This window comes from Clostridium sp. OS1-26 (assembly GCF_030915445.1).
Classification (GTDB): Bacteria; Bacillota; Clostridia; order Clostridiales; family Clostridiaceae; genus Clostridium_AM.
In genome coordinates, this window is sequence record NZ_CP133264.1 from 3401918 (window position 1) to 3459588 (window position 57671).

Below are 57671 nucleotides of genomic sequence, written 5' to 3' on the forward strand. Positions count from 1 at the left end.
AGGATAAGCCATGCTGTTTTCGTGAGATAGAGGACACTTTAATAGAGGATGGATTAATATCTTATGACAACATAAGCAGTAAGACAATTGAGAGAAAGCTTAATGAAATGTGTACAAGTTTAGGGATTTTGGACTGTGAAACGGTAAAAAGAACAAAGCATTATAGTATATCTAGGGACATATTTGAAGTTTTCGACGATCAAGAGGTAATCGAGCTTCTTACAGCAGTTTCTCTGTTCAAAAATACGTTATTCCCTGTATCAGCAGGCTATTACTGTGAAGACAACCTAAAAGATTATATACTTTACGAAAGAAAAATAAAGCTTGATTTTGCAGATTATTTTCAATATAGAAACCTTCACTTTCATCCTGTTATAGAGGAAGAAATTTTATGGAAGTTATTGAATGCTATGCAGGAGAGAAAATGTATAAGACTTAATTATAAATTACCTCCAAATAGAAGTATAGATAATCCTAAAGAATTTCTAAGGCCTTTTAAGGTACGTTATGACATTCAATGTGGAAGATTTTACTTAGTTTCTTACGACAACCGTAATAAATGTGTAATATCAAGATTAGATAGAATTGAAGACATTGAAGTCTATAATAGCACCTATGAAGCTGAAGGTCTTAAAGAATTATATGAAAGAGATATGAAATATAGTTGGTCTAGTGTACCACTAGGTCAAGGGAAAAAAACTGAAAATATAAAAATCGAAATTATTATTGATGAGTCTAAGGAAAAATATATTATAGAAAAAATTCAAAGTGAGGTTCAAGAAGGTGCTATTGAGAGAATAGAAGAGGGACTCTACCATTTGACTATGACAGTTAATGACAGTGGAGAGATGGTTCCATGGATAAGAAGCTATTCAGGCTACATGAAGGTTATCCAAGGAAGACACCTTGCAAAAAGATTAACAGAAGACTGGAGGGAGATGCTTGAAAACTATGGAACTTTTTGATGAAGTAAAAAATAGGTATTTTCATATAGTATTTAGAGTGCTTAATGAATGCAAGGATGGGCTTTCTAAAAAAGATATTATTAAGTTAATAGATGACGAAGATTTTGAGGAGAAAATTATAGGAAAGGATAACAAAACTTTTGAGGGGCTACTTCTAAATGAATACGAGGATTATGAAAACTATAACCTACTTAAAGAAGAAAACGGATTGTTTTATCCCAAAGCTAAAGAGAGCAACAAAATATCTATACCTGTCAGGATTACAAATATAGAAAAGATTTGGCTTAAGTCTCTTCTTGATGAACCATTATTAAAATTAATATTAAGAGAGAATACAATAGCTAAACTTAAAGAGGAGCTAAAGGATATTGATAGTCCTTCATTAAGCGAGCTTATTGAAACAACTAATAAATCAAAACTACCTGAGATTTTAGACTTAAATCAATATGAGGCTAATTTCAAAGCGATGCTAAAAGCTATATTAGAAGAGAAGCCAATAAGATACTGCAATACCGATAGACTAGGAAACAAATATTGTGACATGGAATCTCTCCCTGTAAGATTAGAATACTCTCTTAAAGATGATAGATTCAGAGTTTCAATGTATTCATTAAATGACAACAGGCCTATAATGGCAAATCTTCATACTATGAGCAATATAGAAATAATAGAAAAGAAAAAGCTTTCTATAGACAGAGAAGGTGCAATAGAGCTTCTTCATAAGAGTAGATATTCAGAAGAGCCTATAATACTTGAGGTTACCGACAAAAAGATGGCAATGGAAAGATGTTTCATGAGTTTTTCAGGAATGGAAAGATCCTCAAGGTGTCTTGAAGAGGATAAGTATGAAATAAAGCTCTTTTATTACGTATTTGAGGAAGAAGAAATAATAAGAAAAATATTAACACTTGGTCCTTATGTAAAAGTTATATCCCCTCAAAGGATTGTAGACGAGGTGATTAAAAGAATAAGACGAGCAATTGAGCTCAATGATTGCAGGAAAACAAGAATGGGGGAGAACAATTTGATAGAATTAAAGGGAAAATATAACAGTGCAAAGGTATATACAGATAAGTTGGAGCCGGAGATTATTTCGCAGATAATTGAATTATGTAACCAGGAATTTTGTAAGGATAGTAAGATTGCAATAATGCCTGATACTCATGCAGGCAAGGGGTGCGTAATAGGTTTTACTGCAAACTTAGGAGATAAGGTTATACCTAATATAGTAGGTGTTGATATAGGCTGTGGTATGCTTACCGTAGAATTGGGGAAAATTGCAATAGATTTACGAAGTTTAGACGAAATTACTCGTAAATATGTGCCTTCAGGCATGAATGTCCATGAGGGAAGAATGATTAAGTTTCCAAAGCTTCAAGAATTGTATTGCTATAGAGAGTTAAAAGATACGAAAAGAATTGAAAGAAGTATAGGTACCTTAGGCGGAGGAAATCATTTTATTGAAATAGATATTGATGAGGAGAAAAATGCATATTTAGTTATTCATTCTGGCAGCAGAAATATTGGTAAGCAAGTAGCTGAGCACTATCAAAATCTTGCAGTGGATTTATGTGCTGGAAAAGAAGATTACTATATTCAAAGAGAAAATATCATAAGTGAGTATAAGAAAGAAGGTAAGAGGCGCCAAATTCAATCAGCCTTAAAGTCTTTAAAAGAAAAATACGATAAGCTATTACCTAGTTATCCAAAGGACTTATGCTTCTTAACAGGAAATTATAAGGAAAAGTACTTAAAGGATATGAATATTTGTCAAGAGTATGCTAATTTAAATAGAGAAACAATGGCTAATATAATATTGCAAAAGTTGCTTAATAAGAAATTAGAAGACTTTAAACATTTCCATACGATTCACAACTATATAAACTTTAAGGATGACATAATTCGAAAAGGCAGTATTTCTGCCTATGATGGAGAAGTGGTGCTAATCCCATTGAACATGAGAGATGGAAGCATATTAGCAGTTGGAAAGGGTAATCCTGACTGGAATTATTCTGCTCCACACGGTGCAGGCCGCTTAATGAGCAGAAGTAAGGCAAAGGAAAGTGTAAGCATTGAGGAGTATAAAAGATCTATGGAAGGCATTTATACTACTTCAGTAAACCAGGCAACTATTGATGAAGCACCTATGGCATATAAGCCTATGGAAGAAATAATCAATAATATTGAAGATACAGTAGAAATAATAAAAGTTATTAAACCAATTTATAACTTTAAAGCTGGAGAATAGTCGCAGGATTTTGTAATTATAAAAATAATATAGATTTGTGTGTTAAACAGCTTGGAAGAGAAGAAAACTTCTATATCCAAGTTGTTTTTTTATTCAAATTTACATGATATTAATAGACTTAAGTCCTTGTTAGTGCACTTTACATAGACAATTGGAAAAATAAGGAATATAATATAATTAAAAGAGAATGATTAATTCGCTTTTGTGAAAGGAGTAAATATGGTTCAGTATAAAAAAGATAATATTAAAGAAAAAATAGATTCTTCTGCCTTAAAAATCTTTGGAGAAAAAGGATATGAAAACACAAAAATTTCTAATATTTCAGTAGAAGCAAAGGTTTCAGTTGGAAATATATATCGCTATTATAAGAGTAAAGAAGAAATATTTTATTCAGTAGCTCCGGAGAGTGTATTGGAAAAATTGAAAAGTATTTTAATTAATAAAGTTATATTGGCGAAGAACAAGGAATTAAATGGAAGAGAATCAATCAGAAAGTTTCATCTTATTAATGAGGAGTTTATTGAGTATATGATCTTAAACAGAGAACAAGTTTTAGTAATGATTAATGGAAGCAAAGGTACAAGGTATGAAGGGGTAAAGGATGAAGTTATCAGTTATATGATAGAAAATGTTAAGGAACATTATTCAAAGGAAAGTAATGAGATTATTCATGATTCTATGAACTATGGCATTATTAAAATGATATATGAAAAACTGATTGAAATGATGATGCATATCTTAAAGGAGTCAAAGTCTCCTGAAGATATTAAGAAATCATGTGAAATTATAAATTCCTATCATTTGTTTGGGGTTATTAATTTATTTAAATAGTTTAAGAAAGATAAGAATATAAGCATAAGAACTCAATAAAAATGAAAGGGGAGCGGGAAAATGAATAGAAATTTGGTGTTAAATAGTAATCACCAAAGATTATTAAAGGCAGCACACCTTCTTTTGGTTGCAAGCGTATTTGGAGGACTAATTTCAATCTTAAGCCTTCTTTGGTTAAAACAGACTGGACATTTTGAGGGAAATACTTTTCCAATAGATTTGGGAATACTTAAGGTATTTACCTGGGGAGTAAATTATGCATTTTTAATTTTAATGATAACTGTATTTATATACGGAATATTTACGAAATGGGGATTCATTAAGTATAAGTGGATAATGTTGAAGTGGTTGCTTGTATTGGCTATGTTTATAATTACTTGGAGTGGATTTGGTCCTGCTGTTAGTGGAATGGCCTCTATATCAGATGCAGGTTTGAACAATTCCATTATGAAAAGTGAGTATTTAGAATTTCAAAACAAAGCATTGGTATTTGCAATTATCGAAGTAATAGGAATGGTAATGATTATCTTCATTTCTGTTTTTAAACCTTGGGGAGAAAGAAAAGTAAAAGAGCAGGTAAGACAAAAAACTATTATAATGCTTATACTGCCTTTAATTATAGTTGGAGTTGGATTTATGATTTCAAATACTATTAGTTTAAACAAAATTAGGAATATGCCTATAGGAAAAGTGAACCTCACAAAAATTAATGATGGGGTGTATCAAGGTGAAGCAAAAGTTGGCAGTTACGTGTATAAAGTAAAAGTAGAGGTTAAAAACCATAGAATTATTGATATTAAAGGGGTAGAGAATCGGAAAAGCGTATATGTAACCTATGCAGAAGGAGTATTCCGGAAGATAATTAAAGAGCAAAGTGCAGATGTAGATGCTGTTACTGGAGCAACTACTACTAGCAAGGCATTTATGAAAGCAGTGGAAAATGCTCTTAAACAATAGCATGAAAATTTCCTAACTAATTATTATCGCAAGCTTTTTGTCTGTAACTCATCATATAAATATCCTATACTGTAAATGTAAGGTTAAGGACAGTGCAGAAAAGAGTTACTTCTATTTTGGTATAATAAAGACCTCTTTTCGAATTTCTTCCTTAAATCAATAAAATAGGGTAGTGTATATTTGAGTTACTTCAATTAGTATGAAAGGTGTCGTCGGTTCGATTCCGATTTCATTCTCTTTGAGAATGAATAGCTCAGTTGGTAGAGCACTATATACTCAAATAGCTTTTCTCCCTATTTATATAAAAAAATAGAGGAGGGCTACAATGTCGAAGTTTAATGTTAAAAATAATATAAAAACAACAAATATATCATGGCATGAAGCCTATAAAATGAAGGATAAAGATAAGCTCCTTTCTCAAGTATTAACTAGCATGTTTAATGAAGATAAGTATTATGGAGATAATTCGCAAGATATTATAGAAACAGCTAAAAGGGTTATTGAAGCAGATCCAAAGTTTGTTGCAAACCTGTGTATTTATGCAAGAAAGGAAATGAATTTACGATCTGTATCTCATGCTTTAATTGGTGAATTGGCCAGGTCAAATATAGGAAAGAACTATGTAAGAAAGACCATTAACATGTCAGCTCTTAGAGTAGACGATATGACAGAAATATTAGCATATTACGTAAATTCTTATGGAAAGCCAATTCCTAATTCTATTAAAAAGGGAATTGCAGATGTGATTCTTGGCTTTGATGAATATCAATTGGCAAAGTATAATCGTAAAAATGAAGTAAAGCTTAAGGATATATTTTGTTTAACACATCCAAAAGCTAAAACTAATGAGCAAAATGATATGTTCAAAAGATTATTAGAAGATAAGCTTCAAACTCCTATAACTTGGGAAACTCAACTTTCAGCTAGGGGTAACAAAAAAGAGGTTTGGGAAGAATTAATTGAGAACAATAAACTTGGTTATATGGCTATGGTGCGTAACTTAAGAAATATAATTAAATCTGATGTAAAAAACATAAATAAAGTATATGAATTTCTATCTAATGAACAGAAAGTTTTAAATAATAGGCAACTGCCATTTAGATATTATTCTGCCTATAAAACCTTAAAAAGTGAAGGTATAGGAACTTCAAAAGTATTCGATTCATTAGAAATGGCTATAAAGCATTCTACAAAAAATATAAGTAAACTTTCAGGTAAAACTCTGATTTCAGCGGATGTATCTGGATCAATGAATATGCCAATAAGCAGAAAAAGCGAAATGACCTGTGCAGAGATTGCAGTGCTATTAATGTCTATAGCTAACTATATATGTGAGGAAACTATAACAACAACCTTTGATACAAGCCTTTATATGAATAGTCTATCAACTCAAAATCGAATAATTGCTAATGCTAATTCGATAAAGGTCAATGGCGGAGGCACAGATATTTCATTGCCTTTAAAATATCTACTTAAAAAGAAAATATTTGTAGATAGAATAATAATACTATCGGACAATGAAATAAACAGAGGTTATAGATCAGTATGTCAAACATATGTAGAGGAATATAAGCGATTGGTAAATCCAAAGGTTTGGGTACATGCCATAGATATGCAGGGCTATGGAACACAGCAATTCTCTGGTGATAATGTAAACATAATATCTGGTTGGAGTGAAAAAGTGCTTGATTTTATGAACTTAGCGGAACAAGGGATTGAAACTTTGAGGGATAAAATAGACGAGCACTATTTTAAAGAACAGGTATTAAGTGCTTGAAAAAGCTATAACTTGGGTATCTTCAGAAATTAATTATATATTGTTATAAAAATTATTTAATTTTATTTAAGAGGAGGAGCGTAAATGGAAATAAAAGTTTACACATTAAATGCTTTTGCAAAAACGGACAATGGTGGAAATCCAGCAGGGGTAGTTTTAGATGCAGACTTTTTATCAGCACATGATATGCAAAAAATTGCAGCAAAAGTTGGTTTTTCAGAAACAGCATTTGTTAAGAAATCAAATAAAGCTGATTTTAAGGTTGCTTTTTTTACTCCTAAGGAAGAAGTAGATTTATGTGGACATGCTACTATAGCAAACTTTCTATTTATTAGCTAATAAAGGTATTATACAAGTAGGAGAGTATACGCAGGAAACAAGAGCTGGTATTTTAAATGTAGAATGCAGGAATGATAATGTAATTTATATGAACCAGCGTAATCCTGAATTTTATGAAATACTGGATAAAAAAGAGATAGCTAACACATTGAATATTAATGAAGATGATATTATGAATGAGCTTCCGACTCAAATCGTATCTACAGGATTAAGGGATATTTTAATTCCAATTAAATCATTGGAGGCATTATATAAGATAAAACCTGATTTTGATAAGATTTCATGTGTTAGTAAAGAACAAGATGTTATCGGATATCATCTTTTCACATTGGAAACGGAATATAATTCAACTGCCCATTGCAGAAACTTTGCACCTTTATATGGTATTCCTGAAGAGGCTGCAACTGGAACATCTAATGGGGCATTAAGCTGTTATTTATATAGATATGGATTTGTTCTTGGGGAAAGTACAGAAAATTTGGTCTTTGAGCAGGGATATTCTATGAAGAAACCTTCAGAGGTTTTAAGTAGTTTAATAATTCATAATCAAGAAATTAATGAAGTGAAGGTTGGAGGAATTGCTTTAAATATTGAAGAAATCGGTTCAATATCTTTAAAAAGAAATAATTTGTGTAATGGAAAGGAAAGAGTTGAGATATACCTACAATCTCAATAATACAAGACCGGTGGATATGCTTCTTATATTCAATCACCAAGTGGTGTAAGGTTAAAAGTTGGAGAAAAGACTGAAAAGCATACCTGCGACTCTAAGCGGCGTCGATCTAAGGGTCTCGGCGTCTTGAGGGAGAAACTTTAGCTAGTACACATTTTTCTCTTAAAGCATTGCAAGCAATAAAAGTTTGCAGTGTTTTATTTTACGTCGATACAGGAAAATAGGTTACTCTCTTAAGACTGTATATGTTATAATTTAGTATAATATTGAATGGCAAGATATTAGGATATCAGAAAAATAAATAATATATAAGGAGGTATATAAAAGTAAACACTTAGTAGAGTTATGACCATACTAGAAATTGAAAAGGAGAAAATAATATATGAAATCAAAAATAAAAATCGTAGAAGAAAATCAATGGACATCAGAAACAAAATCGATTCTAGATGAATTAGTAAACACTTTTTTGACTTATTTTCTGTTAAAGAAGGATGTAAAGTAGATTTAAGTGCTATAAACCAACTGTTTATACCTGAAGGGGTAATTATTAAGAATACTGATTCCACCCCTGAAATTTACAACCTTCAGCAGTTTATTGAGCCTCGTGAGAAGATGCTAAATGAGGGAGTGCTGATTGACTTCAAGGAAGAAGAATTGTTCGAAAAAACTGAAATATTTGGCAATATTGCTCACCGTTTCAGTCTCTATAAAAAATCGGGAGTATTGTCAGGCACAACATTTGAAACTAAAGGAATGAAAACTATACAATTTATTAAAACACCAAATGGATGGAAAATGAGCTCATTAGCATGGGATGACGAGAAAGAGGGGTTGTCCGTTCCTGATGAGTATAGTAGCTGCTCTAAAAGATAAAATAAAGCAATTCTATATTATTATTAATTTTAGCTTTTAGTGCATTGTATTTTTATAAATTAAGTAATTTAGAACAATTAATTAAAAGCATTGTAAGGTATCAAGGTAATTAAAAAAACATATAAGCCAGAATCTTAGTTCTTATGAATTAAAATTCTGGCTTAATTTATTTTATATAGAGAAATATTGTGTTAAAATTATAATTAATTACCATTATTTAGAGGAATAGCAACTGGAAGTAAGTTTCAATTCGCTAAAACTGTTTTAGTTGGAGGGGGAAGATGAATCAACATAGCAATGTAAAGTTGGCATTAAAAAAGACCTTACTACCAATAATAGTTATATTTATGGTTTCATGTTCTTTACTGATTGGATGTAGTAATAATAAAAGCAAAGAGAAGGAAATTAACTCCATTGAAATAATTCAGCACTCTAATAATAAAGTATGGACTCTTTCAGATAAAGATACTATAACTAAATTTATAAACGCTCTAAATAATAGAGAAGAAATTAATGCCAAGATTGATATAAGACCACAGGATTATTCTGTAAAGATTTATTTTACAGATAAATCAAGCGAAGAATACATGCTGTGGATAGATAAGGACATTAATGTACAAGGGGTTTTAATGAAAGAGAATAAAACATGGTTTATTAAAAAGGAGTCAAATAGTATATTAAAAGAAATTTTAAAATAGCATTAATGATATGATGCAAGTTTATTATAAGTTCATTAATTATAAATTTACGGTATTTGAATAACTGTAAGATAAGTTGAAATGATTAAATATTATTGATTTGGGTGAAATTATTTTAAATAATTATTGAAAGTAAATTAAGTACATAAATAATGCAACCATGAATTTGTCAATAAATTAAGGAGGGAATTTTAAGCATGAAGAGAATTCGAGGTTATTTTTTATTGGTTATAATACTTAGCGTACTTACAGCTTGTAATAAATTACAACCGCAATCTATAAAAACAAATTCTTATGGTGGTAGAGCTTTAAATATTGGAATTATTGGTGAGGCGCCTGAAATACGAGAAAAACAAGTGAAGTTTGTCAAAATACAATTTCCTGATTTAGAAAAAGAGAAATTTGACTCTCGATATGATGCAATTTTTATTACTAAAGACAACTTATCTGAAGCTGCACAAGGAAAATATGCATCTATTTATAAAAAATCTAAAATCCCATTCTTATTTATCCAGACTGAGAAGAGTTATATTCCATTTATACAGGAAGACCTCTCATACGAGAAGGCACCTAAGATGTCTGACAAAACATATGCAACAGGTATAATATGTAATGGTAATAATGTGAAGTATTGGAGTTATGGTTTATATAATGACATTGAAAATCAAGCAAATGTTAAAGATGTCTACTCTCGAATTTTTGAGACAATTTCCGAGAATAAAATGTCAAAGTAATATATATAATGGTACAATTTAAGGCCCAAAAACGTCGGCAACATGTCACGTTAGGAGACAGTGAGTTAAAGGAGGACAACAAAATGCCATACTTTGAAATATCAAATGCCAATCTTTATTATGAGGAGATTGGAGTAGGAGAACCAATTGTATTTTTACATAATGCTTTTTCAAGAGGTATTATAGCATTTTCAGCTCAATTTGCAGCATTACAATCAAGATATCGCTGCATTTTTCCAGATTTAAGGGGTCATGGTAGAACTAAAAGTAACAATTTAGATTGGACAATACCTCAGCTAGCTGATGAAACAATGGAATTTATTGAGAGATTAAATATCAATAAAGTAAATTTAGTAGGATTTAGTATGGGTGGAGGGGTTGCTTTATATATTGCAATTAGATACCCTAAACGAATTAAGTCTCTTATTACCATAGGAACAGCAAGTTGCGTAACAGATGGTATAAAAAGTAATGCAGATAATTGCGAATATCATGTTCTACTAAACGAAGAGGATGAAAACTATATTGAATTACTTAAGCAGAACCATTATGAAGCACACTTAGGTGAGTGGAGGTCAATGGTAAAGACAAGTATCAATAATTGGAGGACATACCCTAATCTTACTATTGAAGATCTCAGAAAAATTGAAGCACCAAGTATGTTTATTTCCGGGGAAAAAGATAATTCAATAAAAGAAGAGCACCTTCTAAAACTTTGTGAAGGGGTGTCTGATTCTAGAGTGAGAGTTATCGAAGGTTGTGGACATGGGCCACATTTAATTGGTGAAAAGCCTGAATTATTAAATGAAATAATTTTGAAGTTTTTAGATAAAAACAATATTGAAAACACATAAACTTTAGCTGGAATTGTTCGTATTTTGTTAGTTATTAAACAAAATGGGGGAATTAAGAATGGATGATTTAAGTAAAGCAATTAAAGATGCATTACTAAAAAAGTGTAATCTTTTATTAAATAATAAAGGAGCGTAAAGTATGAAAATATTAGTTATGGGAGGAACTGAATTTGTAAGCAGTTCATTGGTAAAATATTTGATATCTAAGGATTATGTTGTAGATATATTTACAAGAGGAATTAAGCCTGTTAAATATGATGGAATTAGGAACCATTTAAAAGGAGATAGAAAATCAATTGAAGATCTAAAAGTTAATATTTCAAATGAAGTCTATGACTATATTTTTGACATCTCAGCATATGTAAAGGAGGATGTACAAAAATTAATTAAGGTTTTAAACAAAGAAAGTTTAAAAAGATATATATTTTGCAGTTCAGGTGCAGTGTATAAACCTTCAGATAAGATGATTACAGAAGAATTTACACAGGGTGAAAACGAAAATTGGGGAAATTATGGATTAGATAAAAAGAAAGCTGAAGACTATTTACTTAATTTATGGGAAACTGAAAAATTTCCTGTAACTATATTTAGACCAACCTACATATATGGAGAAGATAATAATTTATATAGAGAAGCCTACTTGTTTGATAGAGTAACCCAAGGATTAGACATTCCAATACCGGGTGGAAACAACGAGACACAATTTGTATATATAGACGATTTGGTCAAAGTATTTGAGAGTACTATACATACAGATCAAACAGCAGGACAAGCGTATAATGTAACTAATTCCGAAATAATAACGTGGAAACTATTAGTTGAAATGACTATGAGAGTAGTGAACAAAAAAGTAAATATAAAAGAAGTGAATAGTGAAAAAGCAAATATAAGCGTGAGAGAATATTTTCCTTTTAGAAATGTTACGTACCTACTAGACACAAAAAAGCTGAAAAAGATGGATTATATATGCCACAAATTGATTTATTTGAAGGATTACAATTGTCATATAAATGGTATTGTGATACTAAGCCAGAAGTAAAGGATGAAAAAATGAATAAAATCGATTTAGTATTAGATCTATAAGGAAGACTAACGCTAATAATGTCTTGGGCACAAAACATTATGCAAATTTATAATTTTAGAGCAGGACTTTGAGATATATTTTATATAAATAATACTACATAGTTTTGATGCAAGGAGATATATAATGGATATTATTAGAACAATTGAAAAAGAAGTTGAAGAAAAATGTAAGAGTAAAAATAATATTTTTGGATATGGCATATGGACACATCATATTTTAAGTGTTGTAAAGTATTCAAAGATGTTAGCAAAAAAAAATAGGAGCAGATGTCGAAGTGGTGGAAATAGCAGCTTTATTACATGATTATGCAGGCATAAAGAATAAAGATTTACAAGAACAACATCACATACATGGTTCAACAGAAGCTGAAAGAATCCTAAGAGAATTAAGTTATTGTGAAGAGAAAATAGAAAAAGTGAAAGAATGTATTATTTCCCACAGAGGAAGTATGAAAATAGAAAAGACATCAAAAGAGGCAATTTGTATTGCTGATGCAGATGCAATGGCACATATAGATCAAATACCATCATTACTTTACCTAGCTTACTGTAATCATCAAATGAATATAGATGATGGCAAAGAGTGGGTTAGAAAGAAGATAGAGAGAAGCTGGAACAAGTTAAGTTGTGAAGCAAAAGTAATAATCAAAGAAAAATATGATAGTGCTCAGAGAGTTTTAAGAACAGGTTAATATCAGAATTAGATTTATAAATTTTTAGATTGGAGATAAAATAGTGGAGAAAATTTCAAAGGCTTGGGATTGGGATAAGAATACAGATAAAATATGGTTTACTCCATGTGAAGAATCTTATTATCTAATAAATCGTTGGAGAGAAAAAGGTTTATATGAATTTTTAGACTTAGGCTGTGGAAGAGGAAGACATTCTATTCAATTTGCAAAGGCTGGATTTAATGTAAATTCTGTTGATCTTTCTGAAGTAGCAGTAGATGGTCTAGGTAAATGGGCTGAGAAAGAAAATTTAAATATTAACGTTAATATTTGCGATATGATGAATTTGCCCTTTAAGGATAACTCATTTGACTGTATATTAGCATACCACGTCATATCCCACACTGATAGCAAAGGTATCATTAAAATTTTATCAGAGTTAAAACGTGTGTTAAAAGCTGGTGGTGAATTTTATATTACCTTTTGCTCTAAAAACTCATGGAGTTTTAAAGATTCCGGTTATCCAAAACTTGATGATAACACTGTAATAAAGGTTGAAGATGGGGCTGAAAATAATATTCCTCATTTTTACGCTGATGATGCATTAATAAAAGAACTACTTTCAAATTTTAAATTAATAACAGTAAGGCAAGTTCAAGATGTTGTTTTAGAAGGGCATGATTATGTTTCGTGGCATTACTTTGTCTTAGGGGGAAAACAATATGGCAATCATGGAGATTATTAATTCTTTATGCATGATTTTTATTATGATAATTCCTGGAATCATTTTTCGAAAGAAAGGATTAATTGATACCAATCAATCAAAGGGTATTTCTACAGTAGTAGTAAATTTGACTTGGCCTTGCCTAGTTATTGATGCAATGCAGGTGAAATTTTCTCAGGAAATATTTAAGAGAAGTCAGTACATATTTGTGGTTGTTTTGCTGGTTTTTGCAATTGCTTTTGTAGTAGGTTTTCTTCTTGTAAAAATGCTGAAAATTAAGCGGGAACAAGGAGGTATCTTTGCATTTATGTTGGTATTTGCCAACACTGGGTTTATGGGAATTCCTGTGATTAATGCATTGTATGGAAAAGAAGCAGTGTTCTATGCCTCTATTATAGAGATGGTAAATGACATTATGCTGTTTACTGTAGGTATTATGCTTATTCAACTTTCAGCAGGGATTAAAACAAAAATAAGTTTTAAAGAATTTTTAACCCCAGGAATGATCGGCGTTATAATTGGATATGTAATGTTTCTATGCAATTTTCAATTACCTGGATTTTTGGGACATTCCGTAAATATTATCGGAGCAGCAACAACGCCTCTTACAATGTTTGTCATTGGAATTCAAATAGGAGAATTGAAGTTTAAAGAGCTTCTAGGAAATGGGTCCATATATGTTATGTCCTTTGTAAAGCTGTTGATAATACCAATCATAGCCTTACTAATTATGCGATTTATTTTTGATGATACGTCCCTTCTAGCAAAGGTACTAATTATAAGTTTTGCAATGCCAGTGGCCGCATGTACAACAATTTTTTCACAACAGTACAATGCTGATGTAGGTTTTGCTACAAAAGGAGTTTTGCTTTCAACTGTAATATCCGTTGCTACAATTCCAATTTTTGCGATGATTTTAAGATAGATTTGTTGATGAAAGCAAGATAGATGCTTCATTTGAACATGGTGTTTTAAAGATTACTCTTCCTAAATTGAATAAAAGTAACGACAGAAAGAGAAAAACTGATATTCGCTAGATATATATGCTATTTTTCAAGCTTACATTAACCTTATTGATTTTCGCAAATATTAAAATTAAATGATTTCTGAAACACCGTATTATTAAATAATACGGTGTTTTAAATAATTATTTGATTTAATAGTTACAATACTAAAAGAAAAATATACCTTTATTTATAGATTACTAACCAAAAGATTTTTTGAGTTACTATGAATCCCTATATTGCCTCTTAGGATATCCATTACTTCTTGTATATTTTTTCTATGAACAGCTTCCATATGCATTTTTGGGATGCACTTAGAAGTTGTGGAATAGTTTTTTACTGCTTCATCAGATCCAATTGAATTTTGAGAGTTTTTTTGTTTTTCTATTTGCTCTATAGAAACTTTATTTATTAAAACTTTTTGTCCTTTTTCATCCACAACATATGTATTATAGTATTTTCCTTCTTTTTCAGATATAATCTGCTTCTTTTTCTTTGACTCCTCTGTATCTTTACTCTTACGTTGATATTCTGACATTATAGGGGAAGTATAAGATTTTCCGCTCCCAATTATATTATTGAAACTCATATTTTCACCTCTTTAACTTAATTTTTAGTATATAACTAATATGATAATCATAACATACTTGTTAAATTATTGCATTTGCATTTTTGTTTTTAAATACCTGACCATTAAATTATCAAAAAACATTGCCTATACTTTTCATTTCAATAGTTAAATTATCTTATGAATAAAATTTGAGAAGTGACTAAGATGGATATGAAAAAAGAATTATTGTATAAAAAGTATGATGAAAATCGTTCATTGACCAAGCACTGAGGTAAAAACTGATGCTTATTATTTTACAAGTTATTAAAAAAGTATATGATTATTTAACAGTAATGACACAATGTTGTAACAATTGGTATTTATAATAATAATTGTCCTAGGTGATAAAAACTTAGGGGAAAAAAATAATAATTTTAATATATAATGAGTCCCCCTTATTATATAGAAAATAAGCGCTTGGAGAAATCTAAGTGCTTATTTATTTTAAAATACTAAAAATTGAGTGTTTTGATATTGATATATTTAATTTTTCCAGGGTTTTAGGTATACAGGCCATTCTCTTTTAATGTCGTTGCCATTATCTTACCACTTTATTACCTTGATATGTTACAATCTATAGTATAAGGTAACTATGACAACAATAAATAACTTAGCTATAAACCAATCAGATATATATTTATTTGAAGTTGCTTCTTTTAGAGAAAGGGCAATTAAGACTTTATTTTAGCAAGATTATGAAAAGAGTAAAACTGATCATATAGGGGAGCGTTTATAATGGTAGCAAAACAAATAGATATTTTAGAGAAACTTTTGAGTGAAAAAGTATCAGAAGAAAGAACAGAGGAATATGAAAAATACCAAAAAATTAATGGAGCTTCTGAAGAAGAGTTAAATGCACTTGAAAAAAGATATAATATCAAATTACCAAAAGACTTTCGGGAATTTTATAAATATAAAAATGGAAGTGGATATCACTTTCATATATTGTATCCAAACTGTGAATGTGAACATATAGAGCCATTTTATTTGTTTTCTATTGAAGAAATAATAGAAGAAAAAGACGGTTTTTATGATGATGATGAGTTGATGAGTGATTATTATGACGAGGAAGAAATATCCGAATTAGATTGCCGTATTAAACCATATTTAAAAAATAGGAACTGGATACCATTTGCAGCTTTAGCAGGTGGAAGCTTAAATTTACTACTTGATTATGATCCAACAGATAGAGGAAAGGAAGGACAAATCATTTCGTATATACATGACCCAGATTTTATATATTATGTTGCCAATACATTTACGGAAATGCTTGAGAAATCGAATATTAATCTAAGTAACTGGGATAAAATTGACTACTAGAGATAATTAATTATTTATTCAATTCTTATATATCGAAGTAGATTGTTGCTGCAGAATTTATATTAAAAGGAGAGGTTACATTGTGACTATTTATATTGCACTGCTACGAGGTATTAATGTAGGTGGAAAAAATATAATTAAAATGGCTGACTTGAAACAAATGTTTGAAGCGATGGGATTTTGTGAGGTGAAAACATATATTCAAAGCGGTAATGTTCTATTCAAATCAGATGAAGATGAGGAACTTCTGCGTAAGAAAATTGAACATGAGATTGAAGTAACTTTTGGATTTTCAGTCGTAGTTATTTTGAGAACTGCTGCGGAGCTAGAACAAATTATCGAAAACTGTCCCTTTTCGGAGGATGCAATATTAGAAGCAGAATCATCGGCGGAAGGAGAAAGTCTATATGTCGCCTTGCTGCCCCATACCCCTTCACAAGAAAAGATAGAACACTTAATGGCATATAAAAGTGAAAATGAGGAGTGTCAAATCAAAGGGCGGGAGGTCTTTCTTTTATTCCGTCATAGTATTCGAAAATCCAAGCTTGCTAACAATCTTCATAAGCTGGATGTTCCGGCGACTGTGCGTAACTGGAAAACAATAAAAAAGCTCGTTGTGTTAGCAAAAGCCATGGAGAGTTAATTGAAGGTTAACAATATGCCAGAGTCTAAGACTCTGGCATATTGGAAGCGCTTAAATGTTAAGAAAATACTATAGAAATGACGTATTATAATTTTAGTAATTTTATTATGTTTTCACCCAGTACTTGTTTAGATACTTTTTTATCTGGACTAATTGTTTCAATCATTTTTTTGAATAGTAGAGGATTACCATAAGGGGCATCTGAGCTAAATAATGTACGTTCAGGTAATTCTTTAATTGCTATTTTAGGAGCTAAAATTGTATAGGTAGCTGATAAATCTAAATAAATATTACAATTTTCTTTAGCAAGTTTTATAACATCAAGCCAGTGTATGCCTCCCATATGACCTAGTATTAATGGGACTTTAGGATATCTATTAGATAATTGTATAAGCTTTTTAATGTCATCAAAATTTAAAGGATGAAAAGTATGGACCCATATAGGCAAACGTCCTAACTCATTGGAAGCTCGAAAGACTACTTCTAAATATTTTACTTGGCCAGAAGCTGGTGAGAATTCTCCTAAACCGCAAAAATTATTTTTAATTACATTATCATTTATCCAATCCGCTGTTTCATTATATGTTAAAGATAATGGTACTAATCCAAAACCAATAAATTTTGATGGATTGCTATCTATAACTTTTTTTAATTCTGCTGTGGTATTTTTGATGTTTTTAATTCTCTCATCCAGTGAAGTGTTACTTGCTAGTACATTATTTAATATGGATAGTTCTTTTTCTAGTGACTTTAAATCATGAGCTTTTTCAGGATGAGGTGTTGTAGAAAATAATATAGTTTTATCTACTCCAGCTTCCTCCATCATCAATAATTGTTTTTCTGTTGGTAGTATTACATGAGCATGGCTATCAATTATCATATAAAACATCCTTTCTCGAATTAGTAATTCTTTTTATTCTGTTTAAAAGCATATCACTAACAAAAATGCATTTAAAGTACGCACAAATTTGAAATGGAGTGTAGTAAATGATACTATAAAGTTAATACTTAAAAATTTTAAGGAGAATTAAGAATGGCAAAATCAGAAAGTTTAATACAAGAATGTCCTATGGATGTAACTATAAATATATTAAGTGGTAAATGGAAAATATCAATTCTTTGGCATCTAACAAGAGGAGTAATTAGATTTAACGAATTACAAAGATTACTAAAAAATATTACTCAAAAGACTCTAACACTTCAATTAAGAGAATTAGAAAGAGATGGTATAATTTATAGAAAAGTTTATCCAGAGGTGCCACCAAAAGTTGAATATGGACTTACTAAACTCGGTGAAAGTATGAAACCTATTTTAAATTCCATGTGTGAATGGGGAAAAAATTATCAAAAAATTTTCAATGCATCTTGTGATTAAGGTAAAATATGTACTAGTACTTTGTACAGCTTTAATATTAGGCTCTGTCTTGGAGACACAAAATTTTAGACACTATCAGAGCATATATGGGAATTGGTAGTGTTGGTGGAGTTATAGATGTACTGATTTAAGTGGTTGGAAGTCTTTAATATAGAAAAAGATATTGTTAAGAGTAAAAATCTATTGGTATAATCTCATACCTGTCATTCTGATACAAAATTAAAGGATTTTGGAGTTAGAGAAGTGATTTATGTAGCAGGAGGTAAATAATGGATATTAAAAATATGAAAGAGTATCGAAAAGAGTACAATCTGAAGCCAAAGTTTTAGTTGACATGAATTAAAACTCTGGCTTAATTTGTTTTACATATAGGAATTTTGTGTTAAAATTATAATTAATTAGTATAATCTGTAGAAAAACGACAGTTAGCAAAGCATGGTAGTTCTATAAGGTAGCTGAATATTAATATAAGATATATAGTTAAGATTATTGTGGAGGTTTGGGTTAGTATGGAAAATATAAAAATAAGTGAAAATTGTGATGCATTCATTTATAATGATTTAGAAATTTATACTACTAATGTTTTCTTAATTGAAAAAAATTCAAAGATATTTTTAATTGATACTTTTTGCGGTTCAGATAGTATGATGCCAATAAAAGAAATAATTAAACGTAAATGTAATAACAAGGAAGTCATTATTATAAATACGCATTTTCATTGGGATCACGTATGGGGAAACTCTAGCTTTAAGGAAAATATAATAATTGGTCATGAACAATGTAGAGAATTATTAGATAAATACTGGGAAGAGCAATTAAAGAAAAATGAAAAATATATATTAGGCAATGTTGAAAAATATTTACCTAGCGTTACCTTTAAAGAAAATATTAATTTTAATAATGAAGGCATAGAAATATTTTATAGCCCGGGGCATACTGTTGATAGTATTTCAATATTTGATCATGATGAAAAAATATTGTATGTTGGCGATAACTTGGAAAATCCAATTATACATGTTGAGAGCAATGATATTGGGACATATATAAAAACACTTAAGAAATATTTAGATTATAAACCTAAAAAAATTACAGCTAGTCATACATTGAATTTAACTGAAGAAGATATTTATCAAGCGATAGACTACTTAAATGACTTAAAAAATGGGAATAAAGTTGAATTTGAAACCGAACATATGAGAAAAATTCATATGGAAAATTATAATCTAATTCATGGAACATTATAATAGTTCATTACATAATGAAATTCTTTATACTTCAATTCTCTAGATTAATATAGTGTTATGTAATAGTAGGGATTGAACGTTAGTTGAAAGGAAATATAAAATGAGTTATTTAAATAAAAGCCTATTAAATGATAACAACGTTAAAATACCAAAACATATTGCTATAGTTTGTGATGGAAATGGTAGATGGGCTAGAAAGAAGGGACTTCCTCGAACTTTTGGTCATAAAGCTGGTACAAAACCAATTGAGGATATTACTAAAGCTTGTTCTGAATTAGGTGTTGAAGTACTTACATTCTATGTCTTTTCAACTGAAAATTGGAGTCGCTCTAATGAAGAAGTAAACTTTTTAATGAAGCTCTTTGAGGAATTCTTTATAAAATTACGACATAGAGTGGGATCAAATATTAGAGTAAGGCATATTGGCATTACAGATAATCTTCCTTCTGAATTAATACAAGAAATTAAAAAAACAGAAAAATCAACAGAAATCAACTCTGGTATGATACTTACCATTGCATTGAATTATGGAGGCCACTCAGAAATAGCAAATGCTGCAAAAAAAATAATACATGATATAGATAGAAAGAAGCTTAACATTGATAAAATAAATGAGGACTTAATAAGCAGCTATATGTTTACTTCAAACTTACCTGATGTGGACTTAATTATTAGAACAAGTGGAGAGATGAGAATCAGCAATTTTCTGTTATGGCAGTCTGCAAAAGCAGAGCTATGGGTTACTAAAGATTTATGGCCTGATTTTAAATATAATCATTTAGAGAAGGCAATTAAATACTATAATAAAATAAATTTAGGGTGAAGTAAATGATTATTACAATAACAATTATAATTTCTTTTTTATGTGGTTCAATACCAACAGGATACTTAATTACTAAAAAGTTTTGTGGAATTGATATTAGAACTAAAGGTAGTGGGAATATAGGTTCAACAAATGTGAAAAGAATTGCAGGTACTAAGATATCCATTATTACTCAGATAATAGATATCTTAAAGGGTATGATTCCGGTGGCTATAGGTATATATTTGGCGCGGACTATAAAATTGCCAATGTTAACGAATACCTATATTTCTATTATTGCAATAGCTGTGGTTTTAGGACATGACTATACTCCATTTCTTTCTTTTAAGGGAGGGAAGGGCGTAAATACAACGCTTGGTGCATTTTTTTTATTTGTACCAATTCCAATATTAGCCGGAGTTGCAGTTCATTTTATATTACGTTTATTTACAAGCGTAGTTTCTGTTAGATCCATTGCAACAGGACTAACAATACCGATAGTGTGTATTATTATGAAATTACCAATTTCACTAGTAGTTTCTACTACGATAGCTTGTGTTTTAATGGTAATTAGGCATAAAGATAACTTGGTAAGGATTATTCATAACCAAGAAAAATAATATTAAAAAATATTTTAATATTTAAATTTAAAATGATAAAAAAGCGAGGTTAGGGGGATTATTACAATGAGTTTTGATAATTATGCTAGAAACTGGGATACTGATGAAAGAATTAATAGAGCAAAAATAATTTCTAATGAAATAATCAATTCAATTGATAATAGCAAAAATTATTCTGCCATGGAGTTTGGGTGTGGAACTGGTCTTGTAAGCTTTAACCTCTATAATAAGTTTAAAAACATTACTCTTGTTGATTCATCAGAAGGAATGATAGATGTACTTAAATCTAAAATTGACAAATATGAAGTAAATAATATGATACCTTATTGCTTAGACATTTCCAAGGGAAATTTATTATCCATGAAATTTGATGTTATCTATAATTCCATGGTTCTTCATCATATTCACGATACTAAGGCTATAATAAAAAGTTTTTACGAATTACTTAATGAAGACGGATACTTGTGTATAGTTGATTTAAATGAAGAAGATGGCAGATTTCATAAAAATTATCCAGAGTACGATGGACATAATGGTTTTAATCAAGATGATTTGAAAAGTATTTTAATTGGTTGTGGTTTTAAGGATATAGAATCAAATACTTTTTTTTATGGTAAAAAAATTATAAATGGTCAAGAAATCAATTATTCTTTATTTTTAATGAAGGCAAGAAAATTCGAGTATTGTAAAGAAAGAGTATCTTAACTTATGAGATATTTTAGAGAGGACAAGTAGTGAAGAAGCGAATTCTGTTATTATTATGTATATTTATAGTGTTTTTTTTAGCTAGTTTTGGCATTTATAAAATTATGAGTTCAAGAAACTTTCAGTTTTTTGGAGGAATAGTCAGTAGAGTTAATACTAAAGAAAAAGTAGTGGCATTAACCTTTGATGATGGTCCATCAAAAAAAGTGGATAAAATTTTATCTATTCTTAATGAGGAAAATGTAAAGGCTACCTTTTTCCTAATTGGAAGTGAAATAGATAAATATCCTGATGAAGCAAAAAAATTAGTATTATCAGGTCAAGAAATAGGCAATCATACATATTCTCATAATCGTATGGTTTTTAAGTCACCATCATATATTAAAAAAGAAATTGAGGATACTGACAGATTAATTAGAAAGATAGGATATAAGGATGCTATACAGTTTAGGCCACCAAACGGTAAAAAACTTATTTTACTTCCATATTACCTAGAACAAAATAATCGAAAGACTATTTTATGGGATTTAGAGCCTAATTCATATCCGGAAATTAATTCAGACTCTAATAAAATTGTAAAATATGTTATTGATAATGCTAGGCCGGGCTCAATAATACTTTTGCATCCTATGTACGATGAAAAGGACATAACTATTAACTCTATAAAAGGCATAATAGAAGGCTTGAAAAAGAAAGGATATACATTTAAGACTGTAAATCAGCTTCTTGAAATGGAAAAGAAATAATACATAAAATAGAAAAGATACTTTGTAATTAAGGAGCAGATAAGAAAATCTGCTCCTTTGATTCATATTTATAAAATTTATTCAAAGGTAATAATACAGTTAAGTAATTCTTTTTTTAATGCTTCTTTATCAGCATTACTAATTGGATTTCCGTTTAAATTAAGAGAATTTAGATGAGTTAATTTCTTTAGTGCACTTATATCACTAATTTTATTATTACTCAAGTCAAGATTAGTTAAATTAGTTAATTCTTTTAATACGCTTATATCACTGATTTTATTGTTATTCAAATAGAACATGCTTAAATTAGTCAATCCTTTTAGAGAAGAGACGATATAATATGTTAGTAGTTTTATTGCTTTGTTGAAAACATTTGAAGGAAAAGTTGTCAATAGGAGAAGACTATGATAGGATATATAAGTCTATAACAAATGAAGGAGTGAATTTATGACTAATTTGCCAAATTGCCCAAAATGTAACTCAGAATACACTTACGAAGATAGAGGTCTTTTTGTTTGCCCAGAATGTGCTTACGAGTGGACTTTAGAATCATTGGCTGAAAATAATGAAGATGAAAAGATTGTTAAAGATGCTAATGGAAATATCTTAAAGGATGGTGACACTGTAGCAGTAATTAAGGATCTTAAGGTAAAAGGAAGTTCATCATCCATAAAAATAGGTACAAAAGTGAAAAATATACGTTTAGTTGATGGAGATCATAATATTGATTGCAAAATTGATGGTTTTGGAGCTATGCAATTAAAATCTGAATTTGTTAAAAAGATATAAATGGGGTTTTAATGTAACAGAACCGGAAGATATGTAAAGTTATATTTACTAAGTACAAATAGGGGCTGTTGCACTAAGAATAAATACTACAATATATTGTATGTAAATTTCTTAATGCAACAGCCTCATTTTTATTTAAGTTAGCTATTATTATTCTGTTGCTCCACCGCAGCTTGATCCGCCGCCTGAAGTACAGGCATAACAATGGTTTCCTAAACACATTGTACGTTTTTTAATTGGAGTACCCCTTAACATGCTAATATGGCTTGATCCCTTCACAGTCCAGGCTAATGTTTGATTGAAATCACAATCGTAAAGTTTTCCATCCCAAGCAACAGAGAGTTGATTTCTACACATCATGTTCTCCACTGTTGAAGCATTAAAGCTATTAGAAAGTCTTTGCATATACCCTTCTAAGTTGTTACTTCTTTTGAGAAATAATCCAAAGCGGCCTACAGGGTTGTTTGTAATTGTAAATAAATGATTGAATACAATGCCATGCTGCTCCTGTAGTTTGCGTTTATATTCTACCTCCATTGCTTCTTGAGACGGAGGCAAGAAGGCACCACCTGGATTGTAGACAAGGTTTAAAACAAGATGTTGTTCTTTACCATATCCTAAACTATTTAATTCCTGCAGCATGGAAATACTCTTTTCAAATACGCCTTCGCCCCGCTGTCTATTTGTGTCCTTAGCACTGTAATAGGGGAGAGAACAGACAACCTCCACCTTATGTTTTGCATAAAATTCTGGTAAATGCTTGTACTCTTTTTCGTGTAATACAACTAAGTTGGAGCGTACAATTACTTTACATCCCATAGATGAGGCCTCTTCAATGAGCCACTCAAAATGAGGATTCATCTCAGGTGCTCCGCCTGTAATATCTAAAACTGAGAAGTTATTTTCTTTAAATACTTGTAAACAAGCTTTCATCGTTTCCAAGGGCATACTCTCTGTACGATTCGGGCCTGCCTCAACATGGCAGTGCTTACAGGCCAAGTTGCAAACCTTTCCAACATTGATTTGCATTGTTGTCAATGATTTATTTGTTTTGCAAAAGTCTTCATTTTCTATTCTAGTAACAAATTTAGGAATACATTTTAATTCTTCTAGATAATTTTCATTATTCATAGCAGTCTCCACCTAAAGCTCTAACTTGTTTGCTACATTTTTCATTTGAACACCGTGAACTAAAGTGGCGCCTCCGCGGATTGCAGCTGCTACATGGATTGCTTCCACCATTTGTTCCTGGTTTACGCCTTTTTCCAAACAACCTTGTGTATAAGAATCAATGCAATAAGGACACTGCACTGCATGTGCTACTGCCAAAGCAACAATAGCTTTTTCACGAGCTGTCAATGCGCCTTCTTCAAATACTGCTCCATAATACTCCATAAATTTTTTCCACAAGTTAGGAGCATCTTCTCCTATTGTACCGAACTTTGATAAGTCTTCTGGATTGTAGTAAGTATTCATTTATATTCCTCCTCTTAATGTACATAAAATATCCAATAATTCTATAACATTAATTGTAAACTGATAATCTAAGTTATTGTATATCACCTTTTAGGCTGTGTCAAATAAAAAGAATTAATAAATTTAAAGTTATTAATTCAAATATTTTATATTTTATACTAATTAAATATACTTTAATTTTGTGCAGCAATCATTCATGTTATAATAAAGTGAAACTTAAAGGAAATCAAAGACAAATGAGGAGGAAAAAGAAATGGATGAACAAAAAATATTAAATGCTTTTTCAGAAGGATTTGACTGTTCTCAGGTGGTTCTAAGCAGTGTATCAGATGAACTAGGAATAGATGATGTTACTGCAAAAAAGATTTCTGCCTGTTTTGGTGGTGGTATGTTTTGTGGAAGCACTTGTGGAGCTATAACTGGAGCGCTTATGGCAATTGGATTAAAGTATGGACACAGTATACCTAATACCCCAGAAGTAAAAAATGAAAATATTGCAAAACTAATGGAATTTAAATGGAAATTTTTAGAAAAATATGATTCTGTTATCTGTAAGGAGCTTTTAGGATATGACATCAGCGTTCCTGAAGACATGGAAAAGATTATGGAAAAACAATTACTTACTACATTCTGCCCAAGGTTAGTAGCAGATGTGATTTCAACTTTAAAAGAGGTTATATAGATATCTAAATGAAAAATTAGAACATAAATATGATATAAGAAGGAGGAATAATTCATGGAAGTTTTACGTTCAGTTTGTCCCTATGATTGCCCTGACACCTGTGGCTTGCTTATTCATGTAGACGGTGGAAAAGCTGTGAAAGTACAGGGGGATCCGGAGCATACTTTTACACGAGGAAGTCTTTGTCCGAAAATGGCTCATTATGAAAAAACAGTTCATTCTTCAAAGCGAATCTTAACGCCATTGCGAAGAACTGGTCCTAAGGGTAGCGGTAATTTTGAGCCTATTTCCTGGACTGAGGCTATTGAACATATAAAGACAAAGTGGAATGAAATTATTACAAAGCATGGGGCAGAAGCAATACTGCCATATTCCTATGCTGGAACAATGGGTCTTGTTCAGCGTAATTCTGGACATCCGTTTTTTTATAATTTAGGTGCATCAAGGCTTGAACGTACTATTTGCTCACCAGCAAAAGAATATGGTTGGAACGCAGCAATGGGGAAAACAATGGGACCTCATCCTAAAGAAATTCAGAAAAGTGACTTAGTTATTTTGTGGGGAATTCATGCAGTGGCAACCAATATTCACCTTATACATGACATCAATGAGGCTAGAAAACAAGGGGCAAAGGTATGGTTAATCGATACCTATAAAAATTCCACAGCTAAGATTGCTGATGAGGTTTTTATAGTTAAACCAGGTACTGACGGTGCTTTAGCTCTTGGATTGATGCATGTAATAGCTAAAGAAAACTTAGTTGATGAAGAATTTATCAAGGAACATGTACAAGGGTATGATGAACTTAAATTAGAGGTTCTACCAAATTATTCACCACAGGTAGTAAGTGAGATAACGGGAATTGATGCTGATATAATTGAAAATATGGCAATGCAGTATGCTAAAGCTCAAGGACCATTTATTAGACTTGGAAGCGGCCTATCCCGTTATGGAAATGGCGCAATGACTGTGCGTATAATTACTTGTCTACCTGCGCTAGTTGGAGCCTGGGGAAAACCAGGAGGTGGTCTGCTTACCGGTACAACTACTGGAGATGCATATGATACAAGCCTAGTAACTCATGAAGACTTTCAAGAAAAAACAACAAGAATTATAAACATGAATAAATTAGGCAATGCACTTAATGAAGTTAAGGATCCACCTATAATGAGTTTATATGTGTATCATTCTAATCCAGCGGCAATAGCTCCTGATCAGAATATGGTGTTGCAGGGATTGGCTAGAGAAGATCTTTTTACTATAGTTCATGAACGTTTTATGACTGATACAGCAAAATATGCTGATATAGTATTGCCGGCAACCACTTCACTTGAACATAGCGACTTGTACCGTGCTTATGGACATTATACGATACAGCGAGCTTACGCAGCGATTCCGCCAGTAGGACAGGCAAAATCCAACTGGGAAGTATTTTGCTTGTTAGCAGAGGCAATGGGTATAAATAAGCCTTTCTTCAATCAATCTGCTGATGATTTAATTGATAGTATTTTAGCTAAACCATCTTCATGGCTGGCAAGTACTAAGATTGAAACACTGCTTGAAGGGCGACCATTAGAATTACCAATGCCTGATAATTATAAGACTCAGTTTAAAACCTCTTCAGGGAAAATTGAGATTTTAAATTCTAAGGAAGATGAGCCTTTACCAAAGTATTTTAAGCCTCATGGAGATAAGGCGGAGTTCTGGTTGATCAACGCTCCTGACGCTCGATTATTGAATTCATCCTTTAATGAGAGAGAGGAACTAACGAAAACAAATAGAATGCTATTACAGATGAATCCTGATGATGCGGCTAAAATGAGTTTTAAAGATGAACAGATGGTTATTGCTTACAATGATCGTGGAGAGGTGACCTTTAGGCTTAAAATTACAGATAAAATACCAATAGGCGTTGTTGTTACTGAAGGAGTATGGTGGCTTGAACACACACCAGGCAACCGTTCAGTAAATACTCTAACTTCACAACGATTGACTGATAAGGGGCAAGGAAGCACTTTTTATGATGTTAAAGTAAATGTTAGAGCGGTGGCTAAGCGATGATTTAATGATTAAAATTAAAGATTTAGCAAGTAAATTTAAAGTATAGGGTTACAAGGCTCATACCGATTTGGTATGAGTCTTTTTTTCATAGTATTGTTAATATTGTTTTTGGAAAAATTAATAATAATAAATAATTTTAAACGAGGTGTATCAATGATTTCTAATTTCTTGATAAATAAGTTTGTAAGAGGTTACTCTGATACTAAAAGTAAAAAAGTGAGAGAGAGGTATGGATACCTTGGAGGAATAATGGGAGCATTGATAAACATGGCTCTATTTGGCATTAAGTTTACTGTGGGAATTGTTGTAAACAGTATTGCAGTTACAGCGGAAGCCTTCAATAATCTCTCAGATGTGGCATCATCACTGGTAACTATTTTTGGCTTTAAGTTATCTGGAAAGCCTGCAGACAAAGAGCACCCCTTTGGACATGGTAGAATTGAGTACATTTCAGGATTGATAGTGGCATTTTTAGTTATGATGGTAGGATATGAGTTTGTAAAAAGCTCCTTTAATAGGATTAAAAAACCTGCTCCTGTTAGTTTTTCTCTTATACCATTTGTTTTGTTACTAATATCCATAGTACTTAAGGTATGGCTTGGCGGGTTTTATAAAGATATAGGAAATAAGATAGATTCTTCTGCACTTCGAGCCTCAAGTGTAGAGGCTATTAGTGACGTTTTTTCTACTGCAGCAGTAGCACTTGCTCTTTTAGCTTCTAGATTTACAGCCTTGCCTATAGATGGATATATAGGTATGGTTGTTTCTTTAGTTATTCTTTATGCTGGCTTTAATTTAATAAAAGATACTTTAGATCCTCTTCTTGGTACTGCACCAGAAAAGGAGCTTGTGGAAAGCATACAAGAGATGCTTTTAGATTATGAATATATAAATGGAGTTCATGATTTACTTGTGCATAATTATGGCCCAGGAAGAATTATTGCATCTATTCATGCTGAGATTCCTTCAAATATACCAATAGTTAAAATACATGAAATAATAGATAGAGCAGAAAAAGAAATATCTACCGCCCTGGATATTTATTTGGCAATTCACATGGACCCTATTAATACTGATGATAAGGAAATATTAGAGGCCAGACAAGAACTTGCAGAGACATTAAAAACTCTTCCTATAGTGAAATCTTTTCACGATTTTAGAGTAGTAGGTGAAGGAGAAAATAAGAATTTAATCTTTGATGTAGTAATTGGTGCTGATCATAAGCTTACAAAAAGTGAAGAACTTAACTTACAAAAAGATATAAATTTTAAATTAAAAAAATTGTATCCAAATTACAATGCAGTTATAACAATAGATAAAGATTATTTAAGCATATGAAAATTAGGTAACAGTTTCTCAGATTTTAAGTATAATTTTTGATGAGAATTATAAATAAGATGCGAAGTATGGCAAGTATTGCTATATTTCGCATCTTTCTGTTAAAATACTTTTAATGAAGTTCAAAATCAAATATTTAATAACTATTTTTAAGCTAGTTAGGAGGGGATGAATGATGAATAAAAATATAACAATAAGAAATATACTTGACAATCCTAAATTTAACAATTTCAAAATACTGGCTGGAGAAAAAGGATTAAATAGAAAAGCTAGGTCCATAACAGTTATGGATGCGCCAGATCCATTCCCATGGACCAAAGGTGGTGAAATAGTATTATCCAGCGGTTATATCTTTAAAATAAATATTAATAAGTTTTGTAATATAATAATGGATTTACATAAAGCTGGTATTTCAGCGCTATTTATAAAACTGAAAAGGTTTTTTGATAAACTTCCTGAAGATGTTGTTCGCCTTGCTGATGAAATTCAGTTTCCAATAGTTGAGGTTCCTGCAAGCCTAGCTTTTATTGAAGTTATTAACCCCGTTTTATTACAAATAATAGATCATCAATCAGAAATATTAAAAATCTCAGAGGAAATTCATAAGACATTTACAAATTTAGTAATTAATAATGAAGAAACACAGAGCATAATAAATGTTCTATCAGATATATTAAATGAGGACATTCTCTATTATGATTTACATTTTCAAAAAATGTATTTTTCGAAAAATGTACACAGTATACCAAGTGATATAGAGAATTTTAACCTTAAAGATATTTTAGAAAGTTATAATTATTACACAATAGGAGTAAATAATGAAACTTATGGATACATAATATACTTAAAAGCTAAAGAATCTAAGCAGCAAAATGATGATTATAATGCTTTAACTCATGCAAATACAGCGATTGTCCTGGCTGTTCAGAAAAAAATATCCAGTATGCAAATAGAAGATAGGCATAAAAATGAATTTGTACAGGATCTTATCATGAATAATATAAAATTTGAAGGCGAGGCGAAAAAGAGAGCAGCTATATATGGGTGGGATCTTTCAAAAGATATCTACGTAATGGTAGTAGATATAGATAACTTTAAAGAGAAATATTTAAAACTTGAGCATAAGAATTTTAATGCTAAACTCGAACTTATAAGGGAAAAAATTTTTAAGAACTCCATAGAGATCGTAAAATTCTCTTTCAAAAATGCTATTTACGGGAAATTTAGTGACAGTATAGTATTTATTCTACAGCCTAATGGTATGGACTTAAAGACAATGAATACTTATTTGAAAAAAATTGGAGATGAAATAAGGAATGCAATTTTTAAAAATTTTGATTTTACTGTAATGGTGGGTTTTGGGGAATTTACGAATGACATAATGAGCATATATAAAAGTTATAATGAAGCTATTATATCAATTAAGGTAGGAAGAGTATTATATAAAAAGAATGCTACAATATTTCACAAAGAACTCGGTGTGTACAGGCTGCTTTATTCTATATATAAAAATGAAGAAGCTCAGGAGTTTTATACATCAAGTCTAGGAAAAATAATAGAACATGATGAAAAATATAATTCGGAGCTTCTAAAAACCATGATTTGCATCTTGGAAAATGATTGGAACCTAAAAGATTCTGCAAAGGATATGTACGTACATTATAATACTATAAAATATAGATATAAAAAAGTCTGTGAGCTGTTAAATGAAGATTTAAACGAAAATGAAATTAGATTGAAATTATCACTGGCATTAAAAATTTATCAAATGACAGAGTGATTCACAAAAGGAACTATAAAATTTTTATAGTTCCTTTTTTAACTGTAAGGCTTCTAGATTGAAAGCTAAATTGTACCTGGGAATATAACTATATCAAACTCAGCATTAAACTAATCTATTTGTCTATTTGGACAAAAATATGATGATTTTTTTATTACTAAGGTATAATGAAAACGCTTAAATTAATAAGTATAATAATCATAATGAGCTCAGGATAATTATATTAATTTTATATTATGAGGAGGAGACATAAGTAATTTCTTAATTATATTAATTTCATATAAGGAGGAGATGTGAGTGATTTCAAAAAATGTGTCTTTGGAAGATAAATCAAAAGTGAGCTCCTATAGATGGGTGGTTTGGGGAATACTTGTAGCTATTTATATTATTGTATTCTTTCACAGGCTTTCAGTTGGAGTTATTGTAGGTGACCTTAAGAAATCTTTTGGAATGAATGCTACACAAATAGCGAACTTAGGTGCTATGTACTTTTATGCATATACTATAATGCAAATACCTACAGGTATTTTAGCTGACCATTTAGGTCCTAAGAAGACTGTTATAACAGGTTGTATAGTTGCTGCTATAGGATCAATAACATTCTCATTATCTGCTAGTATATTCATGGCATATTTTAGTAGGCTTTTAGTTGGTCTTGGAGTGTCTGTGGTATTCTTATCAATATTAAAGATTCAGGCTAACTGGTTTCCTGCTAAAGATTTCGCTTCTATGAGTGGTCTCACAAGCTTTATAGGAGGTATGGGAGGTCTTCTTGCACAAGCTCCGCTTATAGCATTAGTTGGTGTTATAGGATGGAGAGGCTCTTTCGGAATTATGGGTATTGCGACAGTAGTACTTGCTATCTTAGTAATAATATTTGTTAAAAATACTCCTACTGAAAAGGGATTACCTGAGGTTAATCCTCAACAGGTTCAAGCTGCGGTAGAATCTCAAAGTATTTTATTACAATTAGTAGGTATAGTTAAGAATCCAAAAATTTGGGGGCCTGCGTTTGCCTATGGAGGAATAAATGGATGCTTCCTTCTATTTAGTGGAACATTTGGAGTTACGTATATTACGTCTGTATATGGAGTGAGTAAAACTTATGCAGCTAACCTTATTTCAATAGCTGTATTGGTTGGAGGTATATCATGTTTATTAATTGGAAAAATATCGGATATGCTCAAGAATAGAAAGTTGCCTATGATAACACTTGCATCAATTTCAACTGCAGCATGGGTAATATTAGTTTTTGCAAAAACTCCTGAATGGTTCATATTAATATTTGTAGTGTTAATTGGTATTTCAGGTTCAATTGGAGTCATATGCTGGTCTGTAGGAAAAGAGGTTAGCAATCCAAAACTTGCAGGAATGTCAATGTCTATAGTAAATGTATGCGGGTTTCTTTTTGCGGCGGTTCTCCCAATAATATGTGGAAAATTCATTGATATAAATGCTGCAGCTGGATTATCCACTGCCGCGGCTTATCAAAAGGCATTTATAGTTCCAGTTGCTTCTTCTATTATAGCTTTGACTTTTACATTACTGACTAGTGAAACTAGGTGTGAGAATATTTATAAAGGATAGAAAGGGTGTTTTTAGATGTCGAATATGTTAAACAAGGCTAAATCTATTGAGAGTTATATAATAAACTTCAGAAGGGATCTACATGAGAATCCTGAGATTAGTGGAGAAGAATTTAGAACTCAAGAAAAAATTATGAAAGAATTAGATAAATTGGGGATACCTTATAAGAAAGCAGGAAGCACCTCTTTAATAGCGACACTAAAGGGTGCTAAAGCGGGGAAAACTGTAGCTTTAAGAGCAGACATAGATGCTCTTCCTATAAAAGAGGAATCAGATGTTGAATTCAAATCCAAAAATCCCGGTGTAATGCATGCTTGTGGTCATGATGCCCATGCTGCTATGCTTCTTGGTGCTGCAAAAATTTTATCTGAAATGAAAGATGAGATATCAGGAGAGGTTAGACTTTTTTTCCAGGAGGGCGAGGAAACCTTCTCAGGTGCAAAAAAAATAATAGAAGCAGGTGGAATGGATGGAGTTGATGCTTGCTTCGGTATTCATGCAATGTGCTTATTAGAAACAGGGTATGTAGATATTACTCCAGGATATAGAATGTCAGGCTGTGATACTATTTATGTTAAGTTTGAAGGAGTATCAGGACATGGTTCAGTTCCACATCTTGCCAAAGATACAATTCATCCTGCATGTGTTTTTGTTACAGATCTTCAGGGAATAGTAACTAAAAATGTTGATCCACAGCAGCCAGTGGTTCTTTCAGTAGGAAAGTTCGTTGGAGGAACAAAGGCAAATATCGTTAGCAAATACACAGATATTGATATTTCAATGAGATACTTTGACCCTAAGGTTAGAGAAGTAGTGCATGAAGCAATAAAAAGACATGCAAAGGCTATTGCAGATGCTTATGAGATTAAGGTTGATGTAGTCATAGAGCAAAGTGCACTTAGTCTTTATAATGATGAAGAATTAACAACAATAGCAGATAATGCTTCTAAAAAAGTCTTTGGAGAAGGGAAAAACATAGCTTCACCAAAATTAATGGGATCAGAAGATATATCATATTATTTTCAACATGCTAAAGGAATTTTTGCAATGGTTGGACACAAAAATGAGGAAAAGGGATGTACATACTATGCACATAATGAAAAATATAAGATTGATGAAGATTCCTTAAAATATGGCACAGCATTGCATGTACAATTTGCTCTAGATTTTTTAAATAATAACTAGAATGGTTTAATGGGAAATAATTTGATAAAAAACCTTAGGAGAGTGTCGCAAAACTACTTTAAAGTAGTTTGCAATACTCTCTTTTATTGTAAGTTTTATTTCAATATTAAGCTGCTCTTAACTCATGAAGGTGATTACTACACCTGCCATTCTGTATGTATGAGATTATTCAATTCTTAGCTTACATTTTTTCAACAGTAACTGTAATTTGTGTAATATAATCATTTTCACTTTTCACAGCAACTTCGTCTAAAAGATATTCCTCATAGGCGAATTCACCCATGCTTAAGTGGTTTTTTTCAAGGAAATTTAACAGCTTATCATAAGTTTTACACATAGTTTCATAACTTCCATGGTGATAAGCAACAGCATACAAACCTTTCGGTTTTATAGTGATTGAAGAGTTTATTTGTTTTTTGCTTGTTTTTGCAAAAAAATAAGAATAATTGTTGTAATTTCTATTCGCAATATTCTCTTTGCTAAGCATTGTACCTACAAAAGAAGTATCTTTTGATTGAGTGCTATTTATGAAGCTCGTAAACTCCAGCATCCATTTTATATAATCCTTATTACTTTCTTCCTTCAGCAAAGCGCTGCGGATTATGTATTCTTCTTCCTGCTCTTCAAGCATGATTCTATTGCAATCTGCGTGTATTCCTTTATTCGTAAAGACAATAGTTTCTTCCAATAAGTGTTTGATTGTAATTAACTTCTCTATTTCCTTATCAACTTCTGCAATTTTTGACTTTGATAAATTAATTAACCCCTCAGGTGTTCTTTCATCAAGATATGTTTTCGCTTTTTTCAACGGAACATTTAATTCTTTTAGTATGGATATGATTAAAAAAACATCAAACTGGCGGTATGAATAATATCGGTAGCCTTTTTCATCTGTTATAGCAGGACGAAACAGTCCGATATCATGATAGTGAAAAAGGGTTCTTTTATTTACACCACAAAGTTCTGCAAATTCCCCTGTTGTAAAATAATTCTGTAAATTTTTGTTCATAATTTCACACTCCTCTTGACTATCCGGTTACGTTATACATTATTATAAAACTAGCAACAAGCAAATGCAATAAAAAGGAGATTCATATGTTAAGATTGTTTCGTTTTTTAAAGCCCTATAAAAAAGTAGTTATTGTTATATTATTGGTTACATTTTTACAGACACTAGGTACCTTATATATCCCAGCACTTACCGCTGAAATTGTAAACAACGGTGTGTCGAAAGGAGATATATCATATATTATCAAAACTGGAGTATTCATGCTGCTAACAGTAGCACTAACGGCAGCGGCTGCTGTGGCAGGCTCTCGGCTGTCTGCGAATCTTTCTTCTGGATTTGCAAAGGATATTCGAGAAGCAATGTTCATGAAAGCACAGGAGTTTTCTATAAATGACTTTAATAAAATAGGCACAGCATCCATGATTACAAGAACTACCAGCGATGTTACCTTAATTGGGCAAACTACAGTAATGTTTATTCAAATGTTACTACCTGCACCGATTATGGCCGTAGGAGGCTTGTGTCTCGCTTTTGCAAAGGATAAGGTAATGGCGCTCATTATTGTGGCAACTATGATTACCTTTATGCTAATTGCCTTTCTGTTAGGGAAAAAGGTTATTCCTCTTTTTAAGCTGATGCAAATTAAAATGGACAATATCAATCGTATTCTTAGAGAAACGATTATAGGCATTCGTGTTATTCGTGCATTTAATCGTGAGAAATATGAAAAAGGCAGAATTGATACAGCAGCTGCTGATTATGCAGGTAATGCTATTAAAGTAAATAAAATAATTGCTATTTTAATTCCAGCGATTATGATGATTATGAATTTGGGGATTGTCTGTATTCTATGGATTGGCGGAAAAAGAGTAGTGAAGGGTAATATGCAGATTGGCGATATAATGGCTATGGCAGAATACTGTTTTCTTATTTTGTATTTCCTTATTATGGGTGTCATGATGTTTATGTATATTCCCCGTGCACAGGCCTGCGCCGATAGAATTAATGAAGTACTTGCTATAGCTCCTGAAATCACAGACGGAAGTTCAAAACATTTGAAAAGAAGAGAATATGCTCATCTTGAGTTCCAGAGTGTTACCTTTCAATACTCTGATGCAGAGGAACCAGTACTGAGTAATTTGAGCTTCGAATCAAAATCAGGAGAAGTCACAGCAATCATAGGAGGTACTGGATCGGGAAAATCAACGATAGCAAAGCTGATTCCAAGGTTTTTTGAAGTTCAAAGCGGCTGTATTAGGGTAAACGGTACGGACATCAGGAATTTATCACAAAAAGAGCTGCGGGATAAAATTGGACTTGTTCCTCAGAAAGCATTTCTTTTTAGCGGAACAATAACAGAGAATATCAGATATGGTAAAAAGGATGCCGCACAAGAGCAGATAGAGCATGCTGCGAAGGTAGCGCAGGCTCACGACTTTATTACTAGTCTAGAAAATGGATATGACTCTCATGTTGCACAGGGCGGCAATAACCTGTCAGGTGGCCAGAAGCAGCGTTTGTCAATTGCACGAGCGTTGATTCGTAAGCCAGAAATATACATTTTTGATGACAGCTTTTCTGCCCTTGATTTTAAGACAGAGGCAAGGCTTAGAAGAGCACTAAAAAGTGAAATAGGCAGTTCCACCGCCGTCATTGTGGCACAGCGCATTAGTACCATAATGGATGCAGATAGAATTATTGTACTAGATGAAGGAAAAATTGTAGGCATCGGAAGACATGAGGAATTAATGAAAAGCTGTGATGTCTATAAACAGATTGCGGCTTCCCAACTTAGCGAGGCCTAACAGATTTAACAGTAATGGAGGTCACTATGAACGAGAATACAAACCAGAAAATCAAAGTAGAGGATAATGGTATTGCAGATACCTCAATCGAGAGAGCAAAAAATGCAAAGAGAACTACTCTACGCTTAATAAAGCTCTTAGTAAAACAAAAATTTAGGTTTTTGGCAATTTTAATTTCAGTGTTGATCAGTTCTTCACTTATCATTGCCGCTCCCTTGGTAATGGGAAAAGCTATAGACCAGCTGTATAACGGCATCAAAGCATCTGTGAAAACCGGCGTGAAATTCAGTGTGAATATTAGCACAATGGGAGAGATTGTTGGAATCTTACTAATAATCTACATTTTAACTTCACTATTTAAATATTTCGAGCAATATATGATGTCAGGTGTATCACAAAATCTTACCTTGGGTCTGCGTAAAGAATTAAGTGACAAGCTCAATCGCTTGCCGCTAAAATATTATGATACCCACAAGAAAGGTGACATATTAAGTCGTGCCACCAATGACCTGGAGAGAATTGCGGATAGCTTACAGGAAGGATTAATGCAGCTCATTACTTCCGTAGTAACTATAATAATTGCCATAATTATTATGATGACAATAAGCCCTGTTCTTACGCTAATTGCTATAATAACGCTTGTTGTGTCCATGCTTGTAACAACGAGAATCTCACCTAAAATAGAGGGATATTTTGCGGATAACCAGCGAATTCTCGGTGAATTAAACAGTACCATTGAAGAAACATTTTCAGGACAGCTTATCATTAAGGCCTTCAGTGGAGAAAAGGATTCATTGGAAGCTTTTAGGAAGATAAATCAGAGATTATATGATGCAAACAGAAAAGCGCAGTTCTCAGCTTACTCAATTGCTCCATTTATAAGGTTTTTAGAAAAAATCGGGTATGTTATCATTGCCGTTATAAGTGGTATTTTCGCAGTACAGGGAACCATGACGCTGGGAAGCATTCAGGCATTTCTTCAATATGTGGACATGTGCTCCGAGCCAATGACAGAAATCTCATATATTATAAATATGCTTCAATCTGCTGTAGCATCAGCAGAGCGTGTTTTTGAAATAATGGACGAGATAGAAGAAACTCCAGATATGTCAAATAGTAAGCTTATTAAAAATTCTAAAGGAGAAGTTGTATTTGAACATGTGAAATTTGGTTATAGCAACGACAATATTCTGATGAAGGATATTAATATCAATTTAAATTCTGGAGATAAAATTGCCATTGTTGGCCCCACAGGGGCAGGAAAAACAACACTTGTCAACCTACTCATGCGGTTTTATGAAACTCAGGGTGGAAGAATTACTATTGATGGCGTAGATATTAAAGAGCTGAGCCGTAGTTCACTAAGAACTATGTTTGGAATGGTGCTGCAGGATACATGGCTTTTTCACGGCAGCATACAGGATAATATCGGCTACAGCCGATTGGATGCGGATTTGGACGACGTGATACTTGCAGCAAAGGCTGCTCGTGCTGACCATTTTATCCGAACATTGCCCCAGGGTTATCAAACAATTTTAGATGAGGACGGCTCCAATGTATCTCAGGGGCAAAAACAGCTTCTCACTATTGCAAGAGCTATACTTGCCAATCCATCAATTCTGATTCTGGATGAAGCAACGTCTAGCGTTGACACAAGAACCGAAGTAGAAATCCAAAAAGCAATGAACCATTTGATGCAAGGAAGAACCAGCTTTGTGATTGCTCACAGATTGTCTACTATCCGTGATGCAGATTTAATTTTAGTAATGGAAAAGGGAACAATCATTGAGCAAGGAAGACATCAGGAGCTTCTTGATAAAAAAGGATTTTATGAGAAGCTTTATAATAGTCAGTTTGCTAATAAGGCAGCAGCAGAAGTATAATTCTTCTGCAATGCAGTCTAATCTTAAGGAGGAAATATATGAATGTCGAAATTAGAGAGGTTACAAAAGAAAACTTAAAAGAAGTTTTATCTTTAGATGTAAGTACGACTCAAAAATCATATGTGGAATCTACAAAACAATGTTTAGAAGATGCCGTAGAATGCAACTACTATCAACCAGCAGGACTTTATAAAGATGGGATTTTGGTTGGATTTGCAATGTATGGATTCTTCCCAGGAGAGAGTCAGAAGGGAAGGGTGTGGCTGGATAGATATTTAATTGATGAGTATTTTCAAGGACAAGGACTTGGAAGTATCATGTTAGAAGCATTAATTGCACACCTTGTCAAACTATATAATTGTGATGAAATCTATCTAAGTCTTTATGATGACAATCAGTGTGCATTACATCTATACCAAAAATTCGGATTTAAGTTTAATGAAGAACAGGATATTAATGGAGAAAAAATAATGGTAAAGGTAGTATAGTATAATTTAATAAATTTATTAAATCAATACCGTTTTATTTCTATTCCTTTTGCATCAAAAATAGGCTTAATGAATGGAAACTTAGGAAGCATAAAAATATAAGCATCTTCCTTTAAGATTAAACTGTTTACCACGTAAATTTTAACTCCGTCATATTCATATTCATCATGAATTTCTTCTTTTCTAAAGTTTTTTACAATCTCAACACTGAGACTCGTGACTTTCGTCGTAGTTCCTGATCAACAGGTTACGCTATTAGTACGATTTCTAACTAAGAAGCTGCCCTGAACCTTTTTAGCGTATTTAATTGCTTTCTCTTGGACAGTTAACAATTGTATCACTTCCTTTTGGACTATTTAAATATGTAAGTTATGCTTTATATTATAATCTTTATTCTTTTTAATGTAAAAACAGGATTTTACATTGGAATAACTTTGATAAGTATTGGTGTCAACTTATAGAAAGTAGTTTGAATTGCTTTGAAGGATAAAAAATTCCCCAGAGATTCAGCAAGAACTTCTGGGGATTGTTAATAAATCTTTTATTTCACAACTAATTTATTTGCTTAAATATTCATCAATAGCTTTAGCAGCATTTTTACCTGCCCCCATAGCTAGTATTACTGTAGCAGCTCCTGTTACAGCGTCGCCACCTGCATATACTGCATCTTTTGAAGTTTTTCCTGTTTCATCTTCTGCTACTATGCATTTATGCTTATTTATTTCTAAGCCCTTTGTAGTTGAAGATATCAATGGATTTGGTGATGTTCCAAGAGACATTACCACAGTGTCAACATCTAATATGAACTCTGAACCTTCAACAACTACAGGTTTTCTTCGTCCTGATGCATCGGCTTCGCCAAGTTCCATTTTTACACATTTCATGCCTTTAACCCATCCATTTTCATCTCCTATGATTTCTGTAGGATTTGTAAGAACATCAAATATTACTCCTTCTTCCTTTGCATGATGTACTTCTTCTACTCTAGCTGGAAGCTCTGCTTCTGATCTTCTATATACTATATGAACTTCTGCTCCAAGTCTTAATGCTGTTCTAGCAGCATCCATAGCAACGTTTCCTCCACCTACAACAGCTACTTTCTTGCCTGCTTTTATAGGTGTATCATAATTTTCTTTAAAAGCTTTCATAAGATTATTTCTTGTTAGGAATTCATTAGCTGAGAATACTCCATTTAAGTTTTCTCCTGGTATTCCCATAAACTTAGGAAGTCCTGCACCTGATCCAATAAATACAGCATCAAAGTCTTCTTCATCCAAAAGTTGATCTACAGTAACAGTTCTTCCTACTACTACGTTAGTTTCTATTTTAACACCTAGTTTTTTAACATTTTCTACTTCATGCTTAACTACAGTATCCTTTGGAAGTCTGAATTCTGGAATTCCATAAACTAAAACTCCACCAGCTTCGTGCAGTGCTTCGAATATAGTTACATCATAACCTAATTTAGCTAAATCTCCAGCACAAGTAAGTCCTGCAGGACCGCTGCCTATAACTGCAACTTTTTTACCATTGCTAGGTTTTCTATCTGATAGATCTATATCATTTTCTCTTGACCAATCTGCTACAAATCTTTCAAGCTTACCTATAGCTACAGCATCACCTTTTATTCCAAGTACACACTTACCTTCACATTGGCTTTCTTGAGGACAAACTCTTCCACATACTGCAGGAAGTGCACTTGATTTAGCTATAATTTTGGATGCTTCCTCAAAATTTCCTTCCTTAACCGGTGATATAAATGCTGGTATATTTATGGATACAGGGCAGTCACCAACACATTTAGGGTTTTTACAGTTAAGACATCTAGAAGCTTCTTGCATAGCTTCCTCTTGTGTATAGCCTAAACAAACTTCATCAAAGTTCTTAGCTCTTACTTTTGGGTCTTGTTCTTTTATTGGTATTCTCTTCATTCTATCTGGTGTTTTTTTGTTTCCATCCATACAGCTGCAAGTGTGTCCTTTTTTCTTTTCTTCAGCTATAAGCTTTCTACCTTCTTCACTCTTGTAAAGAGATTGTCTTCTCATAGCTTCATCAAAGTCTACTAAGTGAGCATCAAACTCAGGACCATCAACACAAGTAAACTTAGTTGAATCGCCTACTGTAACTCTGCAGGCGCCACACATACCTGTTCCATCTACCATAAGTGTATTTAAACTTACTATTGTTTTTATATCATATTCCTTTGTAAGCTTAGCTACAAATTTCATCATAATCATTGGTCCGATAGCTATTACTTCGCTGTATTTATTTCCTTTATCTATAAGATCCTTTAAAAGATTAGTTACAAGGCCTTTAAAACCTGATGAACCATCATCTGTACAAGTATGCACAACAGCACCTAGGGATTTCATTTCGTCTACAAGAAGAAGATATTCCTTAGTTTTTCCTCCGATTATAACTTCTACATCTATGTTATTTTCTCTCAACCATTTTACTTGAGGATATACTGGTGCAGCGCCTACACCACCTGCTACAAATATTATTTTTTTATTATTTAAAGTTTCTATATCTTCATGTATGAATTCTGATGGTTGGCCCAAAGGCCCTGCAAAGTCAGCAATATAATCTCCTTCCTTTAAGGACACCATTTTATTTGTAGAACATCCTATAGCTTGAATTACTATATAGTAACTGTTTCTTTTTCTGCGTCATAATCACAAATTGTAAGAGGTACTCTTTCTCCTTTTATATCTGTCTTTACTATTACAAACTGTCCTGGTTTTGCTGATTTGGCTACTCTTGGTGCTTCTATATCCAAAAGTATTATGTTTGGTGCTAATTCTCTTTTTTTAACTATTTTATACATTTGTTTCCTCCTTTGATTTTGCTTATTTTGACTTTATTTTTAATGAGCAAAAACTATGCCAATATCACAAAATACATTTTTCAACATATATACAAAACAAAATCTCAAAAATGACACAAATATAAGTGTCATTTTTGAGATTTTAGATTATAGAGTTTCAAACTAGAATTCTACTTTTTCTCCATAGTAAGTACACTCAAATAACTTTTTCATTTCTTCATCTGTTATTGGTCTTGGATTTGATCCAGTACAAGCATCTAGCACAGCATTATGAGCTATATAATTTAAATTTGCTTTGAAATCTTCCTCTGTTACTCCATATTCTTTTAATGTTAGAGGAATATCCATATTTTTGTTCATATCTTGAATCATAGCTATTAATGAATCTACCAATTCTTCATCAGTGTTTCCTGCTAATCCTAAAGTTCTAGCGATAGTAGCATATCTATCTGCACAAGCTTTCTTATTAAATTGAATTACATATGGTAGGAAAATTGCATTAGCACATCCGTGTGGTATGTGGAATACTGCACCAGTTTTGTGTGCCATACTATGAGTTATTCCTAGTAATGCATTTGAGAATGCCATTCCTGCAAGACATTGAGCTATATGCATATCATCTCTAGCTTCTTTGTCTCCCTTATAGGATTTTAATAAGTTTTCTTTTACCATAACTATTGCTTGCATTGCAAGAGGATCTGAAAAATATGATCTTAAACCTGCTACATAAGCCTCAATTGCATGAGTTAAAGCATCCATACCAGTATGTGCAGTTAATGTTGCTGGCATTGTTTGAGCAAGAGCTGGGTCTATTATAGCTACATCTGGTGTTAAATTGAAGTCAGCTAAAGGATATTTTATTTTAGCTTTATAGTCAGTTATTACTGAAAAGGCAGTAACCTCTGTAGCTGTTCCACTTGTAGATGGTATAGCTACAAATCTAGCTTTTTGTCTTAACTCTGGTATACCAAATGGGATTACTGCTTGTTCAAAAGTAAAGTCTGGGTATTCGTAGAATATCCACATAGCTTTAGCTGCATCTATTGGTGATCCTCCACCTATGGATACTATCCAGTCTGGTTGGAATTCTCTCATAGTTTCTGCACCCTTCATAACTGTTTCAACAGATGGATCTGGTTCTACACCTTCTAATAGCTTTACTTCCATTCCTGCTTCTTTTAAATACCCTTCGACTTTATCTAGAAAGCCAAATCTCTTCATTGAGCCTCCGCCAACTACGATTATAGCTTTTTTACCTTTTAATGTTTTTAATGTTTCTAAAGAATTTTCTCCAAAATAAATATCTCTTGGTAATGTAAATCTTGCCATTTTATATTCCTCCCTAAAACACACTTTTATTTTACATAGATATTATTAAGCAAAATCTATGCCAAATATAAAACGGCTACTTTTCATGTTGTTTAACAAACAAATCTCAAGAGTGAGAATAATCTTGTCTCAATCTTGAGATTTGAGTTATATTTTTAACAATTTGAGAGGGATAAATTTACAATAAAACATCCGTTTGAATTTTATTTATATTTATTCCATATTTTTTTACTCTTCTATATATAGTAGCTCTACTCATATTTAATATGCGAGCAGCCTTTAGTAAATCTCCATTACATTTTTTTATAGTTATCTCAATGTTTTGTTTTTCGAATTCATCTATAGTCAAAATATCTTTTTTGATAGAGTGCTCATGAAGCTTTGTTGATGTTTTATATTTGACAATATAATCGTATAAAAGCTCATCTGATATGTTATTACTTTCACATAAGTAATAGGAACGCTCAACTACATTTCGCAATTCTCTTACATTTCCTGGCCAATGATAAGCTCTTATAGCTTTTAAGTATTTTTCATCTAAGTATTTAAAAACTCCTGAAGTTTTTAAGTTCAATCTTTGTACAAAGTGATTTGCTAAGATTTCAATATCCTCTGGTCTATACTTTAAAGGTATTGTTTTTACATTCATTACATTTAATCTATAATATAAGTCTTCTCTAAAGTTTTTGTCATTTATCTCTTCAATTAAATTTCTATTAGTTGCAGCAATTATTCTTACATTTAAAACTTTTTCATAGGTACCGCCTAATCTTGTTATTTTATTGTTATCTAAAACTCTTAATAATTTTGATTGCATATCAAGAGGCATTTCACCTAGTTCATCTAAAAATATAGTTCCGCCATTAGCTAATTCAAATTTTCCAGGATGACCATCCTTAGTTGCTCCTGTGAAGGCACCTTTCTCATATCCAAAAAGTTCACTTTCTATAAGTTCTTTTGGAAGAGAAGCACAATTCACCGCTACAAAGGGACCGCTTGCTCTATTACTATAATTGTGAATAGCTTGAGCAAAAAGTTCTTTTCCTGTACCACTTGGGCCTTCTATTAATATATTACAGCTAGTTAAGGATGCCTTTTTAGCAAGATCTATAGTTTTCTTCATAAGCTCGTCTTTAGTTACTATATCTTCAAACTTATAAGAGGCGCTGAAGCCAGCCATGCTATTTACAATTTTATGAACAGATCCTTCATCTTTAAAAGTTATAACCATTCCATTCATATCTTCATTCATGATTACAGGAAAAGCATTCATACTGCATTTTAGCCTTTTGTTCCTAATAAAGAAACTACAGTCCATATTGTGATAATTTTTTTCTATAATTAATTTATTCTTAATTATATCCATGTTTTTTAAAATAGAGTCTATACTTAAGTTTAATATTTCCTCTATAGGCACTCCTAGTATTTTAGCTGCAGTATTGTTAGCCCTTGTTATTTTAAAGTTTTTATCCAAAACCAACATACCATCAGACATGGAATCGAAGATTACGTTTAACAATTTATTAGATTTTATAAGAGCGAATTGTCTTTCTATAGAGTAGGCACCTGAAACAACTATACCTGTAGTATGAGAGTTTGCCTTTGAATAGTTCCCAGACATATTGATACATCCAATAAGTTCGCCATCTTCATTATGGATGGCTGCAGCTGAACAGGTTAAACAATGATTATCTACATTGTAGTGTTCTGCACCTATTATTTGTATAGGTTTATTCAAATGCAGAGCTGTACCTATAGCATTTGTTCCAATAGACTCCTCGCTCCATAATGAACCTAATATAAGATGCAATTCTTTAGATTTTGGCCACTCTTTATCGCCTATTATTTTAATTATGCAGCCTTCTTTATCTGTAAGTACTATTACAAATCCAGATCCTTCAACTATATTGTATAATCTTTCCATAATAGGCTCTGCTACATCTATTAATTCCTTATTTTGCTTTAATTTTATAGATAGGTCTTGTTGTGAAACCTGTTTAATAGATGAATTAAAGGGGTCTACATTTATATGCCTACATCTCATCCAAGATTCACTAACATCTGCATCCAAATTATCATCTATCTTTTTATCTTTTAAAAAATTCAACCAATACTGCTTTACATTCTGTGTATCCTTTTCCATAAAATCACCTCAAAATTCTAACGGGTAAATTTCTGCATTACCTTACAATTAGTTCTTATTTTTACATAAGTAATAGTAAGAATTTCTGTTCATTTTTATTATGTAGCATTTTTATATAAAATTCAACTATCTGAGACTGCACAAAAGCAGTCGCAGTTGGTTCAGAGACTTAATGAACTAATATTGAAATTTAAAATATAAAGAAATTAAGTCAAATTTAAATAATTTTAGTACCAGTTAAAAGAGCATATTAAAGATAAAGTAAACATGCTCTTTTATATTTATATAATATATATAAGTATATTGCTACGTTTATTGTTTTGTTCAAGTAAAATTAATTTCATGTATATGAAAAAAACCGTAGACTTTAAAAATAAAATGCATTATAATGTTAATTGTAAAGGTTATTGTTGATAAAATTTTATAACTATGAAATTTTCTCTAATTAAATTTTCATCTTTTATATTTAATTTAACTATATTTTTATTAAATAGCTGAAGACAAAACACATCTGATGTAGGTTTCATTTTATCTAATTATGATATAATAAAGTGAAACTAAGAATTATATAGGGATTTATCCAATATATAATTCTCGATTGAACGAATCCAGAAGCTTAATTAGCTATCGGATAAAATCATAATATATATTAAGGATATGTGAGGGAAGAAACATGACAGAAGATGTAGGAAAGAAAATAAAAGAATTAAGAGTAAATAAGAATCTAACATTAAAAGATTTAAGCGCTGCAACGAATTTATCTATAGGATTTTTATCTCAGCTAGAGCGGGGTCTGACAACTGTAGCCATTGATTCTCTAAACAATATTGCTAAAGCTTTAGAGGTTAACTTATCCTATTTCCTTGAAAATAAAAAAAATAACAAAAAGATTATAATTCGTAGTTATGAAAAAGAAGTGTTTCAAGTAGATAATAATCAATTCATACACTATCATCTAACTAATGATATTGAAAATAAAAATTTATTACCTAGGTTAATAGAAATACTTCCAACTAAATGCGAAGAAGATATTAATTCATATCAGCATGAAGGTGAAGAATTTGTATATGTTTTAGAAGGAATTCTTACGTTAATTATAAATGGCGAACAGCAGGAATTATTCCCAGGAGATAGTGCTCATTATAGCTCAAGCATTGTACATAATTGGGCAAATTATACCACTAGAACAGTTAAAATATTAACGGTGCATACTCCTAATATGTTCAAAAAATAGAATATAAAAATATAAGATATTTTAAAATATCTTATATTTTTAAAAATGTTTGTTAAAACCATAACATAGATATTACATAATCAATCAATTGTAGGGGGTGATAAAAATGGGATCAGGAACTGTAATAAATATTCAAAAGTATTCTGTTCATGATGGACCAGGCATTCGTACAACAGTGTTTTTTAAAGGATGTCCTTTAAAATGCTGGTGGTGCCACAACCCAGAAAGTCAAAATCAAAAGCACGAGATTATGTTTTTTCAAGAAAGATGTACAGGTTGTGGGACTTGTTTTAAAAGATGTCCACAAAAGGCTATTGAACTTGAAAATGGTTATCCCAAAGTAGATGAAACTAAGTGTATATTATGTGGAAAATGTACTGACTTTTGCCCGAATAATGCCAAGGAATATGTAGGAAGGGATATGTCAGCACAAGAGCTCATGAAGGAAATCATTAAAGATGAAGTATTTTATAATGAATCCAATGGTGGGGTTACATTTTCTGGTGGGGAGCCTTTGATTTATTCAGATTTTCTTGAGGAAGTGCTAAAGAGGTGCAAAGCTAGAGGCATCCATACTGCAGTAGATACCAGTGGATTTGCAGCATGGGATAAATTTGAAAAAATAGCTGATAAGGTAGATTTATTTTTATATGATCTTAAGATTATGAATAATAAAAAGCATGTTAAATATATGGGTGTAGAAAACGTTAACATATTAGAGAACTTAAAGAAACTTTCAGATAAAGGATGCAATATATATGTAAGAATGCCTATAGTTGATGGTGTTAACGATGATGATGAGAATATAGATGAAGCTGTAGAATTCATATCAAATCTAAATGTCATACAAGTAAATTTGCTTCCATATCATAAAATGGGTATGGACAAATATAAAAGACTTAAAATGGAATATAAATTAACTGGTCAGGAAAAACCATCCAATGAAAGGATGGCAGAAATAAAAGACAAGTTTAAAAAAGCTGGAATAAGAGTTGAGATAGGGGGGTAATTAATTATGATGACTGAAAGAGTAAAAAAGTTAAGAGCACAAAGTGTAAATGCAATTCCACGTATTTCTATGGAGAGAGCAATAATTGAAGATGAAGTTTACAAAAAGTATGAAGGATCAGTACCAACACCAGTACTAAGAGCATTAGTTTTAAAGGAGTTAATGTCCCAAAAGCAACTATGCATCAATGATGGTGAATTAATAGTTGGAGAAAGAGGGGAAGCTCCAGCAGCAACACCTACTTATCCAGAGTTATGCTGCCATACACTTGAAGATTTTGATGTAATGGATCAACGTGAGAGAATATTCTTCAAAGTTGATGAGGAGGCTAAAAAGCTTCAAAAAGAAATTATAATTCCACATTGGGAAAGAAGATCCATGAGACATAAGATTTTAGAAAGAATGTCTGATGAGTGGAAAGAGTGCTATGCAGCAGGAATATTCACAGAGTTTATGGAGCAAAGAGGCCCAGGGCATACCACTGGAGATGACAAGATATTTAAAAAAGGTTTCTTAGATTTCAAAAAAGACATTGCAGAGGCTATAGCTAAATTAGATTTCTATGAAGATGATGAAGCTTTAGATAAAAAGCATCAGCTTGAAGCTATGGATATAGCTTGTGATGCAGTAATAACTTTAGGAGAGCGCTATTCAAAATATGCTAAAGAATTAGCAGAAAAAGAAGAAGACCCAGTTAGAAAAGCAGAGCTTCTAGAAATATCAGAAGTATGCAGCCATGTGCCTGCTAACGCTCCAAGAAATTTTAGAGAAGCACTTCAATCTTATTGGTTTACTCATTTATGTGTTATTTCAGAATTAAATCCATGGGATGCTTATAACCCAGGAAGATTAGACCAACATTTAAATCCATTCTATGAAAAGGAAGTAGAGGAAGACACATTAACAAGAGAACAAGCAGAAGAATTATTACAATGCTTCTGGGTTAAATTCAACAATCAGCCTGCACCTCCTAAAGTAGGTATAACACTAAAAGAAAGTGGAACTTATACAGATTTTGCAAACATTAATGTAGGTGGAGTAAAAATAGATGGCTCAGATGGAGTTAATGAAGTAAGTTATCTTCTATTAGATGTAATAGACGAAATGACGCTATTACAACCAAGCTCCAATGTTCAAGTAAGTAAAAAGAGCCCTCAAAAATTTGTTAAGAGAGCTTGTGAAATATCAAGAAAAGGTTGGGGACAGCCTTCAATGTTTAATGCAGACGCAGTTACACAAGAACTAGTTAGAGCAGGAAAGTCTATAGAAGATGCTAGATGTGGTGGAACAAGCGGATGTGTTGAGGCTGGTGCTTTTGGTAAAGAAGCATATATTCTTACTGGATATCTTAACCTTCCAAAGATATTAGAAATAACATTAAATAACGGTCTTGATATAATGACTGGCAAAAAGTTAGGAATAGAAACTGGAGAGGCTATTAACTTCCAAAACTATGAAGAAGTACTTGAAGCCTTTAAGAAGCAGCTTAAACATTTCGTTGATATAAAGGTAAAAGGAAACAGAGTTATAGAAAGATTATATGCAACTATGATGCCTGTGCCATTCCTTTCAGTAGTAACAAGCGATTGTATTTCTAAAGGAAAGGACTACAATGCAGGTGGTGCTAGATACAACACTAGCTATATTCAAGGTGTTGGCATAGGAACAATTACAGATAGTTTATCAGCTATAAAATATCAGGTCTTTGATAAGAATAATGTAACTATGACTGAACTTATGGAAGCATTAAAGAATAACTTTGAAGGTCATGAAGACATATTGAATTTAGTAAAGAATAAAACTCCTAAGTATGGTAACGATGATGATTATGCAGACTCAGTAATGAGAGATGTATTTGATGCTTATTACTATGAAGTAAATGGAAGAAAGAATGGAAGAGGAGGAAGTTATAGAATAGATATGCTTCCAACTACATGCCACGTTTATTTTGGTTCTGTTATGGGAGCAAGTGCAAATGGTAGAAAAGCACATGTGCCAGTTTCAGAAGGTATTTCTCCAGAAAAGGGTGCAGACTTAAATGGCCCAACAGCAGTTGTTAAATCAGCAGCTAAAATGGATCACTTAAGAACAGGGGGAACTCTTTTAAATCAGAAGTTTACTCCATCAGTTGTAGAGGGAGAAAAAGGTTTAGACAACATGGCAAGCTTAGTAAGATCTTATTTCACAATGGATGGACATCATATCCAATTTAACGTTGTTGATAAAAAGATTCTTTTAGAAGCACAAAAAAATCCAGATGAGTATAAAGATCTTATAGTTCGTGTTGCTGGATATAGTGATTACTTTAATAATCTTGATAAAGTATTACAAGATGAGATAATCGAAAGAACTGAACAGTCCTTTGGAGATTGCGGCTGTTGCTAGTAATTTATTTGAATAAGGGAGAAGATTAATATGGATAAGGTCATAGGATTTGTAGGATGCGGTAACATGGGGCAGGCAATGATAGGCGGCATAATTAAAGCAAATATTGTTTCTCCAGAAAATATAATGGTAGCGGACTTAAATGAAAAAAGTTTAAAATCTACTGCTGATGAATATGGAGTAAAAATAACTACTGATAATAATGAGGTTGCAAAAGTTGCAGATATAATAATACTATCGGTAAAACCTAATCTATATCCAATTGTTATCGAAGGAATAAAGAATAATGTTAAAGAAAATGTTGTTATTGTAACAATTGCAGCAGGAAAATCTATTGAAAGTACTGAGCAATCCTTTGGTAGAAAACTTAAGGTAATAAGAGTGATGCCTAATACTCCGGCACTAGTTGGAGAAGGAATGTCAGCTTTATGCCCAAATGATAAGGTAACTGCAGAAGAAAGAGAAGAGATAGTTAATATATTTGAAAGCTTCGGTAAAGCTGAGATAGTAAGTGAAAAGTTAATGGATGTTGTAACTTCAGTTAGTGGTTCATCACCAGCTTATGTTTATATGTTCATTGAGGCTATGGCAGATGCAGCGGTATTAGATGGAATGCCAAGAAATCAAGCATATAAATTTGCAGCTCAAGCAGTACTTGGTGCAGCAAAAATGGTATTAAGTACAGGAAAGCACCCAGGGGATCTTAAAGATATGGTTTGCTCTCCAGGAGGAACAACTATAGAGGCGGTAGCAACTCTTGAAGAAAAAGGACTAAGAAATGCAGTTATTTCTGCTATGAGAAAATGCACTGAAAAGTCAATCGAGATGTCTAAATAATAGTATATTCAGGGGGGAATAGTAATGTTTAAAACAAATGAATACTTTGAAGGAAAAGTAAAATCTATTGCTTTTACTACAGCAGATGGTCCTGCAACCATAGGTGTTATGGCAATAGGGGAGTATGAGTTCGGAACTTCAAGTAAAGAATTTATGACAGTAACAAGTGGAACTATGATTGTAAAGCTTCCAGGAAGCGATGAGTGGAAAGAATTTAAGCAAAATGAGACTTTTATTGTAGAAGCAAATAATAAATTTGGAGTAAAAGTTAACGAAGAAACAGCTTATTTATGTCTATATAAATAAGGTGAATTTCAAGAGAATTCTAAGAGATTAGAATTCTCTTTGTTTTAACGTTTTAAGATCGAAAGTTAACTTTCTAATTTTTTTACATTTATATCTGCAGAATTTAAAGATTTTAGAAACATTGACGAAATATATACGGGTATAAAATATTTAATATAAAAAAATAGAACGAATAATAGATATAATATATACCTACGCCAAAGATTGTATTCAACCAAGGAGGTAATCTAATGTTTACATTTAGAAAAAAGTACAGAGAAATAGATGAAAGCAATAGTGAAAATAGACTATATGATAATAATTTTTCAGTACTTGCTCATAATGAAAAATGTATAGTTGATAAAATGAATAATAAAATAAGTGAAACTAACTTTGTGGTAGAAAATCTTATATCAACAATTAATACTATTTCAGAATACGTTGAAGTGCAGTTGGGATCCATAGATAAAGTTGTAAACGAAATTAATACATATTCAGCTCTTGCGGAAGAAGTATCTTCAAGCATAGAAAGTTCAAAACAGCTTTATACTCAAACTCTACAGGTAGCCGAGGACGGCAGCGAAGCTGTAAATGAATCTATAAAAGCAATGGGAGATATTGAGGGATCCGTTAATTATTCAAAATCAGTAGTAAATACTCTTGATAATAAAGCTGCAGATATAAACAATATGCTTGATGTAATAAAAGATATTGCAGATAACACCAACCTACTTGCACTAAATGCATCTATTGAGGCTGCAAGAGCTGGGGAAGCTGGAAGAGGTTTTTCAGTTGTAGCTACAGAAGTTAAGAACTTAGCTGAAAGAAGCATGGAATCTGTTTCATATATATCTCGCACTATTCAAGAAATTAATGAAAGCATAAGAAATACCATACTAGCTATGGATGAAACTATGGAAAGAGTAAAAAAGGGTTCTGATATAGCAAATAATACCTTAAAGGTTTTTAAAAACATCATTGAGTCGGTGAATACAAGCACTAATGTAGCTGAAGAAATTGTTTCTGCAGTTTCAATGCAAACTAAAAGTCTTGAAAATATAATCTATTCTACTGATGATATGAATAATACCTCTGGAAAGCTTATGTTTGTAATAGAAGTAGCATCTCTAAACACTCAGTATGCTAAAACTTCACTATTTTCACTGTCTCAGGTTTCAGAAGATTTAAAAATAATCACTAATAATTTTCTGAAAATGCTAGATTTGCAAAATAAAGAGGATATAGTTCTCAAAACTTGCTTAAAGGTAGTTCCTAAAACCTATGATCCAGCTTTAAATTACGATTTTGAAATAGCAAACATACTTTCAAATTTACACGCATCGCTTCTTACAATAGGTGACTCAGGTGAAATATCCCCTGGACTTGCTAAGAATTGGTATGTGGAAGATGACAATCGTACATGGATATTTAATTTGAGAAAAGGTGCTAAATTTCACAATGGAAAAGAAGTAACAGCAGAAGATGTAAAATACTGTTTCGAAAGATTATTGAGCCCAAAACTTAATTCGCCAAATAACTGGACACTAGAAGATATAGAAGGAGCTTTGGAATTTAAAAATGGAAGAGCGTCCTCTGTAAGTGGAATGAAAGTTATAAATAGATATTGTATTTCAATAAAGTTGTCAAATCCATACAGTGGATTCTTACTAAATCTTGGACAGTTCTTTTGTGCCATTATGGATAAAGAGGAATTAGAGAAGGGTAATATAGTAGGATGTGGAGCTTTTCTTTTAGAGAAAAAAGGTGAAGATCATTGTACGTTAGCTGCATTTAAAGATTTTTTCAATGGTGTACCTTACATAGATAAATTAGAAATTAAATTTAGCAATCAAAATTCTTTACAAAAACTTGTAGATAAAGAATATGATTTTATGGTTATAGATGGAAAAGAAGATATGGACAAGATAAAAAGTGTAGAATATCTAAATACAAGTACAGCCGTTCTAATGGGAACTTATTATGCTGGGTTCAATTTAGAGTCAAATTCAATATTTGCATCTAACAAGGAAGTAAGAAAAGCTCTAAATCTTGCTATAAATAAAAAAAGAATAGTTGAGGAACTCCTTGGAGGTATGGGAGAAGAGGCAAGGGGACCAATTCCACCTGGTATATTAGACAATTCATATCTTGGGGCAATTCCTTATAATCCTCAGCTCGCTAAAGAATTGCTAAGAAAGAATAATGTAGATGGAAAAAGTATTAATGTACTATACAGAGACGATAGTGAATCATTACTTTTCAATAAAATAACAACCTGTATTGTAGAAGATTTGGCCTCTGTAGGGATTTCGTGTAACCTTGTAAAAGTACCACCTTCTGAATATTTGAAACCTGAAAGTATTAAAAAATGTGATTTATGTATAAGCAGATGGATTGCGGATTCAGGAGATGCAGATAACTTCCTACAGCCTATATTTAATCCTGCCAATATTGGAAATTTGTCTAGATATAATAATCGTAAGGTTATTGAAAAACTTGAAGAGGCAAAAAACTTATAAATCCTAATAGAAAGCGTGCTATGTACAAAGAGATTCAAGATATGATAATAGATGATATGCCGTGGATTTCCTTATACCACCCTAAGATTGGAGTAGGCTTTAGAAAAGATGTATTAGGATTAAGAGTTAATCCAATTGGATTATTTAGCTATGATAATATAATTACGGAGAAAATATAATATTATTTACTTTAAACTAAAATTGTGTAATAATAATAAGTTGTAAAGTTATGTTTATTGTTAGTATTTATAGAAAAATGTTGATGATAAAGTAATTGTATAATAAATTTAGTGTGGTGGGAGTAAAAATGAATATAGGATTTGACCATAAGAAATATTTAGAAGAACAATCAAAGTACATTTTAGAAAGAGTTAATAACTATGACAAGCTGTACTTGGAGTTTGGTGGGAAATTGTTATTTGACCTTCATGCAAAAAGGGTTTTACCTGGATTTGATGAAAATGCAAAAATTAAACTACTTCATAAGCTAAGAGAAAAAGTTGAAGTTGTCATTTGTGTATACGCAGGAGACATTGAGAGAAACAAGATAAGAGGCGATTTTGGAATCACCTACGATATGGATGTTTTAAGATTAATTGATGACTTAAGAGCATATGACCTTGATGTAAACAGTGTTGTAATTACTAGATATGATGGACAACCAGCAACAACTGTTTTTATGAATAAACTTCAACGTAGAGGTATAAAAGTATATACGCATAGAGCAACTGAAGGATATCCTACAGATGTAGATAAAATTGTTAGTGATGAAGGATATGGTAAAAATCCATATATTGAAACAACAAAGCCTATTGTTGTTGTAACAGCACCGGGACCAGGAAGTGGAAAGTTAGCAACTTGTCTTAGTCAACTTTATCACGAATACAAGCGTGGCAATGTGGCGGGCTATTCAAAGTTTGAAACATTCCCAGTATGGAATGTTCCACTAAAGCATCCTTTAAATATTGCATATGAGGCTGCAACAGTAGATCTTAAAGATGTAAATATGATTGATTCATTCCACGTTGATGCTTACAATGAAATAACTGTAAACTATAACCGTGATATTGAAACATTCCCTGTACTTAAAAGAATTATTGAAAAGATAACAGGTGAAGAGTCTGCATATAAATCTCCAACAGATATGGGAGTTAATAGAGTAGGTTTTGGCATTAGTGACGATGAAGTTATTAAAGAAGCATCTAAGCAAGAAATAATTAGAAGATATTTTAAAACCGGTTGTGAGTATAAAAAGGGTTATGTAGACAAGGAAACTTTCCAAAGAGCAAAACTTATCATGGAAGAGCTTAATCTTAAGCAAGAAGACAGAAAAGTAGTTATTCCCGCAAGAGAACGTTCAGCTAAATTGAAGGAAGCCTCAAATAAAAATGATATTTGTCCAGCTGTAGCAATGGAGCTTAATGATGGAACAATATTAACTGGTAAAAGTTCAGATGTATTGGATGCCACAGCTGCTGTAGTTTTAAACGCTGTAAAACACTTTGCAAATATACCTGATGAAATGCACCTTCTATCTCCAGTTATACTTGAGCCAATTATAAATCTAAAGTCAAAAACATTAGGTGGTAAAAATACTGCTTTAAACTGCGAAGAAGTATTAATAGCGCTTAGTATATGTGCTGCTACAAATCCAATGGCACAAGTTGCAATGGAAAAGTTAGAGATGCTTAAAGGATGTCAAGCACACTCAACTACAATTTTAAGTGCAAATGATGAGCAGACATTTAGAGAGCTTGGAATAGATGTAACTTGTGACCCGGAATACCCATCAGAAAGTCTTTACTATAATAATTAAATTTAGCTATATAGGAGTGCTAGGCGGTCAGTTACTTTCCCTATAAAGAGATATATACAATATGTAAATATGAAATTTTTTAAGTGAATATGTGACAATTTCAATATTGTAAGTTCGATTAATATTGAAATTGTCATTTTATTATGTAAAAGTAATGACAAGGATGAAATATTTGATGATATACTTATGTTTATAAATAGTAATTTTGTCTAGAGTAGTAGGTAGTAATAAAAAAGCTATCATAAGGAGGTTACAATGAAGAAATTAAATATCGATTTAGAATTGCTTGTACAATCATTTTCATTTAATGAGGATGATTTAGCAAAAGAGTATTTAGACACTTATACGGGAGAGATTATAAATATTCCTTCTGAACTAGAAAAGGTAGTGCAAGGGGAACAGAGTGAGGATGAGCTAGAGGAGTGGCAAAGAGAATTATTAAAAGATGCATATGCTGTAAAAAATGATGAAGAAGAACGTTATATCCTAATACCTAATACTGATGAAACATACAACAATAATATAATGGTCAGCTTTACTAATGAAATTGTATGTTCTGAAAATCTTAGAGATAAGCTGTTAAATGCTTTAAATAGTAATCAACCCATGAGAAATTTTAAAAATATATTATTTGAACATGAGGAAGAGTTAGTTAAATGGGAAGCTTATGAAGAAGAAAAAGCAGAAGAATATGCCACAAATTGGTTAAAAGAACTAGGCATAGAATTAGAGTAAAGAGCAGGTAGTCAGCGAATGGAGGCTTAGCTTTGTAAAAGTAGAATAAAAGATTGACAAATGTCGAAATATGATGTTAATATAGGTGAGTGCGTTTTTATAATGTGATTTTTTTATCACATTATTTTTTTGTTTTAATATACAATACATAAATCGGAAAGGATGAATAGCTCTGTACAGTGAAGAAATTATTAAATTAAGTGATGCAGCAGTAAAAAAGAACAAGCTTTTTAAAAATGGTAAGATGAAGTACGTAGTTTCCTCAGCTCTAGCTGGGATGTATATTGGCTTAGCAATTATATTCATTTATACAATAGGAGGAATGCTATACACAGCACACTCACCGGCAGCAAAGATTGTTATGGGAGCTTCCTTTGGAGTAGGACTAAGCTTAGTACTTGCATGTGGTTCCGACCTATTTACAGGCAATACCTTAATTATGCCACTAGGGGTTTTAGAGAAAAAAGTAAACTGGAAATCAGTATGGAATATATGTGTTACTAGCTATATTGGGAATTTTATAGGATCTGTGCTAATTGCAGCTATCTTTGTAGGATCAGGTCTTGCACAAGGAGATACTGCGGAGTTTATATTAAAGGGAGCTGCAGGAAAAATGGCTCCAACCTTTATGCAATTATTTTTCAGAGGAATAATGTGTAATATTCTAGTTTGTCTTGCAGTATGGGCTTATTATAAATTAAAAGATGAAGCAGCAAAGCTTATAATGATCTTTTGGTGTTTATATGCATTTATAAGCTCTGGTTTCGAACACAGTATAGCAAATATGACATTACTTACAATTGCATTAATGATACCACATAAGGCGAATATCTCAGTAGGAGCGTATGTTCATAATTTAACTGCTGTAACGCTAGGAAACATAGTAGGAGGAGCAATTTTTGTGGGACTTGCCTACTGGTATATATCTAAAGAAAAAGATGAGGATAAAGAGTGTAATAAAGTTGCAGCTTAAGAGTATATAAATTCTTTAAAAAATGGTGATAGCAATGATGGTTAGCTGTCACCATTTTTTATTATAGCAGAGGATTTAGCACTTATGAAAAATAGTTTTCTTTAAAATATAATTAAAATAGTTTTAATATTTGCATAACATTTACCTGATAATATAAAAAATGAGGTGAATGATTGTGAGTATACAAATATATAATGATTCTAATTTTAAAGTTTATAAATTTGGAAACGAGTATATATTGCACAACATATACAAGGAATTTTCGGAAGGACATACACATGTACAGAAATATGATACTTGTATGGTGATGATTAAACTTATCGAAAGAAAGCAGTTACCTAAGAGCAGAAGCAAACACTTTATTGAAAGTCTAATAAGAGTCAGCAGCGATAGGAGATATGCAAGAAAAGTTCTTAAACTTATATAATTTCAATTGAAAGGCGGAATTTTTATGAGTGAAGAAGAAAAAAAATTATATAATATATTATTTCCTAATGATAATAATCCTTATCACATAAATTATGCATATTTTACCGGCGCAACTAAGAGGTCTTTATCAATATTAAAATCTAAAATTAGAAGTAGTTTTATAGAGGCTGCTTTAGTGGAAGATGAAAAGGAGGATGGCTCATTCTTTATAAGGATACTACAAAAGGATGTGGATATATTTTTAAATATGATTAAATCTTTAAAATATAATGAAAGAAAGATACCAAATCGATATATTAATGAAATTAAGTTTTTATTTGGAGATATCTAATATTAACTCAAGAATATTATGTCTTATTTTTTAAAAGCGTATTTCTATAAGAAGATAAACAGATGTGCTAACCTGATGGTTTCGCATCTGTTATTTTTATTAGAAGAAGATTAAGACATCATTGAATTAATTAATATAAAAGTTTTAATTAGTCTTAGTAAGGTTACTTTTAAGAGGTAGAAGTGTTTAAAATCAGTACATTTAAATTTTATAATCTTAATATGTAATTTACAGTAATGT

Annotated in this window: 54 protein-coding genes and 3 pseudogenes (1 of these 57 cut by a window edge); 47 read left to right on the forward strand and 10 right to left on the reverse strand. The window is 31.8% G+C overall.

Annotated features, from left to right (window positions below; genetic code table 11):
• The 17 genes and pseudogenes from RCG18_RS16670 to RCG18_RS16750 form a co-directional block, all read left to right on the forward strand.
• Window positions 1-965: the 3' portion of a WYL domain-containing protein gene (locus RCG18_RS16670; protein ID WP_308037157.1), read on the forward strand. It extends 325 nt beyond the left edge of the window; only the last 965 of its 1290 coding nucleotides appear in the window; the start codon falls outside the window, past its left edge; its stop codon occupies window positions 963-965.
• Between the two features lie 466 nt (window positions 966-1431).
• A pseudogene (locus tag RCG18_RS16675) lies at window positions 1432-1932 on the forward strand (WYL domain-containing protein); the annotation flags it as partial.
• Window positions 1933-1989: 57 nt separating this feature from the next.
• Complete coding sequence (locus tag RCG18_RS16680) at window positions 1990-3213, forward strand: RtcB family protein (protein ID WP_308042051.1); 1224 nt, start codon at window positions 1990-1992, stop codon at window positions 3211-3213.
• A gap of 204 nt (window positions 3214-3417) precedes the next feature.
• Window positions 3418-4044 carry a TetR/AcrR family transcriptional regulator gene (locus RCG18_RS16685; protein WP_308037158.1) on the forward strand — a complete coding sequence of 209 codons (627 nt, stop codon included), beginning with the start codon at window positions 3418-3420 and terminating at the stop codon, window positions 4042-4044.
• Between the two features lie 60 nt (window positions 4045-4104).
• Window positions 4105-5001: an FMN-binding protein gene (locus RCG18_RS16690; protein ID WP_308037159.1), complete on the forward strand. Its 897-nt coding sequence runs from the start codon at window positions 4105-4107 to the stop codon at window positions 4999-5001.
• Window positions 5002-5326: 325 nt separating this feature from the next.
• Window positions 5327-6778: a TROVE domain-containing protein gene (locus tag RCG18_RS16695; protein ID WP_308037160.1), complete on the forward strand. Its 1452-nt coding sequence runs from the start codon at window positions 5327-5329 to the stop codon at window positions 6776-6778.
• An 84-nt stretch (window positions 6779-6862) separates the two neighbouring features.
• Window positions 6863-7793 (forward strand): annotated as a pseudogene (locus RCG18_RS16700) (PhzF family phenazine biosynthesis protein).
• Between the two features lie 651 nt (window positions 7794-8444).
• Window positions 8445-8663 carry a hypothetical protein gene (locus tag RCG18_RS16705; protein ID WP_308037161.1) on the forward strand — a complete coding sequence of 73 codons (219 nt, stop codon included), beginning with the start codon at window positions 8445-8447 and terminating at the stop codon, window positions 8661-8663.
• Window positions 8664-8944: 281 nt separating this feature from the next.
• Window positions 8945-9361 (forward strand): hypothetical protein, encoded by a 417-nt coding sequence (locus RCG18_RS16710; RefSeq protein ID WP_308037162.1) that lies wholly within the window; start codon window positions 8945-8947, stop codon window positions 9359-9361.
• A gap of 197 nt (window positions 9362-9558) precedes the next feature.
• Entirely contained in the window at window positions 9559-10095 is a 537-nt protein-coding gene (locus RCG18_RS16715) for a transcription elongation factor GreAB (protein WP_308037163.1), read from the forward strand.
• Window positions 10096-10178: 83 nt separating this feature from the next.
• Entirely contained in the window at window positions 10179-10949 is a 771-nt protein-coding gene (locus RCG18_RS16720; protein ID WP_308037164.1) for an alpha/beta hydrolase, read from the forward strand.
• Between the two features lie 139 nt (window positions 10950-11088).
• Entirely contained in the window at window positions 11089-11988 is a 900-nt protein-coding gene (locus RCG18_RS16725; protein ID WP_308037165.1) for an NAD-dependent epimerase/dehydratase family protein, read from the forward strand.
• Between the two features lie 168 nt (window positions 11989-12156).
• Entirely contained in the window at window positions 12157-12336 is a 180-nt protein-coding gene (locus RCG18_RS16730) for a hypothetical protein (RefSeq protein WP_308037166.1), read from the forward strand.
• The gene (locus RCG18_RS16735; protein ID WP_308037167.1) at window positions 12308-12724 is read left to right on the forward strand and encodes an HD domain-containing protein; all 417 of its coding nucleotides are present in this window, start codon (window positions 12308-12310) and stop codon (window positions 12722-12724) included. Before RCG18_RS16730 ends, RCG18_RS16735 begins: the two co-directional genes overlap by 29 nt.
• A 43-nt stretch (window positions 12725-12767) precedes the next feature.
• Window positions 12768-13448, forward strand: a complete 681-nt coding sequence (locus tag RCG18_RS16740) for a class I SAM-dependent methyltransferase (protein ID WP_308037168.1) — start codon at window positions 12768-12770, stop codon at window positions 13446-13448.
• Window positions 13426-14352 (forward strand): AEC family transporter, encoded by a 927-nt coding sequence (locus tag RCG18_RS16745; protein ID WP_308037169.1) that lies wholly within the window; start codon window positions 13426-13428, stop codon window positions 14350-14352. The genes RCG18_RS16740 and RCG18_RS16745 overlap by 23 nt, the downstream gene beginning before the upstream one ends.
• Window positions 14353-14356: 4 nt before the next feature.
• A pseudogene (locus RCG18_RS16750) lies at window positions 14357-14464 on the forward strand (Hsp20 family protein); the annotation flags it as partial.
• 157 nt (window positions 14465-14621) lie between these two features.
• Here the strand turns inward: RCG18_RS16750 and RCG18_RS16755 are convergent.
• Window positions 14622-15020, reverse strand: a complete 399-nt coding sequence (locus RCG18_RS16755; protein WP_308037170.1) for a hypothetical protein — start codon at window positions 15018-15020, stop codon at window positions 14622-14624.
• A gap of 756 nt (window positions 15021-15776) precedes the next feature.
• Between RCG18_RS16755 and RCG18_RS16760 the strand changes: the two genes are divergently transcribed.
• A complete protein-coding gene (locus tag RCG18_RS16760) occupies window positions 15777-16361 on the forward strand; it encodes an SMI1/KNR4 family protein (RefSeq protein ID WP_308037171.1) in 585 nt (194 codons plus the stop codon).
• Window positions 16362-16443: 82 nt separating this feature from the next.
• The gene (locus RCG18_RS16765; RefSeq protein WP_308037172.1) at window positions 16444-17004 is read left to right on the forward strand and encodes a DUF1697 domain-containing protein; all 561 of its coding nucleotides are present in this window, start codon (window positions 16444-16446) and stop codon (window positions 17002-17004) included.
• An 85-nt stretch (window positions 17005-17089) separates the two neighbouring features.
• Here the strand turns inward: RCG18_RS16765 and RCG18_RS16770 are convergent, their stop codons facing one another.
• A complete protein-coding gene (locus RCG18_RS16770) occupies window positions 17090-17884 on the reverse strand; it encodes an amidohydrolase family protein (RefSeq protein ID WP_308037173.1) in 795 nt (264 codons plus the stop codon).
• A 153-nt stretch (window positions 17885-18037) separates the two neighbouring features.
• On the opposite strand from RCG18_RS16770, the gene RCG18_RS16775 reads away from it, so the two are divergent.
• The 6 genes from RCG18_RS16775 to RCG18_RS16800 all read left to right on the forward strand — a co-directional run bounded on the left by RCG18_RS16775 (window position 18038) and on the right by RCG18_RS16800 (window position 22496).
• Window positions 18038-18379, forward strand: a complete 342-nt coding sequence (locus RCG18_RS16775) for a helix-turn-helix domain-containing protein (RefSeq protein WP_308037174.1) — start codon at window positions 18038-18040, stop codon at window positions 18377-18379.
• A 509-nt stretch (window positions 18380-18888) separates the two neighbouring features.
• Window positions 18889-19623 carry an MBL fold metallo-hydrolase gene (locus RCG18_RS16780; RefSeq protein WP_308037175.1) on the forward strand — a complete coding sequence of 245 codons (735 nt, stop codon included), beginning with the start codon at window positions 18889-18891 and terminating at the stop codon, window positions 19621-19623.
• 100 nt (window positions 19624-19723) lie between these two features.
• Window positions 19724-20446, forward strand: a complete 723-nt coding sequence (gene uppS / locus RCG18_RS16785) for a polyprenyl diphosphate synthase (protein ID WP_308037176.1) — start codon at window positions 19724-19726, stop codon at window positions 20444-20446.
• A 5-nt stretch (window positions 20447-20451) separates the two neighbouring features.
• Entirely contained in the window at window positions 20452-21045 is a 594-nt protein-coding gene (gene plsY / locus RCG18_RS16790; RefSeq protein ID WP_308037177.1) for a glycerol-3-phosphate 1-O-acyltransferase PlsY, read from the forward strand.
• Window positions 21046-21111: 66 nt separating this feature from the next.
• Window positions 21112-21750 carry a class I SAM-dependent methyltransferase gene (locus RCG18_RS16795; protein ID WP_308037178.1) on the forward strand — a complete coding sequence of 213 codons (639 nt, stop codon included), beginning with the start codon at window positions 21112-21114 and terminating at the stop codon, window positions 21748-21750.
• Window positions 21751-21854: 104 nt separating this feature from the next.
• Window positions 21855-22496 (forward strand): polysaccharide deacetylase family protein, encoded by a 642-nt coding sequence (locus RCG18_RS16800; protein ID WP_308037179.1) that lies wholly within the window; start codon window positions 21855-21857, stop codon window positions 22494-22496.
• Window positions 22497-22573: 77 nt separating this feature from the next.
• Here RCG18_RS16800 and RCG18_RS16805 read toward each other — a convergent pair whose 3' ends face one another.
• Entirely contained in the window at window positions 22574-22888 is a 315-nt protein-coding gene (locus tag RCG18_RS16805) for a leucine-rich repeat domain-containing protein (RefSeq protein ID WP_308037180.1), read from the reverse strand.
• A gap of 55 nt (window positions 22889-22943) precedes the next feature.
• On the opposite strand from RCG18_RS16805, the gene RCG18_RS16810 reads away from it, so the two are divergent.
• A complete protein-coding gene (locus tag RCG18_RS16810; RefSeq protein ID WP_308037181.1) occupies window positions 22944-23285 on the forward strand; it encodes a zinc ribbon domain-containing protein YjdM in 342 nt (113 codons plus the stop codon).
• Window positions 23286-23435: 150 nt separating this feature from the next.
• On the opposite strand, the gene arsS is transcribed toward RCG18_RS16810, so the two are convergent.
• Together arsS and RCG18_RS16820 are read right to left on the reverse strand one after the other, a co-directional pair.
• Window positions 23436-24416 carry an arsenosugar biosynthesis radical SAM (seleno)protein ArsS gene (gene arsS, locus RCG18_RS16815; protein ID WP_308037182.1) on the reverse strand — a complete coding sequence of 327 codons (981 nt, stop codon included), beginning with the start codon at window positions 24414-24416 and terminating at the stop codon, window positions 23436-23438.
• Window positions 24417-24428: 12 nt separating this feature from the next.
• Entirely contained in the window at window positions 24429-24761 is a 333-nt protein-coding gene (locus RCG18_RS16820) for an arsenosugar biosynthesis-associated peroxidase-like protein (RefSeq protein ID WP_308037183.1), read from the reverse strand.
• Window positions 24762-25014: 253 nt separating this feature from the next.
• On the opposite strand from RCG18_RS16820, the gene RCG18_RS16825 reads away from it, so the two are divergent.
• From RCG18_RS16825 to RCG18_RS16850, 6 genes are all read left to right on the forward strand, one after another.
• The gene (locus RCG18_RS16825) at window positions 25015-25443 is read left to right on the forward strand and encodes a C-GCAxxG-C-C family protein (protein WP_308037184.1); all 429 of its coding nucleotides are present in this window, start codon (window positions 25015-25017) and stop codon (window positions 25441-25443) included.
• A 54-nt stretch (window positions 25444-25497) separates the two neighbouring features.
• Window positions 25498-27504 (forward strand): molybdopterin-dependent oxidoreductase, encoded by a 2007-nt coding sequence (locus RCG18_RS16830; RefSeq protein WP_308037185.1) that lies wholly within the window; start codon window positions 25498-25500, stop codon window positions 27502-27504.
• A gap of 153 nt (window positions 27505-27657) precedes the next feature.
• Window positions 27658-28842, forward strand: a complete 1185-nt coding sequence (locus tag RCG18_RS16835) for a cation diffusion facilitator family transporter (protein WP_308037186.1) — start codon at window positions 27658-27660, stop codon at window positions 28840-28842.
• A 172-nt stretch (window positions 28843-29014) separates the two neighbouring features.
• A complete protein-coding gene (locus RCG18_RS16840) occupies window positions 29015-30622 on the forward strand; it encodes a PucR family transcriptional regulator ligand-binding domain-containing protein (protein ID WP_308037187.1) in 1608 nt (535 codons plus the stop codon).
• 297 nt (window positions 30623-30919) lie between these two features.
• Window positions 30920-32209 carry an MFS transporter gene (locus RCG18_RS16845; protein ID WP_308037188.1) on the forward strand — a complete coding sequence of 430 codons (1290 nt, stop codon included), beginning with the start codon at window positions 30920-30922 and terminating at the stop codon, window positions 32207-32209.
• Between the two features lie 15 nt (window positions 32210-32224).
• Entirely contained in the window at window positions 32225-33394 is a 1170-nt protein-coding gene (locus tag RCG18_RS16850) for an amidohydrolase (RefSeq protein ID WP_308037189.1), read from the forward strand.
• A 181-nt stretch (window positions 33395-33575) separates the two neighbouring features.
• Here the strand turns inward: RCG18_RS16850 and RCG18_RS16855 are convergent, their stop codons facing one another.
• Window positions 33576-34403: a MerR family transcriptional regulator gene (locus RCG18_RS16855; protein ID WP_308037190.1), complete on the reverse strand. Its 828-nt coding sequence runs from the start codon at window positions 34401-34403 to the stop codon at window positions 33576-33578.
• Window positions 34404-34489: 86 nt separating this feature from the next.
• Between RCG18_RS16855 and RCG18_RS16860 the strand changes: the two genes are divergently transcribed.
• From RCG18_RS16860 to RCG18_RS16870, 3 genes are read left to right on the forward strand one after another with little or no spacing between them, the layout of a single operon-like run.
• A complete protein-coding gene (locus RCG18_RS16860) occupies window positions 34490-36208 on the forward strand; it encodes an ABC transporter ATP-binding protein (protein WP_308037191.1) in 1719 nt (572 codons plus the stop codon).
• A gap of 26 nt (window positions 36209-36234) precedes the next feature.
• Entirely contained in the window at window positions 36235-38091 is a 1857-nt protein-coding gene (locus RCG18_RS16865) for an ABC transporter ATP-binding protein (protein WP_308037192.1), read from the forward strand.
• Between the two features lie 38 nt (window positions 38092-38129).
• A complete protein-coding gene (locus RCG18_RS16870) occupies window positions 38130-38579 on the forward strand; it encodes a GNAT family N-acetyltransferase (protein WP_308037193.1) in 450 nt (149 codons plus the stop codon).
• A gap of 557 nt (window positions 38580-39136) precedes the next feature.
• Here RCG18_RS16870 and gltA read toward each other — a convergent pair.
• The 4 genes from gltA to RCG18_RS16890 form a co-directional block, all read right to left on the reverse strand.
• The gene (gene gltA / locus RCG18_RS16875) at window positions 39137-41188 is read right to left on the reverse strand and encodes an NADPH-dependent glutamate synthase (RefSeq protein WP_308037194.1); all 2052 of its coding nucleotides are present in this window, start codon (window positions 41186-41188) and stop codon (window positions 39137-39139) included.
• A gap of 32 nt (window positions 41189-41220) precedes the next feature.
• Window positions 41221-41406, reverse strand: coding sequence for a hypothetical protein (locus RCG18_RS16880; RefSeq protein ID WP_308037195.1), 186 nt, complete (start codon window positions 41404-41406; stop codon window positions 41221-41223).
• A gap of 162 nt (window positions 41407-41568) precedes the next feature.
• Window positions 41569-42735, reverse strand: a complete 1167-nt coding sequence (locus RCG18_RS16885; RefSeq protein ID WP_308037196.1) for an iron-containing alcohol dehydrogenase — start codon at window positions 42733-42735, stop codon at window positions 41569-41571.
• A gap of 178 nt (window positions 42736-42913) precedes the next feature.
• On the reverse strand, window positions 42914-44878 hold the full coding sequence (locus tag RCG18_RS16890; protein WP_308037197.1) for a sigma-54-dependent Fis family transcriptional regulator: 1965 nt from the start codon (window positions 44876-44878) through the stop codon (window positions 42914-42916).
• A gap of 673 nt (window positions 44879-45551) precedes the next feature.
• On the opposite strand from RCG18_RS16890, the gene RCG18_RS16895 reads away from it, so the two are divergent.
• The 12 genes from RCG18_RS16895 to RCG18_RS16950 all read left to right on the forward strand — a co-directional run bounded on the left by RCG18_RS16895 (window position 45552) and on the right by RCG18_RS16950 (window position 57431).
• Complete coding sequence (locus tag RCG18_RS16895) at window positions 45552-46112, forward strand: XRE family transcriptional regulator (RefSeq protein ID WP_308037198.1); 561 nt, start codon at window positions 45552-45554, stop codon at window positions 46110-46112.
• A 106-nt stretch (window positions 46113-46218) separates the two neighbouring features.
• Window positions 46219-47121 (forward strand): trans-4-hydroxy-L-proline dehydratase activase, encoded by a 903-nt coding sequence (locus tag RCG18_RS16900; RefSeq protein ID WP_308037199.1) that lies wholly within the window; start codon window positions 46219-46221, stop codon window positions 47119-47121.
• Window positions 47122-47127: 6 nt separating this feature from the next.
• The gene (hypD, locus tag RCG18_RS16905; RefSeq protein ID WP_308037200.1) at window positions 47128-49506 is read left to right on the forward strand and encodes a trans-4-hydroxy-L-proline dehydratase; all 2379 of its coding nucleotides are present in this window, start codon (window positions 47128-47130) and stop codon (window positions 49504-49506) included.
• A 30-nt stretch (window positions 49507-49536) separates the two neighbouring features.
• Window positions 49537-50343 (forward strand): pyrroline-5-carboxylate reductase, encoded by an 807-nt coding sequence (gene proC, locus RCG18_RS16910; protein ID WP_308037201.1) that lies wholly within the window; start codon window positions 49537-49539, stop codon window positions 50341-50343.
• Window positions 50344-50367: 24 nt separating this feature from the next.
• Entirely contained in the window at window positions 50368-50649 is a 282-nt protein-coding gene (locus tag RCG18_RS16915) for a pyrimidine/purine nucleoside phosphorylase (RefSeq protein ID WP_308037202.1), read from the forward strand.
• Between the two features lie 230 nt (window positions 50650-50879).
• Complete coding sequence (locus RCG18_RS16920; RefSeq protein WP_308037203.1) at window positions 50880-53147, forward strand: ABC transporter substrate-binding protein; 2268 nt, start codon at window positions 50880-50882, stop codon at window positions 53145-53147.
• A gap of 20 nt (window positions 53148-53167) precedes the next feature.
• Window positions 53168-53326, forward strand: a complete 159-nt coding sequence (locus RCG18_RS16925) for a hypothetical protein (protein WP_308037204.1) — start codon at window positions 53168-53170, stop codon at window positions 53324-53326.
• Window positions 53327-53454: 128 nt separating this feature from the next.
• The gene (locus RCG18_RS16930; RefSeq protein ID WP_308037205.1) at window positions 53455-54963 is read left to right on the forward strand and encodes a DUF1846 domain-containing protein; all 1509 of its coding nucleotides are present in this window, start codon (window positions 53455-53457) and stop codon (window positions 54961-54963) included.
• Between the two features lie 255 nt (window positions 54964-55218).
• On the forward strand, window positions 55219-55698 hold the full coding sequence (locus RCG18_RS16935; protein ID WP_308037206.1) for a UPF0158 family protein: 480 nt from the start codon (window positions 55219-55221) through the stop codon (window positions 55696-55698).
• Between the two features lie 172 nt (window positions 55699-55870).
• Complete coding sequence (locus tag RCG18_RS16940; protein WP_308042052.1) at window positions 55871-56671, forward strand: formate/nitrite transporter family protein; 801 nt, start codon at window positions 55871-55873, stop codon at window positions 56669-56671.
• Window positions 56672-56840: 169 nt separating this feature from the next.
• Entirely contained in the window at window positions 56841-57098 is a 258-nt protein-coding gene (locus RCG18_RS16945; RefSeq protein ID WP_308037207.1) for a hypothetical protein, read from the forward strand.
• Window positions 57099-57122: 24 nt separating this feature from the next.
• The gene (locus tag RCG18_RS16950) at window positions 57123-57431 is read left to right on the forward strand and encodes a hypothetical protein (protein ID WP_308037208.1); all 309 of its coding nucleotides are present in this window, start codon (window positions 57123-57125) and stop codon (window positions 57429-57431) included.
• The last annotated feature ends 240 nt before the right edge of the window (window positions 57432-57671 follow it).

Excerpts from the sequence above, each read along its gene's own strand:
- RCG18_RS16860 (WP_308037191.1), top strand. The coding sequence starts at position 34,490 with ATGTTAAGATTGTTTCGTTTTTTAAAGCCCTATAAAAAAGTAGTTATT.
- RCG18_RS16925 (WP_308037204.1), top strand. The coding sequence starts at position 53,168 with ATGTACAAAGAGATTCAAGATATGATAATAGATGATATGCCGTGGATT.
- RCG18_RS16865 (WP_308037192.1), top strand. The coding sequence starts at position 36,235 with ATGAACGAGAATACAAACCAGAAAATCAAAGTAGAGGATAATGGTATT.
- arsS (WP_308037182.1), bottom strand. The coding sequence starts at position 24,416 with ATGAATAATGAAAATTATCTAGAAGAATTAAAATGTATTCCTAAATTT.
- RCG18_RS16745 (WP_308037169.1), top strand. The coding sequence starts at position 13,426 with ATGGCAATCATGGAGATTATTAATTCTTTATGCATGATTTTTATTATG.
- RCG18_RS16950 (WP_308037208.1), top strand. The coding sequence starts at position 57,123 with ATGAGTGAAGAAGAAAAAAAATTATATAATATATTATTTCCTAATGAT.
- RCG18_RS16900 (WP_308037199.1), top strand. The coding sequence starts at position 46,219 with ATGGGATCAGGAACTGTAATAAATATTCAAAAGTATTCTGTTCATGAT.
- RCG18_RS16935 (WP_308037206.1), top strand. The coding sequence starts at position 55,219 with ATGAAGAAATTAAATATCGATTTAGAATTGCTTGTACAATCATTTTCA.
- RCG18_RS16915 (WP_308037202.1), top strand. The coding sequence starts at position 50,368 with ATGTTTAAAACAAATGAATACTTTGAAGGAAAAGTAAAATCTATTGCT.
- RCG18_RS16695 (WP_308037160.1), top strand. The coding sequence starts at position 5,327 with ATGTCGAAGTTTAATGTTAAAAATAATATAAAAACAACAAATATATCA.
- RCG18_RS16885 (WP_308037196.1), bottom strand. The coding sequence starts at position 42,735 with ATGGCAAGATTTACATTACCAAGAGATATTTATTTTGGAGAAAATTCT.
- RCG18_RS16715 (WP_308037163.1), top strand. The coding sequence starts at position 9,559 with ATGAAGAGAATTCGAGGTTATTTTTTATTGGTTATAATACTTAGCGTA.
- RCG18_RS16820 (WP_308037183.1), bottom strand. The coding sequence starts at position 24,761 with ATGAATACTTACTACAATCCAGAAGACTTATCAAAGTTCGGTACAATA.
- gltA (WP_308037194.1), bottom strand. The coding sequence starts at position 41,188 with ATGGTGTCCTTAAAGGAAGGAGATTATATTGCTGACTTTGCAGGGCCT.
- RCG18_RS16730 (WP_308037166.1), top strand. The coding sequence starts at position 12,157 with ATGGATATTATTAGAACAATTGAAAAAGAAGTTGAAGAAAAATGTAAG.
- RCG18_RS16800 (WP_308037179.1), top strand. The coding sequence starts at position 21,855 with ATGAGTTCAAGAAACTTTCAGTTTTTTGGAGGAATAGTCAGTAGAGTT.
- RCG18_RS16775 (WP_308037174.1), top strand. The coding sequence starts at position 18,038 with ATGGCAAAATCAGAAAGTTTAATACAAGAATGTCCTATGGATGTAACT.
- RCG18_RS16780 (WP_308037175.1), top strand. The coding sequence starts at position 18,889 with ATGGAAAATATAAAAATAAGTGAAAATTGTGATGCATTCATTTATAAT.
- RCG18_RS16835 (WP_308037186.1), top strand. The coding sequence starts at position 27,658 with ATGATTTCTAATTTCTTGATAAATAAGTTTGTAAGAGGTTACTCTGAT.
- RCG18_RS16920 (WP_308037203.1), top strand. The coding sequence starts at position 50,880 with ATGTTTACATTTAGAAAAAAGTACAGAGAAATAGATGAAAGCAATAGT.
- RCG18_RS16840 (WP_308037187.1), top strand. The coding sequence starts at position 29,015 with ATGATGAATAAAAATATAACAATAAGAAATATACTTGACAATCCTAAA.
- RCG18_RS16945 (WP_308037207.1), top strand. The coding sequence starts at position 56,841 with ATGATTGTGAGTATACAAATATATAATGATTCTAATTTTAAAGTTTAT.
- uppS (WP_308037176.1), top strand. The coding sequence starts at position 19,724 with ATGAGTTATTTAAATAAAAGCCTATTAAATGATAACAACGTTAAAATA.
- RCG18_RS16760 (WP_308037171.1), top strand. The coding sequence starts at position 15,777 with ATGGTAGCAAAACAAATAGATATTTTAGAGAAACTTTTGAGTGAAAAA.
- RCG18_RS16690 (WP_308037159.1), top strand. The coding sequence starts at position 4,105 with ATGAATAGAAATTTGGTGTTAAATAGTAATCACCAAAGATTATTAAAG.
- hypD (WP_308037200.1), top strand. The coding sequence starts at position 47,128 with ATGATGACTGAAAGAGTAAAAAAGTTAAGAGCACAAAGTGTAAATGCA.
- RCG18_RS16830 (WP_308037185.1), top strand. The coding sequence starts at position 25,498 with ATGGAAGTTTTACGTTCAGTTTGTCCCTATGATTGCCCTGACACCTGT.
- RCG18_RS16890 (WP_308037197.1), bottom strand. The coding sequence starts at position 44,878 with ATGGAAAAGGATACACAGAATGTAAAGCAGTATTGGTTGAATTTTTTA.
- RCG18_RS16880 (WP_308037195.1), bottom strand. The coding sequence starts at position 41,406 with ATGTATAAAATAGTTAAAAAAAGAGAATTAGCACCAAACATAATACTT.
- proC (WP_308037201.1), top strand. The coding sequence starts at position 49,537 with ATGGATAAGGTCATAGGATTTGTAGGATGCGGTAACATGGGGCAGGCA.
- RCG18_RS16795 (WP_308037178.1), top strand. The coding sequence starts at position 21,112 with ATGAGTTTTGATAATTATGCTAGAAACTGGGATACTGATGAAAGAATT.
- RCG18_RS16725 (WP_308037165.1), top strand. The coding sequence starts at position 11,089 with ATGAAAATATTAGTTATGGGAGGAACTGAATTTGTAAGCAGTTCATTG.
- RCG18_RS16720 (WP_308037164.1), top strand. The coding sequence starts at position 10,179 with ATGCCATACTTTGAAATATCAAATGCCAATCTTTATTATGAGGAGATT.
- RCG18_RS16870 (WP_308037193.1), top strand. The coding sequence starts at position 38,130 with ATGAATGTCGAAATTAGAGAGGTTACAAAAGAAAACTTAAAAGAAGTT.
- RCG18_RS16770 (WP_308037173.1), bottom strand. The coding sequence starts at position 17,884 with ATGATAATTGATAGCCATGCTCATGTAATACTACCAACAGAAAAACAA.
- RCG18_RS16930 (WP_308037205.1), top strand. The coding sequence starts at position 53,455 with ATGAATATAGGATTTGACCATAAGAAATATTTAGAAGAACAATCAAAG.
- RCG18_RS16755 (WP_308037170.1), bottom strand. The coding sequence starts at position 15,020 with ATGAGTTTCAATAATATAATTGGGAGCGGAAAATCTTATACTTCCCCT.
- RCG18_RS16825 (WP_308037184.1), top strand. The coding sequence starts at position 25,015 with ATGGATGAACAAAAAATATTAAATGCTTTTTCAGAAGGATTTGACTGT.
- RCG18_RS16895 (WP_308037198.1), top strand. The coding sequence starts at position 45,552 with ATGACAGAAGATGTAGGAAAGAAAATAAAAGAATTAAGAGTAAATAAG.
- RCG18_RS16850 (WP_308037189.1), top strand. The coding sequence starts at position 32,225 with ATGTCGAATATGTTAAACAAGGCTAAATCTATTGAGAGTTATATAATA.
- RCG18_RS16810 (WP_308037181.1), top strand. The coding sequence starts at position 22,944 with ATGACTAATTTGCCAAATTGCCCAAAATGTAACTCAGAATACACTTAC.
- RCG18_RS16855 (WP_308037190.1), bottom strand. The coding sequence starts at position 34,403 with ATGAACAAAAATTTACAGAATTATTTTACAACAGGGGAATTTGCAGAA.
- RCG18_RS16710 (WP_308037162.1), top strand. The coding sequence starts at position 8,945 with ATGAATCAACATAGCAATGTAAAGTTGGCATTAAAAAAGACCTTACTA.
- plsY (WP_308037177.1), top strand. The coding sequence starts at position 20,452 with ATGATTATTACAATAACAATTATAATTTCTTTTTTATGTGGTTCAATA.